The following is a 55,255-nucleotide window of genomic DNA, read 5'->3' on the forward strand; positions in this document are numbered from 1 at the left end:
GGCGATGGTACTGCACCCGACAGGGCGTGGGAGAGTAGCACGTCGCCGCTATTAACATACTGGACCCCCGGTCGAGCACAGCTCCCGGGGGTCCTTCGCATACCCACACAACCAACAAACACGAAAAGACAAACACGAAACCCCGGACGGATGGCATCCACCCGGGGGTTTCGCATACTAAACGAACATCCTTATCGGTTCATGGATCATCGGCCCGTGAACCACGACTCCAGCGCTTCCGCGTCGTCACGGTGCAGGAACCGGAACCGGATGTCGGAGATGCCGTTCATCACGAACAACGACATTTGCAATCCCTCGACGCCCCGGGATTCGCGCCACAATGCGGTGGTGCGCGTCACCGACTGCACACGGGCCCGCCGCGTCAGCATGGCGAACAGCCCCCATCCCCGCGCGCCCGTCACGATGATGCGATGCCGCAACGGTCGTTCATCCGGTCCGTCGCACGACCGACCGGGCGACGAAACAACCGAATCGGGAATGTCCGGCACGATCAGATACCCCTCGTTGCGTGATTTCAGCCAGCGCGCCGATATCCAGCATACCCCGGCCGCCAACGGCACGAACAACAGCCACCACGGCCAGATATGCGTCACGGCTCCGCCGATTCCCGTCAGCGACGTCGTCGTGATGGTCGCGAAACATGGGACCGTCAGATAATAACGCAGCAGATCCCGCCCGGTGCACCGCAATCGCGGTCGGCTCGTGGCGCCGCCCGCCCACGAGCCGATATCATGCCTCGGTTCCTTCGGCACTCGTGTCGCACGCGCCATGCCCAGTTCGTCGGGCGCATCCCATTCCGGCAGCATCAGACGCAACACCGGCACGACACGGCGGGTTCCGATGACTGGCAATACGATCGTGGCCGACGCGACGTCATGGTCCTGCGACGTCGCGCTCAATCCCAGACGCACCGAACACAGGCGGAACGGACGGCGCAACACCGATTGTTGGACGACGATCGTCTGGATGCGGCCCACCGGAATCGCCGTCGTGCGACGGGTGAACAGCCCGCGTACCACCACCAGGTCGTCGCCGCGCCGCCACACCTCGAAACCATGGAACCGCAACAGCGACGTCACGACGCTGACGGCGACGATCGCCAGCAGACACGCCGACGCCAACAGCACCACGGCGAGGACGCCGCGCGACGCGTAATCGCCGATCGAACGTTCCGCGCCGTGCACCATGTCGCGCGGCAGCATGTCCTGCAGGTTCTGCACGAACCCGAACGCGACGAACGCCGCCGCGACGAAACCGAGATCGGTGACGGCGAACAGCAGGATGTCGTGCGTCGACGCGCGGAACACCGGCGCATGCCCGTCACGTGCGGCGTCGATACGCGGCATCGCCGTTTCCGGCGTCGCCGTCGCGGTGGGCGCCGCAACGGGTGAATCGGACAATGCCGGCGGTCCGGGGCAGACGCCCGGGCCGGAATCCGGACCATCACACGATTCCCCGTCCTCACGCGCGCCGGCGCGCAGACGCTCCAATTCCAGCTGCAGCGCCGCCGGCACCGCATCCAACGTGATGTCCGCATCGGCGCCCACCGATGAGACGGTCAGGCGGACGATGCCGAACGGCCGCAGATACACCGGCTGCGCGCTGTTGACCGCGTGGATCGCGCCATAGGAGATGGTCCGTCGTTGATGAAGGAACAGACCCGAACGGTATTCCAACGCGTCGGCGGTCAGCCGGTAGCGTGTGGTCAGCCATGCGCACAGCGGCCGGACGACCACGACCATCACGATCGCGGCCGCACACGCCCACAGCCACCAGTCGCCGCGTCGCAACGACGCGCGCACGATCACGATGAACGACAGCAGCAGGGAGACCGTGCCCTTCACGTTCGACACGATTCGGACGATCAGGGCCGCCGGATGCAACCGACGCCAGCGGGAGGCGCCCGACCCGTCGGGACCATCGGGAGCGGACGATTCGCGGGCGTCGGATTCCGGCCGGACCCGTGCCGCCGATACCCCGTCCATCACAGGTCGTCCTTCGCCGCGGCAACGCGTCCGGTGATCAACGCCACCATGCGTTCCGCCTCGGCCGTGTCCAACGCGGCGATCTCATGCTCGTCGGCGGCGGTATGCACGACCACCGTGGTCAGCCCGAACCGGCGCTGCACAGGATTCTGCTTCGTGTCCACATGCTGCACGCGGTTGTACGGCGTGGTGGTGGTCCTGCGGAACAGCCAGCCCTTGCGCGTCGCCAGCTCGCGTTCGCCGATGCGGAAGCGGGTGAACGCGTACAGGTATTTCGTCTGCAACGGCTGGGTCGCAAGATCGCCGACCGCATAGACCGTGACCAGCAGCGCGACGAGTTTCGTCCAGAACCCCCACCATCCATTGGTCATGCAGATCGCGACGAACACGCCGCAGGCCGCCAGCCAGATCGCGCAGCCGATCGCCTCGTTGATGAGCCACACCGTGCGCACGCGTCGCGGCAGCGGGCGCCACACCGTTTCGTCGGAACCATCGTCGTTCATACGTCCACTGTAACCGTTCATCGATCGTGCCCGTGGAACCGGTGGACATACGTCGACCGGCTCCGGGGAAAACTGGACGGGACCCGTCCCGTGCGGTTGAGTGGAAGGCAACAGGATGAAGGAAAGGTGATGGGCGATGGGCAATGCGAACATGAATCCGTATCCGCAGACGCCGTATCCATACAGGACCGCGAATGGTGACCGTGATGGTCGTGACGGCATCCCGGCGCAACCGCCTGCAGGCGTGCACGCCTCTGGACCGTATGTCGCCGTGGCCGGCGAGCCGCCGCTGTGGGCACCGTGGTATGGCATCGGTTTCGGCCGGGCGATTACTCGGCTCCTGCGTAAGACGTTCATCTTCCACGGTCGCGCCTCGCGCGGCGAATACTGGTGGGCGTGGCTGTTCTGCCTGCTTGTGCAAACAGGAGTGTATTTGGTCGTCACAGTCATCTCGTGGCTGACCGGACACCCATCCGATTTGATGTCAGGTACATTGTCCGAGGGGAATACGTGGCCGGACATGGCCCTGCTCATCACACAGCTCGTGCTGTGGCTGCCGAACCTGTCGTTGTCGGTGCGCCGTCTGCACGACGAGAATCTGCGTGGCTGGTGGATGCTGTTGCCCGTGGGGTTGCAGATTGTCGCGGTCGGGGCGGTCTTCGTCGCCATATTCATCGGAGGTGCGGCGAGCGGTTTCGACTCCGACGGGCCCGGTCTGGCGGTGACCGTCATCGTGGCGATGCTGCTGCTCATCGGGTTCTGGCTGCTGGCGGCTCTTGCGTCCGTCGTGCTGATGGTGATGCCGGGCAATCCGAAAGGCATGCGGTTCGACAGACCTCCCACGGGCGGTCCCGTGGGTGAGCGGAACGACATGGGTAACGGGGATATTCACGATATGGGCATGAAGGAGCATCGCGCATGAGCACGGTCGGGAAGAACGATGACGTCGACGCCACGGCGACGACAGGGTTGATCGGGGCGATGCGGCGTGTGAGGGCATGGTGGCGCGAGCCGCATTTCGTCGAGAAGGACGCGATCATCGGCATCGTGTTCCTGATCGCGCAACTCGTCATGACGCCGCCCGCCTCGCCCGCGCAGATGACGCTCGCGATCTGCTGGATCGCGCTGTCCGCCCTCCTGCCGCTTCGGCCCCGCACGGTGTGCGTGATCGGGCCGGCGCTGATCCTCGCCGCCGGAATCCTGCGCGGCGACTGGTGGTGGGCCGACGGCAGCACCGCATTGCTGACCATCTTCCTCGCGGTCGGCTGTGTCATGACCGGGCGTGAGGCGGCCGTCATCCTCGGCGTGTACACGGTCATCGACGCCGCCGGTTTCGCCTGGTCGGACATGCCATCGGTCGGCGGCAGCGTCGTCGAAGGGTTCGTCGACGCGATCAACGACGTGAACGCGCAGGACGCCGCGTCCTCGGGGATCGTCCCCGCAACCGGCCTGCCGCACTACCGGCTCATCGTGTTCGCCGCGACGCTGGTGCTCGATCTGATGATCCTCGGGTTCCTCGTCGCGATCGGCGCGGCGTTCCGGCGCTCCGCCGAAGCGGACGCGCGGGCGACGCGTGCCGAACGCATGCTCGGCCGCGTCACGCGCGAACAGGAGCTTGCGCACATGATCCACGATTCCGTGGCCAACGACATGTCCACCATCGCGATGCTCGCCTGGCGCGCGAAGGCCGACGACGACGACACGGCCATGCTCGACGCGATCTACGAACGTTCTCACCATGCGCTCGACCGGGTGCATCAGGTCATCGACGTGCTCAACGGCAAACGCGGACTGGATTCGCTGGATTCGAAGGAAACGACGGAGACCGCGGGGAACGCGGGGAACGCCGCCGGGGACGGAGCGGACTCGCCGGCCGCGGCGGCGTTCGACACGCAGCTGGAGAAATACCTCGAGGACCAGGACCGGACGATGGCGATGCTGGGATTGCGTGGCGTCAGCAGGTTCAACGGCGTGCCGGACGTGCGCGTGCCGAAACCCGTGCAGCGGACGGCGATGGAACTCGTCGAGGAGATCTACGCCAACATCGTGCGCCATTGCGCGATGCCGGACGACGCGACGGGAACGGCGGCCGCGGACGCCCCGCGTCACGACGCCACGGAGGAACCCGCGTACAGCCTGTTCGTCGACATCGCGCCGGAGCGCATCCGAATCAGCGAGGTCAACGCGCTCGCCGACGAATCCGAAACGCTGATGCATGGCCGACGCCATGGCGGCGGACTCGCCATGCACCGCGCCGCCGTCGAGCGTCTCGGCGGCACGATGCGGTTCAGCCGTCAGGACGGTACGTGGATGATCGGCGCCGAACTGCCGCTCGACGCGTGACGTCCGGGCCGTCACGCACTCAGATACAGGGCGATCGCATGCGCGAGGGAGTTGGCGTGCAGCTTCTCCACGGCGCGGTGGGCGTGCGTGCGCACGGTGGACGCGGCCACGCCCCACTGCGCGGCGATCTGGTCGTAGGTGAGTCCGCGCGACAGCAGACGCAGCGTCTCCGCCTCCTTCATGCCCAGACGGTCGACCGGCCGGACGGCGTCCATGGCATCGGCGTCGGTTCCGGAACGGTCGCCCGCCTCGGCGTGCGGAACGTTCCCGGTTTCCGTCATCCGACGATGGGCCGCGGCCGCGGTGAGGAACCTCGTCCCCGACTCCCCGGCCGGGACCACGCCTCCGGCGGCCACCGTGCGCAGCGCCCGTGCCAGGCGTGGGATATCCGCCTTCGACACGATGCCCTGCGCGCCGGCCTCGGCGAGACGCGCGGCATAGGTGCCCGTGGAGAACGCGGTGACGCCGAGCAGCGCGACGCGGTCCGTGCGCATGCGGATCTTGCGGCATACGCCCACGCCTGTCGCCTCGTCCAGCGACATGTCCACCAGCAGCACGCGCGGCCGGGTCTCCGGGTCGAGCGTGCGACGCACCGCCTCGTCGGCGGTGCCGACGCCCCACAGCCAACGTGATTCGGGCATCAGTTGCGGCAGGATACCCTGCAACGCAAGCAGCGCCATACGGTCGTTGTCCACCGCGGCGACCAGCACGGGCGTCGCGGCCGTTTCCCGTTCGTCTCTCATGGGTCTCACTGTAACGCCGCCATGTCGTGAACGGACGGCGCCCCGCCTGTATCGGGCCCCATGGTGGACATCTGTGGACATGGTCACGAATCATTCAGGAACGGCGGATAGGTTGGGCGTCATGAGCATGAACGAAGAACATCCGCAAGGGGACGCCGTGCGGCCCACGCCGGCCGGTCAGCCCACGTCGGCCGGCTATCCCACGCAGGTCGGCCAGTCCACGCCGGCCGGCCGGCCTGCGCCGTCGCCTGTGAACCCTGTGCCGCCGGCCACGCAGGGCGTCGTCCCGGAAACCCGGTATGTTCAGCCGCAATATCCCCAGCCGCAATACCCACAACCGCCGTATCCGCAGCAGCGGCCGTTCGCGCCGGCGCAGCAGCCGGTCCAGGCGCAACCGTACCCCGCACAGCCGCAACCGTACCCCGCGCAGCCGCAACCCCAGTCGCAGCCATACATTCAAGGGCGGCAGTACCCCTATTCCGTGCCGTCGGCGAGCCCCGCTCCGCAAGCCATGCCGGCGGCTCCGGCCCCGCGGCCCATGCCTGCGCCGTACGCATACCACCCCCAGCCGATGTGGCCCGCCTACTATGCGCAGCCGATGCCGGTGTACGCGCCCGTCGACCCCCGTGTGTGGTGGCGGTCGTGGCGGCGCAAGGTCGTCAACCGCGCCATGGGACTGACGCTCGCCTACCAGGCCGTGATGGTCGGCGTGAGCCTCGTCGCCGGCGTCCTCCTCGGCATCGTGCTCGTCGCCACGCACGCCGGCGGCTCGATGGGGGCCTCCGCCGACGACATCTCCAACCGCTGGGCCGGCGTGCTGAGCCTCGTCTCCGTCATCTCGGCGTTCGGATTCATGCTGCTCATGCGGCACCGCGACATCCTCACCCGCGAGTTCTGGCTGGGCGGACGGCACGTGAACACCTACGGCGAGCCGAACCAGCTGGGCACGGTAAGCCAATACGGCGGCAGACGCATGACCCCGTTGTGGTGTCTGGTGTTCATCGTGCTCGCCATGGGCGTGCAGGGTGTGATCATCCTCGTGCAGATGGCGTTCTCCATGGCCGGGGTATCGCTCGTGTCGCCGTCCTCGGACAGCATCAACGAATCGGCGATCACGGTGAGCATGTGGCTGTACATCGGCCTGGTGGGGCCGATCTGCGAGGAGGTCGTGTTCCGCGGCGTCCTGATGAAGGAGCTCAAGCCGCTGGGACGCAACTTTGCGATCTTCACGTCGGCGCTCGCCTTCGGGCTGTTCCACGACGACGTGGTGCAGGGTGTGTTCGCGTTCCTGCTCGGCCTGGTCCTCGGGTTCATCGCGATGGAGTATTCGCTGTTCTGGTCGATAGCGTTGCACATCTTCAACAACGCGATCCTGTCCGGCGTGGTCGACGGGCTCGCCGGCCGTTTCCTCGGGGATACCGGGTACATGGTGTACACGGTCGCCCTGTCCCTGATCGGCGTGGTCGGCTCGATCATCGTGTTCGCGTGCTACGGGCGGGGCCTGTCCCAATACCGGCGCGTCAACCGCAGCGGCCCGGACACGTACTTCGGCTGGACGTCATGGGCGTTCATCGTGTTCGTCGTCGTCAACGCGCTGTTCGCCATCATCTCGTTCGTGGGCGCGATGCTGGTCTGACGCCCCCGGTCCGATTGCCGGGAACGTGGCCGCGCCCTCCCGGCGCCGCGGTCGCGGAACGGTTTATGCTGGTGGTATCCGTGCGGCCGTACGGCCGGGCCGGCACCGTTCGCGAACCGAGGAGAATCGAGAAAGCCATGAGCCAGGGCAGCCAGCAGTCCGAACCGTTCTACGACGTCAACCGCACCTATGAGGACAATTACGAGGAGGGGCCGTTCGGCGCGTTCGCCGAGGCGTTGCGACGCGACGCCGACGTCGCCCCCGGCGACGGGGCGGCCGGCGACGCCGCGCGGACCCCGGCCGACTCGTTCCTCGGGGTGCCGGTGAACCTCGCCTTCGGCATCCCCGCCGGCCCGCTGCTCAACAGCCGTTTCACCACGGCCGCGTTCCGCATGGGCTTCGACCTGGCCACCTACAAGACGGTGCGTTCGCGCGCATGGGGCTGCAACCCGTTCCCGAACGTGCTCGCCGTGCATCCGAAGTCGGCGGACGGCTCGCTCACGCCCGGCAGTCCGGAACTCGACGAGGGCGTGCTCGCCGACACGAACTACGAGCGCCCGATCTCCATTTCCAACAGCTTCGGCGTGCCCTCGCAGGACCCGGACCTGTGGCAGCCGGACATGTTCCGCGCCATCGAGGCGGCCGGCCCCGGCCAGCTGCTCGTCCCCGGCTTCCAGGGCTCGCGCGTGGAGGGCATGAGCGAGGAGGAGTACATCGCCGACCACGCGACCACCGCGCGCCTCGTCAAGGAGACCGGCGCGAAAGTCATGGTGATGAACACGAGCTGCCCGAACGAGGGCCACAACGTGCTGCTGTGCCACAACCCGCTGCTCGTCGGCCGCATCGCCGAGGCCGTGAAGAAGGAGATCGGAGACACGCCGCTCATGGTCAAGCTCGCCTACATCCCCGACGACGCGGCGCTCGAGCTCATGGTGAAGTCCACCGTGGGACGCGGCACCGTGCAGGGCTTCAGCACGATCAACACGATCTCCGCGAAACTGGTCGACGCGAACGGCGACCAGGCGCTGCCCGGCAAGGGACGCGAGCGTTCCGGCGTATGCGGCAACGCGATCCGCGGCGCGGGCCTCGACATGGTCTCGCGCCTCGCCGCGATCCGCGACCGCCTCGGCCTCGAGTTCGCGATCAACGGCGTCGGCGGCGTCGTGACGCCGGCCGATTACGCGGCGTACAAGCGCGCCGGCGCGGACAGCGTGATGTCCGCCACCGGCGCGATGTGGGACGCCGAACTCGCCCACAGGATCAAGGCGACGATCGGGGAGTAGATACGAGGAATGGCCGTGCATGATGCACGGCCATTCCGTTATCGCCGGTCCGTCGCCGTTCGCGTCCGCCCCGCGGCGGACCGGGGCGTTGCCCCTCAGGCTTCGGCGGCGGCCTTCATGGCGACGGCGCCGACATAATAGACGGGCTTGTCGAAGTTCGGCTGGAACAGGAAGTCCACGTTCGCGAGCTGGTCGATGGTGAACTTCGCCTGGATCGCCATCGAGATCACGTTCGCGGCGCCGGAGATGTCGGCCTTCGAGCAGAACTGGCCGCCCTTGACCTCGCGCGTCTCGGGATCCCACGTGAGGATCGACGTGACCGGCGTGGTGGTGAGCATGAAGTCGGGGCGGTAGTCCTCGGTCAGCTCGGTCTCGCGCACGGTCAGGCCGCGGCGTTCCGCACCGGCCGCGGTCAGGCCGGACGCGGCGAGCGACAGGTCGTACAGCTGCACGGCGCTCGTCGCCTGCGTGCCGAGGTACTTGACGGTCGGTTCCGCGATGTTGCGGCCGACGAGCAGGCCCTGGCGCACCGCGTTCGTGGCGAGCGGGATGTAGTCGTGCCTGCCGGTCGGGTTGTAGAAGACGGTCGCCGAGTCGCCGCACGCGTACACGTCCGGCGCGGAGGCGCGCATGTAGTCGTCGACGACGATCGCGCCGTTCGGCAGCATGTCGACCTGTCCCTTGAGCAGGTCCGTGTTCGGCAGGAACCCGACCGCGAGGATCGCCATCTCGGCCGTGTACTCGCCCTTCTCGGTGACGACGGTGACGGTGTCGTCGTCGTTGTCGCGGAACGCGGTCACCTTCTGGCCGAGCGCGAGCGTGACGCCGTGCTCCTCGAACGCGGCCGCGACCTGGTCGGTGATCTGCTTGTCGAAGTTGTTGGCGAGCGGGCGGTCGAGGCCGTCGACGAGCGTGGTCTTCACGCCTGTGAGCGAGAACTGCTCGGCGATCTCCGCGCCGATGTAGCCGGAGCCGATCACGACCGCCGACTTCGCCTCCTTCGCCTTCTCCTTGATGGCGATGGCGTGGTCCCAGTTCTTGCACAGCAGCACGTGCGGGCTGTCGATGCCGGGGATCGGCGGCACGACCGGGCGCGAGCCGGTGGTGACGACGAGCTTGTCGAAGGACAGCGTCTCGACCGGGGCTTCGGAGCCGTCCGCCGGGGCGTCGACCGGGCGGTAGGTGAGCGTCTTGGCGGCGACGTCGATGGACGTCACGTCGGTGCGCATGTGCATGGTCGCGCCCGCCTGGGCCAGCGCCTCGGGGGAGGAATAGAACATCTTCTTCGGGTCGGACACGTGGTCGCCGACCCACAGCGCGATGCCGCACGAGAGGAACGACAGCGTGCCGTTGCGTTCGAACACGTGGACGGTCCAGTCGGGGTGCTCGGCGAGGATCGACGTGGCGGCGAAGGTGCCGGCGTGCGTGCAGCCGACGATGGCGACGGTGGTCATGGATATGCTCCTTTGCTTATGGCCTTGGGGCGGCGTTCCGGGGTCTTCCGTTGCCCCCGGCGCGAACGTCCGCCTTCCGGCGTCCACTGTAGCAAAGCGGTTTTCGCCGGCATCGCGTGGCGCGCAAGCGGTCCGTGAAGTGTGACGCGGGTCACATCGCTGCGGGACGGGGTGCCCCCGTCCGCGGCGGCATGACCCCCGTCGTGCGGCCGACGCGTTTCGCCCGGGGCTATTTCACGGTGTTCGCACATGCCTTATGGCACACTGTTTGATAGTGTTTCGCGGTTCCGTTGATTCGAAAGAGGTTGTCGTGGGCGAAAACGAAAACGATGTGCTGCATGTCGAGGGCGGCAAGCCGCTGAACGGCACGATCAAGGTGCGTGGCGCGAAGAACTTCGTGAGCAAGGCGATGGTCGCCGCGTTGCTCGCGCCGGGCAAGAGCGTGTTGAAGAACGTTCCGGAGATCCGCGACGTGCATGTCGTGTCCGACCTGCTGCGTCTGCATGGCGTGGACGTGGACGTGGACGGCGAGCATGGCGTGGTCACGATCGACGCGACGCACGTGCAGCTCGCGGACGTGGCGGACGTGGACACGCTGTCGGGTTCGTCGCGCATCCCGATCCTGTTCTCGGGGCCCTTGGTGCATCGTCTGGGCGAGGCGTTCATCCCGGCGTTGGGCGGGTGCAACATCGGCGGCCGTCCGATCGACTTCCATCTGGAGACCCTCAGGAAGCTGGGCGCGAACGTCGACAAGGAGCATAAGGACGGGATCCACATCACCGCGCCGAACGGACTGCACGGCGCGAAGATCCACCTGCCGTACCCGTCGGTGGGCGCGACCGAGCAGACGCTGCTCGCGGCCGTGCTGGCCGAGGGCAGGACCGAATTGTCGGGCGCGGCGATCGAGCCGGAGATCATGGATCTGGTGGCCGTGCTGCAGAAGATGGGCGCGATCATCAGCGTGGACGTGGACCGCACGTTCCGCATCGAGGGCGTCAAGGAGCTCAAGGGCTACACGCACACGTCGCTCACCGACCGCATCGAGGCGGCGAGCTGGGCGTCGGCGGCGCTGGCCACCCGTGGAGACATCTTCGTCAAGGGGGCGACCCAGCCGGAGATGATGACGTTCCTCAACGTGTTCCGCAAGGTCGGCGGCGAGTTCGACGTGACCGACAAGGGCATCCGCTTCTGGCATCCGGGCGGCGATCTGAAGCCGGTCGCGATCGAGACGGACGTGCACCCCGGCTTCATGACCGACTGGCAGCAGCCGCTGGTCGTGGCCTTGACGCAGGCGAACGGCCTGTCGATCGTGCACGAGACCGTGTACGAGAACCGGTTCGGGTTCACCAAGCCCTTGGTGCAGATGGGCGCGACGATTCAGCTGTACCGCGAGTGCCTGGGTTCCCTGCCGTGCCGTTTCCAGCAGCGCAACTACAAGCATTCCGCGGTGATCTTCGGACCGACCCCGCTCACCGGTCGCGACATCGACGTGCCGGATCTGCGCGGCGGCTTCAGCCACCTGATCGCGGCGCTCGCCGCGAAGGGCCCGTCCAATGTGCAGGGCATCAGCCTGATCGACCGCGGCTACGCCGACTTCCGCGGCAAGCTCCACCAGCTCGGCGCCGACATCGACTGACGGCCGGAGGCGAACAGCGGGTCCAGGCTTATGCCGGGGCCCGCTGTTGCGTCCCCTTTAGGGGGGCTGGCCGGCCATGAGGCCGGACCGAGGGGGCCTGTAGCTGGAGCATCCGCTCAACTCGGCGCACGGGCCGCGGTAGGGGGCGAACGTACAATAAGGCGCATGGCATCCAAAGGAAAACCGTCGCCGCGCTCCGCGGTCAAGCCGCTGAGCGACGCACGCGTCGCCGAACTCGCGAAGAGGCACCATCTCGTCGACCCGATGCGCGACCTGCCCACCGGGCCGGGCCGCCGCATCAACCAGCCGGAAATCGACGCGCAGAATCCGAAGGGCACCCGCCGCCTGCTCAAAGGCGTCGACGTCGTCTTCCACGCGAGCTGCCGGACCTACGCGTGGGGACTCGACAACATCCCCGAAAGCGGCCCGTTCATCACCGCCGCCTCGCACGTGACCATGTTCGACGTGTTCGTGCCGATGGCCAGCCTGTTTCACATGGGCCGCCGCCCGCGCTACATGGCCAAGGCCGAGATGGCGAAATGGCCGCTCATCGGCAAATGGTTCCGGATCGTCGGCATGCAGCCCGTCCAGCGCCACTCCGGCAAGGCCAAGCAGATCGAGGAGACGTCCATCGGCATCCTCACCTCCGGCCGGCCGCTCACCGTCTGGCCCGAAGGCACCGTCACCCGCGACCCGCAGAAATGGGTGATGAGCATCAAGGAGGGCGCCGCCTACATCGCGCTCGAAGCCTCCCGCCGGCTCGGCAGGCAGGTGCCGCTGTTCTGCGCCGCCACCTGGGGCGCCGCCTCCATCAACCACTGGTGGCCATGGCCGAGGAAGAACGTCGTCATGTGCTACGACCACCAGCTCGACTACTCCGACCTGCTCGAAGGCATGGAGCATTGGGGCGACGAGCCGCCGGCCGAGGCCGTGGAGACGCTCAAATGGCGCATGTTCGTCCGTCTCAACGAGCTCCTCGAGGAGATCCGCGGCGAGGAATTCCCCAAGGAAGGCTACTGGGACTACCGCACGATGGGGCGCAAGCCGATCACGGCGACCGAGGACTGACGGCGCATACGCCGCAACGTCCCTTTCCCGACCCGCCCACGCGGCCGTCCCCGTCCCTACGGGCCGGCCGCGTGGGCGAGAGGGCGAGTAGCATGGCGTGAAGGCGAAGAATCGCAGCACAGACAAGACAGTCAGGCAAGACAGTAAGGAACCAAACGCAATGAAGATCACCGTTCTTGGCGCGGGCGCATGGGGCACCGCATTCGGACAGGTGCTGGCCGACGCGGGCAACGACGTGACGATGTGGGCGATGGAGCCCGAAATCGTCGAAGGCATCCGCGACAACCACCGCAACCACGTGAGGCTGCCGTTCATCGAGCACCTGCCGGACAACATGACCGCCACCGGCGACCGCGCCGAATCGGTCAGGGACGCCGAGATCGTCGTCGTCGCCATCGCCGCGCAGTTCGCACGCGTCGCGCTCGCCGAATTCAAGGGCCTCATCCCCGACGACGCCATCGTCGTGAGCCTCATGAAGGGCATCGAACGCAACACCAACAAGCGCATGGACGAGGTCGTGCGCGAATCCCTCGACCTGCCCGCCGAGCGCTTCGCCGCCGTCTCCGGCCCGAACCTGAGCAAGGAGATCGCGCTGCGCCAGCCCGCCGCCACCGTCGTCGGCTGCGAGGACCTCGACAACGCGACCAAGGTCGCCAAGGCCTGCACCACCGACTACTTCAAGGCGTTCGTCACCACCGACGTCATCGGACTGGAGATGTGCGGCTCGCTCAAGAACGTCGTCGCACTCGCCGTCGGCATGGCGCGCGGCGCCGGCTACGGCGAGAACACCGCCGCCATGATCGAGACGCGCGGCCTCGCCGAACTCACCGCGCTCGGCAAGGCCGCCGGCGCCGACCCGAAGACCTTCGCCGGACTCGCCGGCGTGGGCGACCTCATCGCCACGTGCGGCTCCCCGCTGAGCCGCAACTACACGTTCGGCGCGAACCTCGGCAAGGGCCTGAGCAAGGAGGAGGCGACGAAGGTGAGCAACGGCGTCGCCGAAGGCGTGCCCACCACCGACGCCGTCGTCGCGCTCGGCGACGAGCTCGGCGTGCCCACGCCGCTCGCCTACGCGATGAGCCGTGTGCTCGACGAGGGCATCTCCTGCGCCGAGATGCTCTCCCTGCTGTTCGGCCGCGAGATCACCGCCGAGTGACCGGCGCGTTCGAAGACGGCGAGTAGGATACGGTACCCGGAACAATTCGGGCCCGGCGGTGTGCCGGGTCGATTCGCTAAGGAACGGACGAGAACGACTATGACCAAGAAGCGCATCGTGGTGTTGTACGGCGGCAGGGCCGACGAGCATTCGATCTCCTGCATCTCCACCGCCGGCGTGCTCAACGCGCTCGACACGGACCGCTTCGAGGCGGTGCCCGTGGGCATCACCAAGGACGGCAAGTGGATCGTCGACGGCGAGGACCCGCGCGGCTGGAACCTCGACGGCGGCACGCTGCCCACCGTCGAGAAGACGGCGGGCGCCCGCGACGTCGTGCTCGACGTGGCGGAAGGCCGGGACGGCTTCTTCGCGCGCAACGCCGACGGCACGCTCGAGCCGTTCGGCCATGTCGACGCCGTGTTCCCCGTGCTGCATGGCCCGTACGGCGAGGACGGCACCGTGCAGGGCCTGCTCGAGATGATGAACGTGCCGTACGTCGGCTGCGGCGTGTTCGCGTCCGCCGCGTGCATGGACAAGCACTACACGAAGGTCGTGCTCAACGCGGCCGGCATCCCCACCGCCCCCGGCGTGATGGTCGACGCCCGCGCCGTGACCGGCGAGGAGGCGCTCGCGCGCGTCGCCGAGGCCGGGCTCACATACCCGCTGTTCGTCAAGCCCTCGCGTGCCGGCTCCAGCTTCGGCGTGACCAAGGTCGAGGAATCCGACTCGCCCGAGGCGCAGGCCTCCGAGCTCGGCGCCGCCATCGCCGAGGCCGGCAGGCACGACTGGAAGGTGCTCATCGAACAGGGCATCGACGGCCGCGAGATCGAATGCGCGGTGCTCGCCGCCGCCCCCGGCGACGAACCGGAGGCCAGCTGGCCGGGCGAGATCGTGCTCGACCACCAGGACGACGACCAGTTCTACGATTTCGACTCCAAGTACATGGACTCCACCGCCAGCCACGTCGAGGTGCCCGCCGACCTGCCGGTCAGCGTGCTCGAGGACGTGCGCGACGTGGCCCGCCGCGCGTTCGCCGCGGTCGACGGCGCCGGCCTGAGCCGCGTGGACACCTTCGTCCGGCCGGACGGCACCGTGATGGTCAACGAGATCAACACCATGCCCGGTTTCACGCCGATCTCCATGTATCCCAAGGCTTGGGAGGCCACCGGCGTGAGCTACACGGCGCTCATCACCCGCCTCATCGAAGGCGTGCTGCGCTAGTTGCGCGATTTCCCCACCTGCTTTGTGGCGGGTGACCGCAGGGGACGGCGATTCCCCATCATGGACCATAGGACTTGGCCAAGCGGCCCGGAACGTGTCCAGGATGGAGAATCGCCGTCCCCTGTTCCGTAGAGTGACGCAAGTCGCGAAACGTGGCGCGTGGGCGTGGGCGCCGGCGCCGGTGCGCCGTCGACGGAATGTACGTAGGCGTCGCAGTTCATCTGTAGTTTCCCGGAATTCATCGCGGCGTCGCGCAAGGTCGCACGGCGTTCACCGCGGCGCCGGTGTCGCGACAGATAACGCCCCTAACTTACTCAATTGGAATTATGGGCCGCGTGAATGCAGCGCGAATACAGCCCCGACTCCCTAGAGGCAAGTTGAGTAAAGGAAAGAAGCATATGAAGAACCTGCGTAAGTTCGCGGCGGGCGCCATCGCCACCGTGCTCGCGTTCTCGATGGCCGCCTGCGGCTCGTCGAGCGCCTCCTCCAGCAATGGATCCGGCTCCGCCGGCAAGGCCGTCACCGTCGACCAGAAGTCCGCCAAGGCCACCTCCCTCGCCGATTTCGGCACCATGGACGACCTCGTCAAGGCCGCCGAGAAGGAGGGCGCGCTGAACGTCATCGCCCTGCCGCACGACTGGTCCAACTACGGCGAGGTCATCTCCGCCTTCAAGAAGAAGTACCCGAAGATCAAGATCACCGAGCTCAACCCGAACGCCTCCTCCAAGGAGGAGCTCGACGCCGCCAAGACCAACAAGGGCACCGACGCCGCGCCGGACGTCTTCGACGTCGGCCAGCAGATCGCCGCCACCTCCACCGACTCCTTCGCCCCGTACAAGGTGCAGGCGTGGGACAAGATCCCGGACGAGTCCAAGGACGCGAACGGCGCCTACTACGCCGACTACACCGGCATCATGTCCATCGGCTGGAACAAGGACAAGTACGGTGAGATCAAGTCCCTCAACGACCTGCTCGACCCGAAGTTCGCCGGCACCGTCGCCCTCAACGGCAAGCCCGCCGAGGCCGGCGCCGCCTTCAACGGCTACCTGATGGTCAACCAGCTGGCCGGCGGCGACATCAAGAACCTGCAGCCCGGCCTCGACTTCTTCAAGAAGCTCAAGGACGCCGGCAACCTCACCACCGTCGACGTGACCAACGGCACCATCGATTCCGGCCAGACCGGCGTCGTCATGGACTGGACCTACAACCAGGCCTCCTACAAGAAGGAACTCAAGAGCAAGGGCGTCAACTGGGAGTACAAGACCTTCCCGAAGGCGCAGGTCGTCAGCTACTACAACCAGGCCATCAACAAGGACGCGCCGCACCCGGCCGCCGCCCGCCTGTGGGAGGAGTACCTGTACACCGCCGAAGCCCAGAACCTGTGGTTCAAGGGCGGCGCCAACCCGGTGCTGCTCGACTCGATGAAGCAGGACGGTACCGTCGACCAGGCGACCCTCAAGGACGCCATCACCATCGAGGGCAAGCCGGTCAGCTACACCAACGACGACGCCACCCGCATCACCGACTGGCTGCAGAACAACTGGGACAAGACGATCGGCAACTGAGCCGAACGCCGCAGGGAAGACCGTCAACCCCATGACCGCGTCAATCGCACAGCACGGGCCCGTCGCCACCAAGGGCGCGGGCCCGTCCGCTACCTCCGCTTCGTCCGCCATCGCGCGGCATCGCAAGGAACTCGGCACCTTCGCGGTGACCGTCCCGTTCTTCGCGTACACGGCGTGCTTCCTGCTCGCCCCCACCGTGATCGTCGTCGTCGGCGCGTTCCAGACGCGCGACGGCGGGTTCACGCTCGCCAACTTCAGCAAGCTGTTCGAGGCGAACACCGTCTCCGCGTTCGTCACCTCGATCATCGTGTCCATCGCCTCGTCGCTGATCGGCGCCGTGGTCGGCGGCCTCGCCTCCTACGCGCTCGTCATCGGCTCGAAGCCGAACGGCCTGCTGCGCCGCATGGTGTCCGCCATCTCCTCCGTGCTCGCCCAGTTCGGCGGCGTGATGCTCGCATTCGCGTTCATCGCGACCATCGGCATCAACGGCATCGGCACGATGCTCATCAAACAGGTGACCGGACTGACCGTCAACCCGAACTGGCTGAGCTCGCTGCCGGGCCTGGTGACCGTGTACTGCTACTTCCAGATCCCGCTGATGATCATCATCTTCCTGCCCGCGGTCGATTCCATCCGGCCGCAGTGGCGCGAGGCGTGCGAGTCGCTCGGCGGCAACACGTTCCAGTACTGGACGCGCATTGCGTGCCCGATCCTCGCGCCCCGCTTCATCTCCGCGTTCCTGCTGCTGTTCGCCTCCGCGTTCTCCGCGTACGCGACGGCCGCCGCCCTGTTCTCCCAGCGTTCGATCCTCGTGCCGCTGATGATCCAGGGCGCCATGCGCAACGAGATGGACCCCAACCAGCAGGGCTTCGCCCAGGTGCTGGCATTCGCGATGATCGTCGTCGTGGCCATCGTCATGCTGTTGAGCCACGCCGTGGAAAAGAGGGCCGGACGTTGGCAGTGAACACCACCACCGAAACCACCGATACGCAGGCCGCGGCCGCCGCGCCGAACCGCCCGCCGCAGCTGCGCGCCGCCCGCGTGCGCAGGCAGGGCGTCATCAAGTTCGTGATCCTCTTCGTCACGCTCGCGTTCCTGTTCGTCCCGCTCGTCTCCATGCTCGTCTTCACGCTGCGCCACCCGCTGTCCGGGCGCTGGTCGCTCGCCCCGTGGATCGCGATCTTCACCGGCAACGGCGAATCGCTCGGCGCGGACCTGACCGTCCTGTGGCAGGGCCTGGGCGCCTCGCTCGCCCTGTGCGCCGTGACCGTCGTGCTCATGCTGCTGCTCATGGTGCCCACCATGGTCATCGTGCACATCCGCTCCAAGGCGCTCGAACGGGCCATCGAATGGGTCGCCACCCTGCCGCTGACCATCCCCGCCATCGTGCTCGTCGTCGGACTCGGCCCCATCTACCGCTGGCTGAGCTCCGCCGTGTTCGACACCAACCCGATCTGGCTGTGCTTCGCCTACGTCGTGCTCGTCATGCCGTTCGCCTTCCGCGCCATCGCCGTCGGCCTCAACTCCATCGACGTGAAGACCCTCGTCGAGGCGTCCCGATCGCTCGGCGCCTCCTGGCCCAAGGTGTTCTTCCGCGTCATCATCCCGAACCTATGGCAGTCCATCCTGTCCGCCAGCTTCATCTCCATCGCCGTGGTGCTGGGCGAATACACCGTCGCCTCGCTGCTCGGCCGCATGAACCTGCAGGTCGCGCTCTACCAGCTCGGCCAGTCCAACTCCCAGATCTCCACCGCCATGTCGCTGCTCGCATTGCTGTTCGGCGTGGTGCTGCTCGTCGCGCTCGACCTCATCTCCGAACACATCGGCAGGTCGCGCACGGGCGAAACCAAGGAAGGCAAGTAACCGATTATGTCCCTTGCGCAACAGAACAACGTCACGGCCGGAGAGCAGGCCGAGCATGAGTTCAAGAACGATCCGACCGCCACGCTCGAAGGCGTGCGCGGCAAGGACGTGACCAAGGCCGCCAAGGCCCTGCTCAAGGATTCCGCCACCCGCGGCGGCGGCATCCGGATGCAGGACGTCGTCAAGATCTACCCGGGCTCCTCCGTGCGCGCGCTCGACGACTTCAACCTCGACATCAAGCCCGGCGAGATGGTCGTGCTGCTCGGCGGCTCCGGATGCGGCAAGTCCACCGCGCTGCGCTCCCTCGCCGGCCTCGAGGACATCCAGGGCGGCCGCATCCTCGTCGGCGGGCAGGACGTCACCGGCGTGCCCGTCAACAAGCGCGGCATGTCCATGGTGTTCCAGGCCTACTCGCTGTTCCCGCACATGACCGCCGTCGAAAACGTCGAATTCGGCCTCGAGGTGCGCGGCGTCGGACGTGAGGAACGCCGCCGCATCGCCATGGAACAGCTCGAACTCGTCGGACTCGCCGACCAAGCGAACAAGTTCACCCAGCAGATGTCCGGCGGCCAGCAGCAGCGCGTCGCCCTCGCCCGAGCCCTCGCCATCAAGCCGCGCGTGCTGCTGCTCGACGAGCCGCTCTCCGCCCTCGACGCCAAGGTGCGCGTCCAGCTGCGCGACCAGATCCGCCGCATCCAGCTCACCACCGGCACCACCACCGTGTTCGTCACGCACGACCAGGAGGAGGCGCTCGCCGTCGCCGACCGCATCGGCGTCATGAACCACGGCCGCATCGAGCAGATCGCCGCGCCGCAGGACCTCTACCAGCGTCCCGCCACCGAATACGTGGCCACGTTCATCGGCCTGACGAACCGTCTGCCCGGCGCCTCCGACGGCGAGGAGGCGGTCGTGTTCGGCCAGCGCGTGCCGCTGCTGCCCGGCTCGAAGCGGGGCGACCCGGTGGCCGTGCTCGTGCGCCCGGAGAACATCGCGCTCGCCCGTGCCGGCGAGACCGCCAACGCCGCCGGCGAGCACGCGCGCGTCGAGGTGATCCACTTCCTCGGCGCCGTCGCGCGCGTCGACTGCGAGATCTCCAGCGGCGAATACCAGCACTGGAACAAGGGCGAACAGCTCAAGGTCACCGTCCAGCTGCCCGCGGGCGAACTGCCCGCCGGACTCGCCCCCGGCGACGAGGTCGTCGTCACCCCGCGCCCCGTCGCGGCGCTCGCCTGCTGAATTCCCCCGCGCGGTGCCGTAAGCTGGGACCATGAGTGATCAACAGTCCCGGCCGGCACCGCAGCATGCACGCACATCCTTCTTCGAGGCGCATCGCCGCTTCACGTTCGTCGGCATCGGCCTGTGCGTGATGATCGCGTTCTGGGTGGGGCTGAACATCGTGCTCTCCGGCCTGCTCGCCCCCTATTTCCCGGGCGGGGCGCCCTCATGGCTCATGATGCTCATCTCGTCCGGCCCGCTGTATCTGGTCGCGATGCCGATGGGCATGACGGTGCTCTCCCGTGTGCCCGCGTTGAAGACCCGTGAATTCCCGCTCGGCGGGAAGGGCTTCTGGACGCTGCTCATCGCGTGCTTCCCCATCATGATGGCCGGCAACATCATCGGCACCGGCCTGTCGCAGGCCATCTCCGGCGGCGCATCGGTCAACCGCGTCTCCGAGATGGTGCTGCGGTCGGACCCGTGGGTCAACGCCCTGTTCGTGGTGCTGCTCGCGCCCCTCTTCGAGGAATGGCTGTTCCGCAAACAGATCATCGACCGCACGCGCCGCTACGGCGAACGCACCGCCATCGTGCTGTCCGCGTTCGCCTTCGCGCTGTTCCACATGAACCTCTACCAGTTCTTCTACGCGTTCGGCATAGGGCTGGTGCTCGCCTACGCGTACATGCGCACCAGTCGTCTGCGTTATCCGGTGATCATGCACATGGTCGTCAACGCGTCCGGGTCGCTGCTCGCGCCCGGGATCCTCGCGCTCGCCGGCGGCGACAAGGCCGACAGGCTCCTCGACGGCTCGATGGGCGAGGCGGAACTGATGCGCATGGCCGAAACGGATCCGTCCGCCATGGCCGGTCTCGCGCTGCTCGGCGCCTACGGGCTGCTCATGTTCGCCCTGACGATCGCCGGCATCGTGCTCATCTGCCGCAACCTGCGGCGCATCGAGTTCTACGACCCGCCCGAACGGCTGCCGAAGTGGTACGGCGCGCGGCTCGCCTTCCTCAACCCCGGTATGATCGCCTACGTCGCCCTCACCGTCGTGCTCGGACTCTGGCAGATGGGGCTGATCACGTTCGGCTTCTGACCGTCGTCTCCTCTTGGCGGCGCCTCCCCTTGGGAGACGCCGCCGTCCGTTCACTCCGAGGCGCCGCCGTCGCGCACGAGGTAGTCGGCGGTGGCGATGGCGCGCGCCGCCCGGTCCTTCGCGGTGGACAGCAGCACGCCGTCGCGCACGAACAGCAGGACCTCGCCCTCCGCGCCGTACGGCGAGAAGCCGGTGAACTTCACCAGCGGCGGGTTCTCCGGGCGCAGCAGCTCGGAGGCCCCCGCCTCCACACGGCGCAGCATGTCGCGGCCCACCTCGTCCGGCGAGGCCGTGCCCTTCACGGTGAACGGCACGGTGGCCATGCCTTCGGTGACCGGCGTGAGCTTGGTCAGCGAGGCCGTGTTGAGGATCGAGTTGGGGATGACCATGCGGTCGCCGGCGCGGGTCTCGATCATCGAATGGCGCCAGGTGATGTCCACCACCGTGCCGGTCACGCCTTGAATCGACACCAGGTCGCCCGGCTGGATCACGCGGCCGAGCATCAGGCCGAAGCCGCCGATCACGTTCGCGATCGTGTCCTTCAGGCCAAGGGACAGCGCGACGCCGCCGACGCCGAGGGCGGTGACCAGCGTGGTCGGGTTGATGCCGAACACCGGCTGCAGCACCATCGTGGCGGCGGCGCACCAGACCACCACACGCATCAGGTTGATGAAGATGGACGCGCTGGGGATCTGCGAGTTGTCGAGCACCTTGCGCAGCAGCCGGCGCAGGACGCGGTCTGCCACCCATGCGGCGACGAACACCATGGACAGCCACAGCAGTTTGCCCGCGTTCGCGTGGAACCAGGCCATGATCATGTCATCGAGGTTTTCCATGCGCACCACCATAAGCGGGTGTGCTGGAAGCCGGTAGATATCTACCGGAAAACATCCGGGAAACGATGCGGCGGCGTGTCGCGGCCACACGGCCACGCATCGTTTCCCGGACGCGCCGTCACGGACGCGGTTCGGGCAGGTGCTCGCGGCAGGTCTGGCCCAATCCGCGGGCCAGGCGGATCGGATCGAGGATCTCGTCGAGCCGCTCCGCCGGCAGATCGGTCATCTCGCCGGCCACCTCGCGCACCGTACGGCCCGAACGCACCGCTTCGGCGGCGATCGCCGAGCCCCGCTCGTAGCCGATGTAGTGGTTCAGCGCGGCCGCGATCGACGGCGTCGACTCGGCGTGCGCGCGCCCGACCTCCGTATGCACGACGATGCCCTCGATGCAGTTGGCGCGGAACACGTCCATCGCGTTCGTAAGCAGCGACATGCCGGTGAGCAGCTCGTGCACCATCACCGGGTCGAACGCGTTGAGCTGCAGCTGGCCCTCGGCCACCGCCCAGTTCACCGTCACGTCCATGCCGAAGACCATGAAGCAGCACTGGTTCACGCATTCGGGGATCACCGGGTTCACCTTCGCCGGCATGATGCTCGAACCCGCCTGCCTGGCGGGCACGTCCAAGTCGTTGAAACCGGCGCGCGGCCCCGAGTTGAGCAGACGCAGGTCGTCGGCCGCCTTCTTCAGGTGCACGGCGAGGTTCTTCAACGCCGCGGAGGTCGACACGTACGCGCCCATGTCGGTCATCGCCGCCACCGGGTCCGGCGCCGCCGTGATCGGCAGGCCGGTGATGCGCGCCAGATGCTCGGTCGCCGCGCGCCGGAACCGCAGGTCCGCGCAGATGCCGGTGCCGATGGCCGTGGCACCGAGGTTCAGCTGCGCGAGCTGCGGCACGAGCCGTTCGAAGCCCGCAAGATCGGATTTGAGCAGTGTCGCGAACGCGTGGAACTCCTGCCCGTAGGTCATCGGCACGGCGTCCTGCAGCTGCGTGCGCCCGAGCGTCACGTCGTTGATGTGTTTGTCCGCCAGGTCATGGAACGCCTTCGCGAGACGCTTCGTCGACTCGGCGAGCGGGTGGATCGCGTCGATGAGCGCCAGCTTGCACGCCGCCGGGTACGTGTCGTTCGTGGACTGCGACTCGTTCACGTCGTCGTTCGGGTGGATATACGCGTAGTCGCCGCGTTTTCGCCCGGCGAGCTCCAGCGCGCGGTTGGCGATCACCTCGTTCATGTTCATGTTCGACGAGGTGCCGGCGCCGCCCTGCATCACGTCCACCGGGAACTGGTCGGCGAGCTTGCCGCCCTCGATTTCGACGCACGCCTTGCGGATGAACCGCGCCTTGTCCGCGTCGATGAGTCCCAGCTCCTCGTTCGCGCTTGCGCACGCCCGCTTGACCGTCGCATAGGCGCGGACGAGCTCCGGGTGCTGCGAGTCGGTGATGCCGGAGACCGGGAAGTTGCCGATCGCGCGCTGCGTGTGGATGCCCCAGTACACGTCCGCCGGCACCGCCAGCTCGCCGATGCAGTCGTGCTCGACGCGCGTCGCCGCCGTTGTCGTCTTCGTTGCCTCGTCCGTTGCGTTCGTCTCGTTCGTCATGGTTCCATCATGTCGTGTCGGCCGGGGAAACGCCATGCCCGCGCGACGATTCCCCTGTGTGAGAAAACGCACAGGAAGGCGGCCTACTTGTTGTAGATGCGGTTCCAGTAGGCGAGCATGTTCTCCTTGGACATGGACAGGTAGATGCCCATGGCGAGCACGGCGATGTCGTCGTTGAGCAGGTCGTCCATCGAGACGCTCTGGCGCAGCGCCGGCCAGCGTTTGAGGATCGACAGCAGGCCGCCGGCCGTGAAATCGAGCAGCAGATCGGTCTTGAGGTCCAGATGGCCCGCGTCGAGGTCGAGCGTCTGGAGCAGCGACATGCGCGCGAAGTCATGGAGCGATTCGACGAGTTCGGGGGAGCTGTGAGGTCCGGCGAGCAGGGCGAGACGGTCGAGACGCTGCTGCTCGCGCGTCGAGCTCATGAAATGCGCCACCCTCCTGCGCCACTGCTCCTGAGGGTCGGCGTTCGGATCGGGCGCCTCCTGGATGAGCGGCGAGGTCTGCACTTCGGCGAGGATGGCCGCATCGGCGAGCTCGGGCAGTCCCGAGAAGTGGTAGTAGAACGAATTGCGGTTCACCTGCGCACGGTGCACGATGTCGGTGACGGTGATGCGCCGGTATTCGCGTTCGTCGAGCAGGGACCAGAACGCGGTCTCCATGCGTTCCTTGGCCGGTGGGATGTTCGAATCCCTGCGTGGGCGTGGCATGGGTCGTCTCCTTCCCGTGGGGGGCCGGCCGTGCCGAGGGGTCGGCCGGCGAATTATTGGTCAATTCGTCTAGACAATCTGTCTGGACAGTATAACCAATAACGGGACATGGCTCTACGAGGGCCGTTCCGTGGCCTGCTTCGTGGACTGGCGCGCCATCGTCGCGCGCACCAGGATCGCCACCGCCTCCAGCAGATGGCGCCGGTCCTGCGCCGGCAGGCCCAGCATCGAGGCGATCATCGCCGGGATCGACCCCGGGAAACCGGCCATCACCTCGGAGAACGTCGTCGCGCCGTTCGCGTGCAGCACCGCGAACAGGGCGTCCACCGCACGCTCGCGCTGTTCGACCGTCAACCCGGCCATCCACGCGTTCAACGACTGGTTGAACAGCTGCGAACTCGACGCGAGATCCGGCTCCGTTGCGAAATGGTCGCCCTCCACCTGCCAGGAGAACGAGAAATGCTGCATGATCCCGTCCGAATCCGACGTGACCACGCGGCACGGCTCCGGCGTCTCGAAGATCTGCCCCACGATCGACGAGCTCGGCACGATCTTCGTCACCTTCGGCTGGATGTCCAGATACTGCCGCGACGTGACGATGTTCGACGGGAACCCCGGGCCGTCCAGCGAATACACATGACGGATGCGGCGGCGCACGTCCTCGGTGGCGTTCATCGCCGCGTACACGGCCAGATTGCCGCCCTTCGAATGCCCGGTGAGCACGATCGGCCCACGCCACAGCCGCGCCACCATGTCGAGGTACGCGCTCGCCGCCCGCTGCGCCGGCACCGGGTACTGGAAGGCCATGTTGAAGTCCTCCTTCCAGCCGATGAGCGAATCGTCGGTGCCGCGGAAGGCGATGACGAGCGTACCGCCGCGGGTGGGGTCCTTGGCGCGGGGCCTGCCTCCCAGGCCGCGGCCGTCCGGCAGCATGAAGGTCATCGCGGCGAATTGCGTCTGTTCGCCCGGGTTGACATGCTCGACCACCGCGCCCAGCCGCGTCGCGGCGAAGCGCGGCGAGGAGGCCACGGCGGCGAAGAAGTCATGCGTCTCGTTCGGGTCGGTCAGACCCACCATCTGCACGTCCGCCGCCTCGTCGTCGAGCCCCTCGCGCAACGCATGCTCCGCCTCGGCGAGCGTGACCGACTCGAACGGCTCGCGCACCAGCCCCTTGACCCACAGCCAGGGGTGCCGCGGCTCGAAGGAACGCAGCCGCGCCGCGAAGGAGACCTCCTTGTCCTCGTTCAGGGCGAGCGTGGGGGAGAGGCGGGCGACGTCCTCGTAGGACAGGGACGCGAACACCATCGCATCCACCTCGTTGAACGGCGCGTCCGGGTCGGTGAACGGACGGCGCTCGCCGTCGATGTAGTCGAACACGTTGCCCATCGCGACCTCCCTCCGTGACGGATGCGGGGCTGGACCCCAGTCTAATAGGCTTCCCCGGCCCGGTTTTTCGGCGTTCTCCGCGATTTCGCACAGTGCGCGTGCGGCGCGTGGACAGTGCGCGACACGCCGATGGCGCCTCCGATTTGCATCGGGCCCGCGATTCGCGTATCTTATCCACCTGTTGCCTCTCACGGTGACATTGCGGACATAGCTTAGTTGGTAAAGCGCAACCTTGCCAAGGTTGAGACCGCGGGTTCGAGTCCCGTTGTCCGCTCTCGGAAGGCCGAAGCGATTCGGCCGGAAGACAACCCGGGCGGTTGGCGCAGAGGTAGCGCACTTCCCTGACACGGAAGGGGTCACAAGTTCGAATCTTGTATCGCCCACGAACGTGCCTGCTTCGGCGGACGCGTGCATAACAGAACACGGGGCTATGGCGCAGCTGGTAGCGCATCTCCATGGCATGGAGAGGGTCAGGGGTTCGAATCCCCTTAGCTCCACTCGAGGAAAGACCGGCGAGTCCGCCGGTTTTTTCGTCGGAACGCCGTTTCGTTTCGCGAACGGCGCGGACAACGGGCGATTGGCGCAGCGGCTAGCGCACTTCGTTCACACCGAAGGGGTCGTAGGTTCGATTCCTACATCGCCCACCCACCGAGGCCACCGCAATGCGCGGTGGCCTTTTGCGTATCGGGTCGGTTCCCCTCCTCGGGAAGGCGGGACGTTCCCCGCGGCTACGGGGCTACAGCCCGCGTCGTTTCAGGTCGGCGACCAACCCCACATAGAACTCGCGCACGTCGAAGCCGGGGATGTTCTCGCGGTTCAGATCGATCATGTCCGCGTGGGAGATGCCGCGCACGCCGTTCGGCTCCAACCAGGTGAAGCTCTCGCCCCACGGGAACGACGGCCGCGCGACCAGCCCGTCGTTCGGTCCGTCGAACCACTTCACCAGCGGGTACGTGAAGTTCAGCGGGAACTTGCCGGTCGTCGCATGCGCGAGCCGCGAGCCGACGCTGCGGCACAGGATGCCCGCGAACGGCCCGGGATCCGGCACCGCCGTCGCACGCTCCGCCATGCCGCCGGCCGCGTTGCCCGGCATCGTCACCGCGTTGCCCGGCATCGTCACCGCGTTGCCCGGCATCGTCACCGTGCCGGCCACGCCGCCCGACGCCGCGCGTGCTCCCCTCTCCAGCAACGCCGCATCCCCGATCTGTGCGTTCAACCGCGCGCAGCCCGCCTGCGTGAGGTCGTGCACCGCGGCCATGAAGTCGGGTCGTTTGTCGCCCAGATGCGAGGCGGCCGCGTTGTACGCCGCCTCGACGCGCCGCTGCACCGCCATCGGGATGTTCGTCAGCAGATAGTCCGCGAACCCGCAGCCGAGGTGCGGCGTGTTGATCGTCGTGAGCGACGCCACCCAACGGCCCGCCCCGCAGCGCGCGATCGCGTAGCGCATGTCCAATCCGCCCTTCGAATGGGCGATCACGTTCACCTTCCCGCATCCGGTCGTCTCGACGATGGCCCGGATGCGTGCGGTCAGCTCGCGCGCGCTGTCCGCCACGGACGCCGCCGACTGATGCTCGCCGTAATGGACGACCGCGCCGTTGCGCTCCAGCTCCGCCGGCACACGACCCCAGTAGTTGAGCGCCTTCGTGTCGCGGAAGAAGACGCCGTGCACGAGCAGCACCGGATAACGCGTCGCGCACACGCGTGCGGCGGCGCGTGAACGGTCCAGCGTCTCCTTCGCCGATTCGAACCGCACCTCCTCGGTCACGGTGCGGATGATGAGGCGCAACGCGATGAGGTTCGCGATCGGGATCCACCCGCACAGCACGCCGATCACGCGGATCTTCAATCCCAATTGCACCGACGTGAGATACACGGTGATGATGCCGATCCAGAAGACCACCGACTCGATCAGCACGACGACGCCCAGCGCGGCGAGCCACGCCGGCCACCCATCGGCCCAAGGGACCGGCCAGGAGATCGTCGGCATCGTCGCGAGCGACACCGCCAGCGCGACGCCGGCGACCAACGTCGTCCACCAGAAGATGCGCAGCATGGTCACGCCGAAGCGGCATGCCCTGATCCGACCGGTCATATCGGCCTCCTTGCCTCATGGGACGGGGAACCGTCCCTTCGCCAGATGCATATGCCCATATGAATACGATGCATACGCCCCGCCGCCGACGGCGGGATGCGCTCACCCATCCTGCGCCATGCGCAGTTCCATGGCGAGATGGTAGTAGTCGATGAGCCGGTCGACCATCGCCGGCCAAGTGCGGCCCTGGACGGCCTTCAGACCGGCGGCCCCCATGCTTCGCCGCAACGATCCGTCGCCGATGAGGCGGGCCACGCCGTCGCGCAGATCGTCGTCGTCCTCGTCATGCGGGTCGAACAGCAGGCCGGTCACGCCCTCGTCGACCAGGTCGAGCGGTCCGCCGCTCGCCGGGGCGACCACGGGCAGCCCGCTCGCCATGGCCTCCTGGATGGTCTGGCCGAACGTCTCCTCCGCCCCGGTGTGCACGAACACGTCCAACGCCGCGTAGGCGTCGGCGAGCTCGCGCCCATGCAGCATGCCGGTGAACACCGCGTGCGGAAGCCGTTCGCGCAGCTCCGGCTCGCTCACGCCGCCACCCACCACGACCAACCGCATGCGCAGCCCGTCGAGCGCGGCGAGACGCTCCACCTGCTTCTCCGGGGCGAGCCGGCCCACGTAGCCGACGACCGGCAGGCGGCCGTCCCCGCTCCATTCCCGACGCCACGCGCGGGTCCGCGGGTCGGCGGCGCGTGCGGGGGAGAACAGTGCGGTGTCCACGCCGCGTCCCCACAACCGGATGAGGTCCGGATCCACGCCGAACGTCTCGAGACGCCGGCGCGCGTCGTCGGTGGGGGCGAGCGTCATGGTGGCGAGGTTGTGCATGCGCGCGATGCGATCCGCCACGATGCGTTCCGCCTGTTCGCCCGCCGCCTTGCCGATGCGCCGGAGCCATTTCGTGTGCCGGGGCCATGCACCGGCCGAACCGTCCGTCGCGCCCGCGGCCGGCGCCGTGCCCTCCACGCCCTTCTCCCCGGTCACCGCCTCGCGGGCGAATCGGCGTGCATACTGCGCCACGTCGGTCTGGTAGATGGCGACGGTCGGCACATGCATCTCGTCGCCGGCGATCAGCGCAGCATGACCGAGTTTCGAGATCGGCGCGGCGACGTGGATGACGTCCGGCTTCGGGCCGTCGAGGATGTCGCGGATCACCGAGGACTTCGTCGTGACCGCGACGTTGAACCGCTGGATCGGGAACGACGGCACCTCTTCGACGGGGTACCCCGCGACCGTGCCGTCCTGCGGTGCCGGTCCCGGCGCGATGACGCGCGCGTCGAACCCGCGCCCGGCGAAACGGTCGAGGATGTGCCTGATGCTGCCGGACACGCCGTTCGTCTGCTCCAGCGACGATTCGCTGACGACGAGCACGCGCAGGGGACGCCGTCCGGGGGTGTCGTCGGTTCCGGCGCCGCCGGAACCGTGGCCGATTGTCGCCACGGCCGGGGATGGCGCGATGATGTTCACGTTTCCCCAGTGTAGGGAGCACGGGCGGGCCGACGGCCGCACGGGTGGCGGATTTCATCGCGGCGTAGCGGGCTGTTCACCCGCCGCTACGCCGACGCCCGCCGTGTCCGGCCCGGCCGGATTCCCCGGGAGGGCCTGGACGCGGCGGGCGTCACCTATGTCACCTATGTCACCTATGGCCGTTCGGCCTTTTGCGTCACGGCAGCTGCACTTCGGCCGCCGGATGCCGTTCCCGCCACCACTTCTGCACGAAGTACGCGGCGTAGCATACGACGATGAACAGCAGCTCGGCGACGAGCGCGAACCGCTGCTCCTTGTCGAAGAACACGAGCAGGAACGAGGCGGTGCACAGGATGAACGCGCCCCACGAGGTCCACGGATGGCCGGGCGTCGCGTACTTGAGCTCGGCGACCGTATGCCCGGAGGCGATCCAGCGGCGGCGGAACACGATCTGGCAGTACGCGATCGCGATCCACACCACCACGGCGGACAGGCCGGACAGGGCCACGAGCACGAGGTACACGGTGGAGGCCGCCACCACGGAGGAGAGCAGCGCGAGCAGGCCGCCGGCCATCGCCGCGCACAGGGCCAGCATCGGCACGCCGCGGCGGTTCGTCTTCGCGAACCAGCGCGGGATCATGCCCTCGTGGCCCATCGACCAGACCATGCGCGTCGAGGCGTACAGGCCGGAGTTCGAGGCGGAGAGCACGGCCGTGAGCACCACGAAGTTCATGATGTCCGCCGCGTAGGGGATGCCCACCGAGTTGAGCACGAGCACGAACGGGCTTTCGCCCACGCCCGCCCGGCGCCACGGGATGAGGGCGCTCATCACGACGATCGAGCCGATGAAGAACAGGACCAGACGCCACAACGTGGTGTGGATCGCCTTCGGCACCGCCTTCTCCGGGTCGCGCGTCTCGCCGGCGGTCACGCCGATCAGCTCGGTGCCGGAGAACGCGAAGTTCACGGTGAGGATCGTCGCGAACACGGGCATGAAGCCGTTCGGGAAGACGCCGTCCTTGAACAGGTTGTCGAACATCGGCGCATGCGTGTACCCCTTCATCGGGATGATGCCGAAGATCGTGAGCGTGCCGATCAGGATGAACGCGCAGATCGCGAACACCTTGATCGAGGCGAACCAGAACTCCGCCTCGGCGAAGAACCGCACGGACAGGGCGTTCAACGTGAAGATCAGCGCGATGCACGCCGCCGACCACACCCAGGTGGGTGTGTGCGGGAACCATCGTTGCATGAGCAGGCCGGCCGCCGTGAACTCGGAGCCGAGTGCCACCGTCCACGTGAGCCAGTACTGGATGGCGATCACGAAGCCGGTGCCCGGTCCGATGAACTTCTCCGCGTACACGTGGAACGAACCGGTCACCGGCATCGCCACGGACAGCTCGCCGAGCGTGAGCATCACCAGATAGACGATGACCGCGCCGATCGCGTAGGCGAGGATCGTGCCGATCGGGCCCGCCTGCTGGATCGTGTAGCCGGAGCTCAGGAACAGGCCGGTGCCGATCACGCCGCCCAGCGAGATCATCTGCAGGTGCCGTGCCTCCATGCCGCGCTTGAGGTTCGTGTGCAGCGCGTGCTTCGTGTGCTTCTCGGTGCCGGTGGTCGGGTCGTCCGGCGGGGTGGTGGCCGGTGCGTCGGTCGCCGTCGCCGTCATGGCGTCGGCGGGTGCCTCCGCCGTCGTTCCGGCTTCGCTGTCGCTCATCTCTCTCGTCCTCTGTCTCGCGGTTGCGGTCGAATCGCAGACAGTATACGCTAGCCCGCCCACGAGCGGCAGGCCGGTCCCGGCGCAATGCCGCGCCGGCGCGCGTGCCGGGACGCCGCGGGCGCGCACGCGCCGGTAGGCCCGTTTCAGTCCGCCTTCACGTCGCCTTCCGCGTGCGTGATCGCCTCGGCGATGTTGTCCCGGCTGAAGTCGTGGTTGCGGTAGTCGGGGTTGTCGACGGGCAGATGCGTGACCAACGTGTCGAACACCTGGCTGAGGATCTCGCCGCGCTCGAGCACCGCGTCGAGCACGTGGCCGCCGATCGAATGGTCGTCGGCGAGGAAGTGCTCGTGGAATCCGGCGACGGCCGCGCCGTGGAACATGACGGGGGAGAAGTAGCCGAGCATCGTGCCGCGCACGTCGTGGCCGAGGAAGACCGCCTGACGGTCCGCCACCTCCTCGAGCGTGGGGTAGGGCGCCTGCTGTTTGATGACGGCGCGCGTCTTGATGAAGCTGAACGTGCCGCGCACGATGACGGCGAAGAACGTGTTCGCGCGCCCGTTCGCCTCCACGATGCGCCGGTTGAGCTCCTCCAGGCCGATGTCGTGGCGCTCGCACTGGTATTGGAACGCCGCCCGGTGCATGTTCGCGAACGGCAGCGTGAGGTCGTCCGGCACGGGTTCCACCTCGCCGGTGCGCCCGACCTTCCACGCGCGCCCGTCGAGGACGATGATCTCGCCGTCGAGCCCCTCGCCGGTGCCGATGCCCGTGTCGCCGTGGGTGAGCAGCTCGCCCATCGTGGCGGTGCCCTCCAGCAGGCCGGGCACAAGCAGCGCCAGCGTGCCGTGCTGGTAGAGCACGTTGGCGCGGTCTTCGTGGATCGGTTCGATCGATTTGCCCCTCAGTTCGCTCACGGTTCCGTAATATAGGGGTCCGGCCCCGCCGGCGGCAAGACTCCGGTGGCCCCGCCGGACGTGACTTCGCTCACAGCGTCACGCATTGGGCAGGGCTGGGTATAGCGTGTTCGGGTGCTTTTCGGGGTGTCGCCCGCGACGGTTGCGGATGGCGGCGTCCGGTCCCCGGTGCGGCACGGGAAGAAGTATGCGTCATATGGCAGGCAAGCGGAACACCGGCATGGTCCTCACCCGCGGGGAATCGTACGTCGACGGGCATCTCACGCGTACGGCGTTCGTGTCCCTCGCGATCCTCACGTTCATCACGTTCGTCGGCAACTTCACGCAGCTGCAGCTGTCCGCCGCGCTGCCGTCGATCGTCGACGAGTTCCGCATCAACGTGACCACCGGACAGTGGCTCACGTCGGTCTTCCAGCTGGTGATGGGCGTGATGGTGCCGCTCACCGCGTTCCTTACGCGCCGGTTCTCCACGCGCCAGATCGTCATCGTCTCGATGATGGTGTTCACGGCCGGCTCCGTGTGCGCGTGGCTGGCTCCCACGTTCCTCGTCCTGCTCGCCGGCCGCGTCCTGCAGGCCGTCGGCACCGGCGTGATGTGGCCGGTGCTGCAGATCACCGTCTTCTCCATCTACCCGCTGTCGCGCCGTGGCGCCGCGATGGGCACCGTGGGCATCGCGATGAGCGTGGCCCCGGCCATCGGCCCGACGCTCGGCGGCCTGCAGACCGACGCGAACGGCTGGCGTTCGATCTTCCTCACGCTCACGGTGATCGGCGCGCTCTCGCTGGCCGCCGCGTTCCTGTGGCTGCGCGACTTCGGCGAGAACGACGCGACCGCCCGCGCCGACTTTTTCTCCGTGGCGCTGTCCGTGTTCGGATTCGGCGGGTTGATGTTCGGCTTCACGAACATCGAGAACTACCCGTTCTCCAACCCGATGGTGTGGCTGTCGATGCTCGTGGGCGTCCTGGGCATCATCTGGTTCGTCGTGCGACAGGTGCGCCGCGCACGTGTATATAAGGAGGCCGTCGTGCGGCGGGGTGCCGGAGATGCGGATCCGACCTCCGATTCCGGCTCGGGGGCGGTGCCGCCTGCGGCCGGCGCGCCGGAACCGCCGCTGCTCGACCTCGGGGTGCTGCGGAACCGTTCGTTCACCGTGGGCACGCTCACCGCCTCGCTCGCGTTCTTCGCCTTCAGCTCGATCCTGGTCATCATGCCGCTCTACATCCAGAACGACCGCGGCTTCTCCGCCACGATGAGCGGCCTGATCATGTTGCCCGGCGCGATCGGCCAATGCATCTCGCAGCTGTTCGGCGGCAAGGCGCTCGACCGCTTCGGCGCGCGGCCCGTCGCCCTGTTCGGCGCCATCGTGCTCACCGTGGGCACGCTGGGCATGAGCCTCATCGCCGCCGACACGTGGATCTGGTGGGTGTCCATCTGCCAGTTCGTGCGCCAGATCGGCATGGGGTCGCTGCTCATGCCGATCACCACCTGGTCGCTCAACTGCCTCGAACCGGACGAGATCTCCGCCGGCTCCGCCGTGACGAACACGGCGCGCCAGGTGGCCGGCGCGATGGGCGCCCCGATCCTCGTGATCCTCATGGAGACGTTCACCACCGTGTACCATGCGGGCGGCCTGTCGGCCACGCTTGCGAACATCGCCGGCATCCAGTGGGCGCTGCGCATCTCCGCGGCCCTGTGCCTCATCATGGTGTTCCTCGTCGCCTTCGGCGTGCGCGGCAACGGCGCGGGCTCCTCGCACGACGTGGCCCGCCGTGCCCTGAACCGCCTGCACCGTTGAGCGGTTACTCTGGGCGTATGAGTGATGTGCCCAGACCCGTGAATTCCGACTCCGGGAATCCCCATCCGGTGAATTCCGGTTCCGTGCGGCCCCGGGCGGCGAATCCCCGTCCCTCCCGGGTCCGGGACTGGATTCCCGACCAGCCGGGCGCGTGGGTGATGGCGCTCGCGCCCGCCCTGGCCGGATTCGTCGCGGGCGGGCCGACTCCTTATTCCGTATGGCTGGTCGTCCTGTGGGCGCTGTGCTATTGCGTGCAGTTCGCCGCGGCCAGGTGGCTCAAATCCCGGTTCGCACGGCGGTACCGGATGCCGGTGGCCGACTACGGGGCGGCGCTGGCCGTGCTTGGCGTGCCGTTCGTCGTCGTGAATCCGGGCATACTGCGCTGGGCTCCCGTGTATGTCGTGCTTGCCGCGCTCTCGTTCCTCGCCGCATGGCTGCGGAAGGAACGCAGCCTGTGGGGCAACGCGGTGGCCGTGATCGCCTCGTCGCTGATGGCGACGGTCGTCGCCCCGTATGGTGCGCATAATCCGTTGCACGTGATGATGCCGTCCACGGCGGTGATGATCTCGGCCGTGTTCGCGGTGACGCAGTTCGGCTCGGTGCTGTTCGTCAAGACGATGATCCGCGAACGGGGGAGCCGCGCGTACCTCGTCGCGTCGATCGCGTGGCATGCGGCGCTGTTCGCGGGCGTCACGTGGCGGATCGGCTCCTTCCTGCCGGCGGTCGGCATGGACGACGGGTCATGGATTCCGTCGCCGCTCATGTGGGGTGAGCTCGTGTCGGCCTGGCTGCTGGCGCGTGCGATCGCATTGCCGTGGATCGGATCGCGGCGCCGCGTCAGACCGGTCGTCGTCGGCATGGTCGAGATGGTCTCCAGCCTGCTGGTCTTCGTCGCCGTGCCGGCGATGACGGCGGCGTAGTGACTCCGGCTATCCCTCCCTCGGTCGTGCTTCGCACGACAGCTTCCTCGTCAGAGGGAATCCGCCCTATACGGTGACGGCGTGTCGCGGGTGCGTCCTCGTCCAACCCCGGTGATTAGATACTCAAGTTGCCTGATTTGGGCTCGCACATTGGAAATAACAAAGCGAGCACGGGCCGGCGGATCGTCCAAGCGGTCCGAGGTGCCGTGCACTGATGTCGGATGACCGCCAGAGGACGTATGTCCAAGGGAGGCCATGCGCGCCGGTGCCCTTACAAGCAGGCTGGAAACCAGTACACGAATCGCTAGAAAGGGCGGACGGCAATGGCGGGACAGAAAATCCGCATCAGGCTTAAGTCCTATGACCACGAGGTCATCGACCAATCGGCGAAGAAGATCGTCGAAACGGTGACGAACGCGGGCGCAACTGTTGTTGGCCCCGTTCCGCTGCCGACCGAGAAGAACGTTTTTGTTGTTATCCGTTCTCCTCACAAGTACAAGGATTCCCGCGAGCACTTCGAGATGCGCACTCACAAGCGTCTGATCGACATCGTGGACCCGACCCCCAAGGCCGTGGATTCCCTGATGCACATCGATCTGCCTGCGGACGTCAACATCGAGATCAAGCTGTAAGGGAGGAGGGGACCGCTATGTCGCAACATAAGGATCGCAAGGCGCTGCTGGGCAAGAAGCTCGGCATGTCGCAGGTGTGGGACGAGAACGGCTTCTTCGTGCCCGTCACGCTCGTGGATGTGTCCACCAACGTGGTCACCGCCATCAAGACCCCGGAGACCGACGGCTACACCGCCGTCCAGATCGGCTACGGCCAGATCGACCCGACCAAGGTGACCAAGCCGCTCGCCGGCCACTTCGCCAAGGCCGGCGTCACCCCGCGTCGTCACCTCGTCGAGGTGCGCGAGGACAACGCCGTCGAGTACGAGGTCGGCCAGGAGCTGACCGCCGAGGTCTTCGCCGAGGGCGCCGAGGTCGATGTGACCGGCACCACCAAGGGCAAGGGCTTCGCCGGCACCATCAAGCGTTGGGGCTTCAAGTCCTACCGCCGTACCCACGGCTCCCACAAGAACGAGCGTCGCCCCGGCTCCGTCGGCGCGTGCGCCACTCCGAGCCGTATTCTCAAGGGCAAGCGCATGGCTGGCCGCATGGGTCATGTGACCTCCACCGCGCAGAACCTCACCGTCGTCTCCGCGGATGTCGAGAACGGCATCCTCGCCATCAAGGGCGCCATCCCGGGCCCGAAGGGCGGCATCGTTCTCGTCCGTTCTGCAGTGAAGGGAGCCTGATAAACCATGGCAAACGTTACTCTGAACGTCACTGATCCCCAGGGTCAGGCCGCCGGCTCCGTCGAGGCCCCGGCCGAGCTCTTCGGCTTCTCCGCCGAAGAGGTCCAGTCCCGCATCCCGCTGATCCACCAGGTCGTCATCGCGCAGCTGGCCGCCGCCCGTCAGGGCACCCACGCGACCAAGACCCGCGCCAACGTCTCCGGTGGCGGCAAGAAGCCGTGGAAGCAGAAGGGCACCGGCCGCGCTCGTCAGGGCTCGACCCGCGCTCCGCAGTGGTACCACGGTGGCGTCGTGTTCGGCCCGCAGCCGCGCGACTACACCCAGCGCACCCCCAAGAAGATGAAGGCCGCCGCCCTCAAGTACGTGCTGTCCGACCGCGCCAACGCCGGTCGTGTGGCCGTCGTCGACTTCGGCATCGGTGAGACCCCGTCCACCAAGGCCGCCGTCGCCGCGCTCAAGCCGGTCATCGGCGAGAAGTTCGCGACCATCGCGTTCACCCGCGACCAGATCAACGAGTGGCTGTCCGTGCGCAACCTTCCGAACGTTCACCCGATCTTCGTCGATCAGCTCAACACGTACGACGTGGTGACCGCGCAGTACGTCGTCTTCACCAAGGAGGCCTTCGAGGCCTTCGTGGCGGCGAAGACCAAGAAGGAGGCCTGATTTTCATGGTCGCTATTCACAAGCCGGCTCACGACATCATCATCAAGCCCGTCGTGTCCGAGAAGAGCTACGCCGCTTCCGATCGTGGCCAGTACACCTTCGTGGTGGCCCCGAACGCGAACAAGGTGCAGATCAAGCAGGCTATCGAGCAGATCTTCAACGTCAAGGTGACGAAGGTCAACACCCTCAACCGCGAGGGCAAGCGCACCCGCACCCGCACCGGCTTCGGCCGTCGCGTGGCCGAGAAGCGCGCCATCGTGTCCGTGGCCGAGGGCCAGACCATCGACATCTTCGGTAACTGAAGGCTAGCCGAGAAAAGTTAAAGGAAGAACTACATTATGGCTATCCGCGTTTATAAGCCGACGACCGCAGGCCGCCGTAACGCGTCCGTCTCGGACTTCTCCGAACTGACGCGTTCCACGCCTGAGAAGTCGCTGGTTCGCAAGCTGTCCAAGACCGGCGGTCGCAACTCCTACGGCCGTATGACCTCCCGCCACCGCGGCGGCGGCCACAAGCGCCAGTACCGTCTCATCGACTTCCGTCGCTGGGACAAGGACGGCGTGCCGGCCAAGGTCGCCCACATCGAGTATGACCCGAACCGTACCGCCAACATCGCCCTCCTGCACTACGCGGACGGCGAGAAGCGCTACATCATCGCGCCGAAGGGCATCAAGCAGGGCGACGTCATCGAGACCGGCGCCCAGGCCGACATCAAGCCGGGCAACAACCTGCCGCTGCGCAACATCCCGACCGGTACCATCGTGCACGCGATCGAGCTCAAGCCGCTGGGCGGCGCCAAGATCGCCCGCTCCGCCGGTGCCGCCGTGCAGCTCGTCGCGAAGGACGGCGCCTACGCCCAGCTGCGTATGCCGTCCGGCGAGATCCGCAACGTCGACGCGCGCTGCCGCGCGACCGTCGGCGAGGTCGGCAACGAGGACCACGCCAACGTGCAGCTCGGCAAGGCCGGCCGCGCCCGTTGGATGGGCAAGCGCCCGATCACCCGTGGTGAGTCCATGAACCCGGTCGACCACCCGCACGGCGGTCGTACCCGCGGTGGCAAGCCGCCGGTTTCCCCGTGGGGCAAGGGCGAGGTTCGTACCCGTCGTCCGAAGAAGGCTTCGAACAAGATGATCGTTCGTCGTCGTCCGAATGGCAAGAACCGCAAGTAAGGAAGATTCGAAGAGATGACTCGTAGCATCAAGAAGGGCCCCTTCGTCGACGCCCACTTGCAGAAGAAGGTCGACGAGCAGAACGAGAAGGGCACCAAGAACGTCATCAAGACGTGGTCCCGCCGTTCGATGATCACCCCTGACTTCATCGGACACACGTTCGCTGTCCACGATGGTCGCAAGCACGTCCCGGTGTTCGTCACCGAGGCGATGGTCGGCCACAAGCTCGGTGAGTTCGCCCCCACGAAGACCTTCAAGGGTCACGTGAAGGACGACAAGAAGGCCCGCCGCTAAAGGAGAGAATGACTTATGGAAGCTAAAGCAATCGCTCGTCACGTCCGCGTGACGCCGCGCAAGGCTCGCCGCATGGTCGACCTCATCCGAGGCAAGCAGGCGACCGAAGCCATCACCATCCTCAAGTTCGCTCCCCAGGACGCGTCCCTGCCGGTTCGCAAGGTCCTCGAGAGCGCCATCGCCAACGCGCGCGTCAAGGCCGACAAGGCCGGCGAGCCGTTCCGAGAGGATGACCTCGTCATCAAGGAGACCTACGTGGACGAGGGCGTGACGCTGAAGCGTTTCCGCGCTCGTGCCCAGGGCCGTGCCGCTCGTATCAACAAGCGCACCTCCCACATCACGGTCGTCGTCGCCAACAAGGAAGGAAACCGCTAAAGATGGGTCAGAAGATCAATCCCTTTGGCTACCGCCTGGGCGTCACCGAAAACCACCGTTCCAAGTGGTTCTCCGATTCCAACAAGGTCGGCGAGCGTTACAGCGACTTCGTCCTTGAGGATGACAAGATCCGCAAGGAGATGAACAAGGACCTCGAGCGCGCCGGCGTGAGCAAGATCGTCATCGAGCGCACCCGCGACCGCGTCCGCGTCGACATCCACACCGCCCGTCCGGGCATCGTGATCGGCCGCCGCGGCGCCGAGGCCGAGAAGGTCCGCGCCAAGCTCGAGAAGCTGACCGGCAAGCAGGTCCAGCTCAACATCTTCGAGGTCAAGAACGCCGCGCTGGACGCCCAGCTCGTCGCTCAGGGCATCGCGGAGCAGCTGACCAACCGCGTCACCTTCCGCCGTGCGATGCGCAAGGCCCAGCAGGACGCCATGCGCGCCGGCGCCAAGGGCATCCGCATCAAGCTCTCCGGCCGTCTCGGCGGTGCGGAAATGAGCCGTTCCGAGTTCTACCGCGAGGGCCGCGTTCCGCTGCAGACCCTCCGCGCCCTCATCGATTACGGCTTCTTCGAGGCCAAGACGACCTACGGCCGCATCGGCGTCAAGGTCTGGATCTACAAGGGCGACATGACCGAACGTGAGTTCGAAGAGCAGCAGGCCCAGCAGAACAACCGTCCCGGCCGTCGCGGCGATCGCCGTCCGCGCCGTGGCAACCGTAACGCCGGTGCCGCCCGCAACGCCGAGGCCCCCAAGGCCGAGGCCGCCGAGGCTCCCGCTGCCACGGAAACGAAGGAGTGAGCAAGAATGCTTATCCCAAAGAGGACCAAGTACCGCAAGCAGCACCGCCCCGTGCGTTCTGGCATGTCCAAGGGCGGCAACGAGATCAACTTCGGTGATTACGGCATCCAGGCGCTGGCCCCGGCCTACGTGACCAACCGCCAGATCGAGGCCGCGCGTATCGCCATGACCCGCTACATCAAGCGTGGTGGCCGCGTGTGGATCACGATCTTCCCGGATCGCCCCCTGACCAAGCACCCGCTCGGCGCCCGAATGGGTTCCGGTAAGGGTACGCCTGAGTTCTGGATCGCCAACATCCACCCCGGTCGCGTCATGTTCGAGATCGGTGGTGTGTCCGAGGACGTCGCCAAGGAAGCCCTTCGCCGCGCCATCGACAAGCTCCCCATGAAGTGCCGTGTGATTGCTCGTGAAGGCGGTGACATCTGATATGGCAGTCGGAACCGAAGAGTACTCCATCAAGAACCTCAATGAGAAGACCAACGCGGAGATCGAGGACTTCCTGAAGAAGTCCAAGGAAGAGCTGTTCAACCTGCGCTTCCAGTCCGCCACCGGTCAGCTCGAGAACACGGCCCGTCTCAAGGCCGTCAAGCACGACATCGCCCGCATGTACACCGTGCTGCGCGAGCGCGAGCTTGGCATCACCACCGAGCCGGCCGCAGAAGCTAAGGAGCAGTGATCATGGCTGAAGAGCAGCAGGAGCGCAACTTCCGCAAGGTTCGCCGCGGCTATGTCGTGTCCGACAAGATGGACAAGACCATCACCGTGGAGCTCGAGAAGCGTTCGACCCACCCGCTGTACGGCAAGGTCGTCCGCACCACCAAGAAGGTCAAGGCCCATGACGAACACAACGAGGCGCACATTGGCGACCTCGTGAGTATCATGGAGACTCGTCCTCTGAGCAAGACCAAGCGTTGGCGCCTCGAGTCGATCATCGAGCGCGCCAAGTAAAAAAATAAGTTCGGCAAGGCTCGCCGTCCACCGGGCGCGGTTAGATAGATGTTCTGTGCGTCTATCCGCCGCGCCCGGTGTGCGGGGAGAACCAGCTCGGCTAAGGAGAATCAATGATTCAGCAGGAAACGCGGCTTCATGTCGCCGACAACACGGGTGCCAAGGAACTCCTTGCCATCCGCGTGCTCGGTGGTTCGAAGCGACGCTATGCCGGCCTGGGCGACGTCATCGTCGCCTCGGTCAAGGACGCGATCCCTGGCGGATCGGTCAAGAAGGGTGACGTGGTCAAGGCCGTCGTCGTCCGTACCGTCAAGGAGTCCCGTCGTGTCGACGGCTCCTACATCAAGTTCGACGAGAACGCCGCGGTGATTCTCGGCTCCGGCCGTGAACCCAAGGGCACTCGTATCTTCGGACCGATCGCTCGTGAGCTGCGCGACAAGAAGTTCATGCGCATCGTGTCCCTCGCCCCGGAGGTGATCTGACATGGTAGCCAAGATCAAGAGCGGCGACCAGGTGAAGGTCATCCGCGGCAAGGACCGCGGCAAGGAGGGCAAGGTGCTTCGCGTCCTGCCCAACGACCGTCTGATCGTCGAAGGCGTCCAGATCGTCAAGAAGCACGTGCGCGCCACCCAGCAGGGCCAGCAGGCCGGCATCGTCTCCGTCGAGGCGCCGATCCATCGCTCCAACGTGATGGTCATCGACCCGGAGACCGGCAAGCCGACCCGCGTGGGCGTGATCGTGAAGGAAGAGGCGCGTGACGGCAAGGTGAAGACCGTGCGCGTGCGCGTCGCCAAGAAGTCCGGAAAGGAGCTGGCATGACCGACACCACTACCGTCGAAGCGCCGGCCACCCCGCGCTTGAAGGTGCAGTACAACGAGCAGATCATCCCGGAGCTCGAGAAGGAGTTCAAGTACTCCAACCCGATGCAGGTCGCTCGCGTCCAGAAGGTCGTCGTCTCCATGGGTGTCGGTGCCGCCGCTCGCGACTCCAAGCTCATCGAAGGCGCCGTCAAGGACCTCACCCTGATCACCGGCCAGAAGCCGAAGATCACCAAGGCCAAGAAGTCCGTCGCGCAGTTCCACCTGCGTGAGGGCCAGGCCATCGGCGCGTACGTCACCCTGCGTGGCGACCGCATGTGGGAGTTCCTCGATCGTCTGCTGACCATGGCGCTGCCGCGCATCCGCGATTTCCGCGGCATCAACGGCCACCAGTTCGACGGCCAGGGCAACTACAACTTCGGCCTCACCGAGCAGTCCATGTTCCACGAGATCGATCCGGATTCGATCGATCACCAGCGCGGTATGGACATCACCGTGGTGACCAGCACCAAGGACGACAAGGAAGCCTACGCGCTGCTCAAGCACCTCGGCTTCCCCTTCAAGGAGAACTGATATGGCAAAAACCGCTCTTAAGAACAAGGCGGCCGGCAAGCCGAAGTTCAAGGTGCGCGCCTACACGCGTTGCCAGGTCTGCGGTCGTCCCCATTCCGTGTACCGCAAGTTCGGCCTGTGCCGCATCTGCCTTCGCGAGAAGGCCCACCGCGGCGAGCTGCCCGGCGTTACGAAGTCCAGTTGGTAAACATCGACGCTGAAGGTCCGCGGCTGTAGCTCTCCTGGAGCCCCAGGGGAGCCGGCGGCGGAAACCACGGCGAGAAAGGGCATAAGCCCACATGACAATGACAGATCCGATCGCAGACATGCTTACGCGTCTGCGTAACGCGAGCGCGGCGAAGCACGAGACCGTGGACATGCCGTACTCCAAGTTCAAGAAGAACATCGCGGAGATCCTGAAGCGCGAAGGCTTCATCAAGGACTACACCGCCAAGGACGCCAAGGTCGGCCAGACCCTTGAGGTCACCCTCAAGTACGGCCCGAACGGCGAGCGTTCCATCCAGGGCATCAAGCGCATCTCCAAGCCGGGCCTGCGTCGCTACGCGAAGTCCGACTCCCTGCCGATGCCGCTCGGTGGCCTCGGCATCGCGATCATCTCGACCTCGTCGGGACTGCTGACCCAGAAGGAATGCCTCGACCGAGGCATCGGCGGCGAGATCGTCGCCTACGTGTGGTGAGAAAGGAGAGCTGACACATGGCATCGCATATTGGTAAGCTCCCCATCGCCATCCCCGCTGGCGTTGAGGTCAAGATCGACGGTCAGAACTTCGAGGCCAAGGGCGCCAAGGGCTCCGATTCCTACGTCCTGCCGGAGGGCATCACCGCCGCCGTCGAGGGCAACGAGATCATCGTCACCCCGGCCGACGACCTGCGTCCGACCCGTGCCAAGCACGGTCTGGCCCGCTCCATCATGGCCGGCATGGTCAAGGGCGTGCACGACGGCTACTCCAAGACCCTGGAGATCGTCGGCACCGGTTACCGCGCCGTCGCCAAGGGCAAGGGCATCGAGTTCTTCCTCGGCTACTCCCACACCATCACCGTCAACCCGCCGGAAGGCATCACGCTCAAGGTGACCGACCCGACCCACGTGGTCGTCGAGGGCACCGACAAGCAGATGGTCGGTCAGGTTGCCGCCAACATCCGCAAGCTGCGCGCTCCGGAACCCTACAAGGGCAAGGGCGTCAAGTATGCCGGTGAGCATATTCTGCGCAAGGCTGGAAAGGCTGGTAAGTGATATGAGCGTCACTATTTTCGGTAAGGGCAAGAAGGTTGCGCGCCTGCGTCGTCACGCCCGCATCCGCAAGCACATCACCGGTACCGCCGAGCGTCCGCGCCTGGTGGTCACCCGTTCCAACCGCCACATGGTCGCCCAGATCGTCGACGACACCAAGGGCGTGACCCTGGTCTCCGCGTCGACCCTGACCGCCGAGTTCGCCGGTTTCGAGGGCACCAAGGTCGAGGCCGCCAAGAAGGTCGGCGAGCTCGTGGCCGAGAAGGCCAAGGCCGCCGGCATCGAGGCTGTCGTGTTCGACCGTGGTGGCAACAAGTACACCGGCCGTGTCGCCGCTGTCGCCGAAGGCGCCCGTGAGGGAGGTCTGGCACTGTGAGCGAAGAAATGAAGGAAACCCAAGTGGCTGAAGAAACTCAGAACACTCAGGCTGCTCCGGCTGACGAGAACAACGCCAACGCCAACGACGAGCGTCGTGGCGGCCGCCGTGGCGGTCGCCGTGGCGAAGGCCGCCGTGGCGAGCGTCGCAACCGCCGCGAAGAGAACAAGGGCGATGAGCTCCTCGATCGCGTCGTGACGATCAACCGCGTGTCCAAGACCCACAAGGGTGGCCGTACGTTCAGCTTCGCCGCCCTCGTGGTGGTCGGCGACGGCAACGGCACCGTGGGTGTCGGCTACGGCAAGTCCCGTGAGGTCCCGGCCGCCATCGCCAAGGGCCAGCTGGACGCCAAGAAGCACATGTTCAGCGTGCCGCGCGTCCGCGGCACCGTCACCCACCCGGTGATCGGTCACGACGCCGCGGGCACCGTCCTGCTGCGTCCGGCCGCCCCCGGTACCGGCGTTATCGCCGGCGGCCCGGTGCGCGCCGTCATGGAGTGCGCCGGCATCACCGACGTGCTGACCAAGTCCATGGGTTCGCCGACCGCGATCAACATGGTGCGTGCGACCGTCGACGCCCTCAAGCAGCTTGAGGAGCCGGAGGAGATCGCCGCCCGCCGTGGCCTGTCCCTCGAGGAAGTCGCCCCGGACGCGCTGCTGCGCGCCCGCGCCGCCGGCATCGCCGAGGCCCGCAAGGCCCGTGAAGAAGCCCAGGCCGCCAAGGCCGCCGAAGCTAAGGATGGTGAGTGATACATGGCTAACCTGAAGATCACGCTCCACCACGGTCTCGTGAACCGTACGCCCAAGCAGCGTGCCACCGCTCAGACCCTCGGTCTGAACAAGATCGGCAAGACCGTTGTCCGTCCGGACACCCCGGCCAACCGCGGTCTGGTGAACGTCGTTCGCCACCTGGTCACCGTCGAGGAGGTCGACTGATTATGGCAGACAACGAAATCCTGCAGATGCACGACCTGAAGCCCGCCCCGGGCGCCAACAAGGACCGTATCCGCGTTGGCCGTGGTGAGGGCTCCAAGGGCAAGACCGCGGGCCGCGGCGCCAAGGGCCAGACCAAGCGCACCAACGTGCGTCCTGGCTTCGAAGGCGGCCAGCTCCCGCTGTACATGCGCCTGCCGAAGCTCCGTGGCTTCAAGAACCCCTTCAAGGTCGAGTTCCAGGTCGTCAACATCGCGCGACTCGTCGAGCTCTTCCCGGAGGGTGGCGAGGTCTCCGCCGAGGACCTGGTCGCCAAGGGCGCCGTTCGCGGCAACGCCCCGGTGAAGGTCCTGGGCGACGGTGAGCTCACCGTCGCGTTCACGCTCAAGGGCGTGAAGGCCTCCGCTTCCGCCAAGGCCAAGATCGAGGCCGCCGGCGGCAGCGTCTCCGAGGACTGATTCGGTCCCCGTGAGGTGAATCGATGATTGACCCCCTTGCCGGATGCCCGGCGAGGGGGTCAATCGTGTTTTAGCGACGTTTATGAGCCGTGCCATGCCTGAAGTAGGCACGATGGGATATGCTCGTGCGTTAGCGTTCAAAACGAGCATGTGTTGTATCGCGCCGTGGGGCGCGGCATAGGGAGGAATCCAGGTGAGGACGTTAATCCAGGCCCTGAGGACGAAGGAACTGAGGAAGAAGATCCTCTTCGTCCTGTTCATCATCATCATCTATCGCATCGGATCGTTCATCCCCACCCCGGGCGTGGACTACACCGTCGTGCAGAAGTGCGTGGCGCCCCTGCAGGGCAGCCAGGAGAACTTCATCGGACTGGTGAACCTGTTCTCCGGCGGCGCCATGCTGCAACTGTCGATCTTCGCGCTCGGCGTCATGCCGTACATCACCGCGTCCATCGTCGTGCAGCTGCTGCGCGTGGTCATCCCGCGCTTCGAGGCGCTGCACAAGGAGGGCCAGTCCGGTGAGGCCAAGCTGACCCAGTACACCCGTTACCTCACCATCGGCCTGGCGGTGCTGCAGTCCACCACCATCCTCGTCACCGCCCGTTCCGGCGCGCTGTTCAACTACGCCTGCTCCCAGGTCATCCCCGACGGCTCCGTGTGGAACCTCATCGTCATGGTGCTCATCATGACCGGCGGCACCGGCCTGATCATGTGGATGGCCGAGCTCATCACCGACAAGGGCATCGGCCAGGGCATGTCCGTGCTCATCTTCATGTCCATCTGCTCCGGCTTCCTGCCGCAGCTGTGGGAGATCGGCTGGGGCACCAACGGCACCGACGGCGACTGGACCAAGTTCGCCATCGTCGTGTCCGTGCTCGTCGTCATCCTCATCTTCGTCGACTTCGTCGAGCTGTGCCAGCGCCGCATCCCGGTGCAGTACACGCGCCGCATGATCGGCCGCAAGATGTACGGCGGCTCCTCCACCTACCTGCCGCTGAAGATCAACATGTCCGGCGTCATCCCGCCGATCTTCGCCTCCTCGATCCTCGCCATCCCGACCCTCATCGCGCAGTTCGGCAAGACCGACCAGAGCTGGGTCAAGTGGATCAACAGCAACCTGGCCGACACCACCTCCGTGTGGTACATCGCCCTGTACGCGCTGATGATCGTGTTCTTCTGCTTCTTCTACACGTCGATCACGTTCAACCCGGACGAGACCGCCGACAACATGAAGCAGTACGGCGGCTTCATCCCCGGCATCCGCGCCGGCAACGCCACCAGCCGCTACCTGAGCTACGTCATGAACCGACTCAACACCGTCGGCGCCGTCTACCTGCTGTTCGTGGCGCTCATCCCGACCGTCCTGATCATGGCGCTGGGCCTCAACACCAAGCTGCCGTTCGGCGGCACCACCATCCTGATCATCGCGGGCGTCGGCCTCGACACCCTGCGTCAGGCCAAGGCCCAGACCGAGCAGTTCCAGTACACCGGCTTCCTGTTCGAGAACACCGACCACAAGGAAGGCTGACCGACGGCTCCCCGCGACCGACACCGGCCGCGGGGAGCCCCTCGTTTTTCCCAACAAACCAACCACCACACGAAGGACACCATCATGCGTCTTCTCATCATGGGCCCCCAGGGCGTGGGCAAGGGCACCCAGGCCGCGCTGCTCGCCGAGCACTACGGCATCCCCGCCATCTCCACCGGCGACATCTTCCGCGCCAACATCAAGGGCAAGACCGAGCTGGGCCTCAAGGTCATCGCCTACACGGACAAGGGCGAACTCGTGCCGGACGAGCTGACCAACTCCATCGTCAAGGACCGCCTCGCCCAGGAGGACGCCAGGAACGGCTGGATCCTCGACGGCTACCCGCGCAACGCCTCCCAGGTCGAGGCGCTGGACGCCATCCTCGCCGAGCTCGGCACCCCGCTCGACGCGGTCGTCGCGCTCGACGCCGACCGCGACGTGCTGATGCAGCGCATCGCCAAGCGCGCCGAGGAGCAGGGCCGCACCGACGACAACCCGGAGGCCATCGCCAAGCGCCTCGCCACCTACGCCAAGGAGACCGCCCCGCTGCTGGACACCTACAAGTCCCGCGGCCAGCTGGTCGCCATCGACGGCGTCGGCGAGATCGACGAGATCCAGAAGAACATCGTCGCCGCGCTCGACGCCCGCTGAGCATAGCGGACGGCGGCGCTCCCGGGTCCCGGGCACGCGCCGGTCGTCGCGCGCACGCGTATACCACGAAACACGCAAGCCGGACGAAATGACACGCCGAGTGTCTATTTCGTCCGGCTTGCGTGTATTCTTAAAGTTTGGTGTGTCTTCGTATGCACCACATGTAATGCAACCAACGAACGGAAGCCGGGAGCTCATGGCAAAAGACGGTGTGATTGAAGTCGAAGGTCAGGTGGTGGAAGCACTGCCCAACGCGATGTTCCGCGTCGAACTCGAGAACAAGCACATCGTGCTGGCCACCATCTCCGGCAAGATGCGGAAGAACTACATCCGCATCCTCCCGCAGGACCGCGTGGTGCTCGAGATGAGCCCGTACGATCTCAACCGCGGACGCATTACGTACCGTTACAAGTAAGGTACAAGCAAAGGATAACCATGAAGGTCAGCCCTAGTGTGAAGAGGATCTGCGAGAACTGCCGCGTGATCCGTCGTCACGGCCGCGTCATGGTGATCTGCACCAACCCCCGCCACAAGCAGCGTCAGGGCTGAGAGCAGATTCTCCAGCGGCAATAATCAGGCACTCAATCACAGTGCTTCCCGCAAGGGAACGACACTGAACCACGGGTACGTAGGCCCGTGCCGGACAACCGGACGAGTGGGTGCAAGACCTACGTCAACAAGAAGGAATCGCAATGGCACGTCTTGCCGGAGTCGACATCCCCAATGAGAAGCGCATCGAGATCGCCCTCACCTACATCTTCGGTGTGGGCCGCACTCGCGCCAAGGAAACGCTTGCCGCGACCGGTATCAACCCGGACATTCGCGTCAAGGATCTCACCGACGAGCAGCTGATCACGCTGCGTGACTACCTCGAGGCCAACTACAAGATCGAGGGCGATCTGCGCCGTGAAATCGACGCGGACATCCGTCGCAAGATTCAGATCAACTGCTACCAGGGCCAGCGTCACCGCAAGGGACTTCCCGTGCGCGGCCAGCGCACCAAGACCAACGCCCGCACCCGCAAGGGCCCGAAGCGCACGGTCGCCGGAAAGAAGAAGGCCACCAAGTAGTAGTGGCATCGGTTCGGGCCACGGGGTAACACCCATCGCCCGGGCCACAACCCCAAGCAAACAAATTCGTTACTAGGAAACGAGGGTCAATGGCAGCGCCTAAGCAAGCCGCTCGTAAGCCCGCTCGTCGCCGCGATCGCAAGTCGATCCCGGTCGGTCAGGCTCACATCAAGTCCACTTTCAACAACACGATCATCTCGATCACCGATCCGTCCGGCGCGGTTGTGTCCTGGGCGTCCGGTGGCGACGTCGGCTTCAAGGGCTCCCGCAAGTCCACGCCGTACGCCGCCGGCATGGCCGCCGAGTCCGCCGCCCGCAAGGCGATGGAGCACGGTGTGAAGAAGGTCGACGTGTTCGTCAAGGGCCCGGGTTCCGGCCGTGAGACCGCGATCCGTTCCCTGCAGTCCGCCGGACTCGAGGTCGGTTCCATCACCGACGTCACCCCGCAAGCGCACAACGGCGTTCGTCCCCCGAAGCGTCGTCGCGTCTGAGCACTACTAGACAATATTCATCCAACCCGCTGTTGGCCCGGTGAGTGCACCACCGGTCAAAAGCTGAAAGGATACCACAGTGCTTATTGCACAGCGTCCGACTCTTACCGAGGAATCGCTGAACCCCCAGCGCTCCCGCTTCACCATCGAGCCGCTCGAACCGGGCTTCGGCTACACGCTTGGCAACTCGCTGCGCCGCACCCTGCTGAGCTCGATTCCGGGAGCCGCTGTGACTTCGGTGCGCATCTCCGGTGCCCTGCACGAGTTCACCACCCTGCCGGGCGTCCAGGAGGACGTGACTGAGATCCTGCTCAACGTGAAGGGCATCGTGCTCACCAGCGAGTACGACGAACCCGTCGTGATGTATCTGCGCAAGAGCGGCAAGGGCGAGGTCACCGCCGGTGACATCACCCCGCCGGCCGGCGTGACCATCGCCAACCCGGACATGCACATCGCCACCCTCGCGGAGGACGGCGAGCTCGAGATCGAGTTCACCGTCGAGCGCGGCCGTGGCTACGTCCCGGCGGCGATGAACAAGCAGGACAATGACGAAATCGGCCGCATCCCGGTTGATTCCATCTACTCCCCGGTGCTCAAGGTGAGCTACAAGGTCGAGGCGACCCGTGTGGAACAGCGCACGGACTTCGATAAGCTCATCCTGGACGTGGAGACCAAGCCGGCCATCTCCCCGCGCGATGCGGTGGCGTCCGCCGGTTCCACCCTGGTGGAGCTGTTCGGCCTGTGCCGTGAGCTCAACACCCAGGCCGAAGGCGTCGAGGTCGGCCCCGCCCCGGTGGCGGAGGAGTCCAACCCCGAACTCGCCGTGCCGATCGAGGATCTCAACCTCACGCAGCGCAGCTACAACTGCCTCAAGCGCGAGGGTATCCACACCATCGGCGAGCTGGTCTCCCACACTGAGCAGGATCTGCTCGATATCCGCAATTTCGGTATGAAGTCGATCGACGAGGTCAAGGAGAAGCTCCAGTCCCTGGGCATGTCCCTGAAGGCCTCCCCGCTCGGCGGCTTCGACACCAACAATCTCGAAGGCGGCACCTTCTTCTCGCCGGAAGACGAGTGAGAACCCGCTAGCCGCATTCGACCAACCGTCCGACCGGTTCGGATGTTCGGGCCTCTGCCCACCTGAACCGGCCTGACTTAAGGAGTTACTATGCCCACACCCAAGAAGGGCCCGCGTCTGGCCTCCAGCCCGGCGCACGAGCGCCTGATGCTCGCGAACATGGCCACCAGCCTGTTCCAGAACGGCCGCATCGTCACCACGCTGCCGAAGGCCAAGCGCCTTCGTCCGCTGGCCGAGCGCCTGATCACCTTCGCCAAGCGCGGTGATCTGCACTCCCGCCGTCGCGTGATGCGCGTCATCCGCAACAAGTCCGTCGTGCACGTGCTGTTCACCCAGATCGCCGAGCAGATGGAGCAGCGTGAGGGTGGCTACACCCGCATCGTGAAGATCGCCCCGCGCAAGGGCGACGCCGCTCCGGCCGCGATCATCGAGCTCGTCACCGAGCCGGTGAGCAAGAAGCAGGCCGTCGTGAAGGAAGCCGAAGCCGCCGCCAAGTCCGCCGAGGACGAGGCCCCGGTCGCCGAGGCTCCGGCTGCGGAAGCTCCGGCGGAGGCCACCGAGGCCCCGGCCGAGCAGGCCGAGTGAGCCGTTAGCGTCAGCTGACTCAACACCGACAAGGGGTCGGGAATCCATGCGGGTTCCCGACCCCTTTCGCGTACGCACTCTTTTGTGTCACGGCAACGTGCGCACCGCGCGGATCGCTTCGGCGCGCGAGGCGAGCTCGCTATCCGGTGGGTAGGCGACATGCTCCAGCGTCAGTCCCTGCGGCGCGATCGGCCCGGTGGATCCCTCGCGCTTCGGCACGGCCATCTTGCCGGCGAACCAGTCGAGGTCGCGTTTGCCGATGCCCACCGCCACGCACGCGTTGACGAGCGAGCGCACCATATTGCGCGCGAACGCGTCCGCGACGATCGTGAAGCACACGAGACCGGATTCCAGCGTCGGCGTCACATAGCCGGTCGTCGCGTCATCGCCGTCGTGTGAGTCGGCGGTACCTTGCGCCGTGACGACGCCGTGCACCGGAACCAGCGGGCGCGACGGGACGCGAGCCCAGGAGGCGCGTTTCACCTCGCGGATCGTCGTGCCTCCCGGATTCGGCGTGGCGAACGAGCCGAAATCATGCAGTCCGAGCGTCATCGCCGCCGCCCGGTTCATCGCCTCCAGGTCGAGCGTGTCGTCGATATGCAGCACGCAGCCGCGCAGGCGCGGATCGACCTCGCCCGTACGGTCGGCGATCCGGTACACGTAGGTGCGTTCCAGTGCCGAGAAGCGTGCGTCGAAGCCGTCCGGCGCGACGGATACGCGATGGATCGTGATGTCCGTCGGCAGGAGACGCTGCAGACGATGTTCGAGCGCGGTGACCGCCGGCGCCTTCATGTGCCCGACCGCGCGTTCCAGCGTCGGTTCCGTGATGTCGAGATGGCACACCTGATGGCTGGCGTGGACGCCGGTGTCGGTGCGTCCGGCGACGACGAGCCGCAACGGTTCGTCCGGATCGTGTTCGGGCACGCGCAGCACCTTGTGCAGGGCATCCTCGATGGTGCCCTGCACGGTGCGGATGTCGGGTTGCGTGGCCCACCCGTAGAAGCCGCCGCCGTCGTATGCGAGGTCGATGCGCAGTCGTGTCATAGCCGTCATAGGCACCGAGTATACGGACGCGCGCCGATGCGGCGGATCGACGGGGCGATCGACATGACTGATGATGCCTTGGCGGCGGATTCCACGGAGGATGACCGCGATCTCCGTGGAATCCGCCGCTGAGACGATGTAAGCGGCGGAACTTACGGAGCAATGGGCCGATCTCCGTACTATCCGCCGATGCGGTGACGTGTTCGTAACATTGGCGCGCGTTTGCCGAAACCGGTCCTTCCTACGGTGAATCGGGTACGAAACAGGAACACTCACAAGGAAAGTGGCACGATGATCGAATCGGCGGCGAGCAGGCTTGCGGCGGAACTGGTGGCGCGACGCGAAGGAATCAACCGCGAACTGAGCCGCAACGGCGTACGGTTCGGCGTGTACAAGGACGGCGTGTACAAGGACCGCCTGTTCCCCTACGATCCGATCCCGCGCATCATCGAATCCGACGAGTTCGACGAACTGGAGGCGGGCCTCAAGCAACGCGTCAACGCGCTGAACGCCTACCTCAAGGACATCTACTCCGACAAGCGCATCATCCATGACGGCGTCGTGCCCGAGGAGTTCGTGTACACGTCGGCCGGCTACTACCCGCAGGTCAACGGCGTGACGCCTCCCGGCGGCGTGTTCGCGCACATCGCCGGCGAGGATCTCGTGCAGGGCGAGGACGGACGCTGGTGGGTGCTCGAGGACAACCTGCGCATCCCGTCGGGCGCCAGCTACCCGCTGTTCGCGCGCGACATCGAACGCCGCACCAACCCGCGCCTGTTCCGTGAGATCCACGTGCGCGACAACCGCGACTACCCGCGTCTGCTGCGCAAGTCGATGGACTTCGTCTCCACCGAAGGCATCGCCGTGGTGCTCACGCCGGGACGCTACAACTCCGCGTTCTTCGAGCACGCGTACCTGGCGGAGAAGACCGGGGCGACGCTCGCCTTCCCCGAGGACCTCGAAGTCGTCGAGAACAAGCTGTTCTTCCTTGACTACGCGGGCAACCGCCATCGCGTCGGCGTCGTCTACCGCCGACTCGCCGACGACTTCCTCGACCCGTTCGCGTTCAACCCCGATTCGGTGATCGGCGTGCCGGGCCTCCTGTCCGCCTACCGAGCCGGCAACGTGGCGATCGTCAACGCGCCCGGCAACGGCGCCGCCGACGACAAGGCCATCTACTACTTCGTGCCGCGCATGATCAGGTACTACCTCAACGAGGAACCGATCCTGCACAATGCGCCCACCTACATGCCGATGTTCGAGAAGGACCGCAGGGAGGTCCTCGACCGCATGGGCGAGCTCGTCATCAAGGACGTGGCGGAGGCCGGCGGCTACGGCGTGGTCTTCGGACGCGACCTCGACAAGGCGAAGCGCGAGGAGCTCGCCGACAGGATCAAGACCGATCCGCGCCGGTTCATCGCGCAGGAGATCATCCAGTTCCGCGACATCGACGTGGTCGACCCGGCCACGGGGGAGAGGAGCCCCCGCAAGTGCGACCTGCGCGCGTTCGTCGTGACCGGGCAGAACACGCATGTGTGGTATTCGGGCCTGACCCGCTACTCGTCGGTGCCCGGCCAGATGATCGTCAATTCCTCGCAGGGCGGCGGCTTCAAGGACACGTGGGTGCTCGCCCCGTCCGACGGCAGCAAGGGCTTCGCGCGTGGTTCGGAGATCGAATCGGTGAGCCTCATGCCGCACGCGCGCAAGCACGCATTGCAGCTCGTCACCGCCTCCAAGGCGGACAACCTGTACTGGCTGGGCCGTTACACCGAACGCGCGTTCACCACGCTCGTCCAGTTCTTCCCGTTCTACGACCGCGTGATGGACGAGAACCCGGACGCGTTCCGTCCGTTCGCCCGGGCGCTCGACCTTCCGGAGGACTTCGAGGACTTCGACACGTTCATCCACTCGTTCCTGTACGACGGCACGAACCCGGATTCGGTGCGTTCCGCCATCGTCTCCGCGTTCAACAACGCGGTGATCCTGCGCCCGGAACTGAGCTCGCGTCTGCTGCAGTACGTGGAGCTCGCGATGACGAACATCACCGACGCGGCCGAACGCTCCGCCAGCTCGGAGGACATCTACACGCAGCGCGACGTGGCCGACGACATGCTCGCCTTCTGGGGCGGCATCGAGAATTCCGCCGCCGACATGACGCTCAAGGCGTTCATCTTCATCGGCAAGTACATCGAGCGCATCGACCTGTACACGCGCTTCGGCATGCCGATGACGGAGATGGAGGCCCCCCTGCGCAAGCTCGAGACCTATGCGCACGCGCTGGACGGCATGCCTCTGCCGCAGTGCTTCGCCGAGGGCGTGAGCTGGCTGCTCGGCCAGCTGCCGCAGCGAGGATACCCGGAGCTCAACGGGCGTCTGCAGGAGTTCCTGAGCGATTTCGGCCGTCGGTCCATCCAGGGCGACCACAAGGACGGCGGCTCACTGAACTCGATGAACATGGACGCGCGCCGACCGTGACGGGGCTCACACTGGTAAGGTGGGAAGGAAGTATGTGTCCACTTTCCCGGAGCCCGAAGCATGAAGAAACTGGTGTTTGATTATGAGATGAAGCTCAGCTTCAGCTCGCCGGTCACGGACCATCGCTTCCAGCTGCGGTGCATCCCCGCCACCGGCCCGCGCCAGCAGGTCGTGGACGTGGAGATCGACATCGAGCCGGATGTGGATCTGGAGACCACCATCGATTCGTTCGATTCGGTGGTGAAGACCGGCTACATCCCCGAACCGCACGACGTGTTCAACTACAAGGTGACGGGCATCGCGTTCGTGGACAACGCGCACATCAAGCCGGAGATCTACAAGCCGCTGTACCGTTTCGACTCCGCGCTGACCATCCCGGGGCCCGCGGTCGAGGCGCTGACGGCCGTGTGCCGCGGCCGTCTCGCCGCGCTGCCGGACAGCGCCTCGCCGATCGACAAGGCGCGCGAGATCATGGACGAGGTGTTCCGCGCGTTCGTGTACACGCCCGGTTCCACGACGATCCGCACCACCGCCGAGCAGGCGTTGGAGCAGCGCAAGGGCGTGTGCCAGGACTACGCGCACGTGATGCTGTCCGTGGCGCGCCACTGCGGTCTCATCGCGCGCTACATCGCGGGGCTCCTGGGCGGCGAGGGCGCCACGCACGCGTGGGTGGAGATCTACCACAACGGCCGGTGGATCGGCCTCGACCCGACCCACAACCGCATGGTCGACGACAACTACATCACCATCGCGCACGGGCGCGACTACCGCGACTGCATGCTCGACATCGGCATCTTCTCCGGATACAACGTCCAGCAGAGCCAGTGGGTCAACGCCTCGGTGCACGAGCAGGCGTTGTAGCGGGCCGCGCGCTACGCCCGTCGCCCCATGGCCGCCCGCCGCCCCGTGCGACGCGCCCGGTTGCGTATTCCGCGATCAGGGTTATAATGAACAGGTTGCGTTTTCACGCGACGAATGGATGAATGTCCGAGCGGTCTAAGGAGCACGCCTCGAAAGCGTGTGAGGGCGAACCCCTCCGCGAGTTCGAATCTCGCTTCATCCGCGATGCAAGGGCTTCGGGTGATCCCGGAGCCCTTTTCGTATATTCCGCATGTCACGTATGCCGGGCCCGTGATGCATCGATGCCGTTCCGGCACCCGATACGGCCCGGCCCGTCAGTCGAACAGGAGCGCGTCGGCGGTGGGGTAGCCGAGCTCCATGGCGTGCCATGCCCGGGCGGAGGCCATGCGGGCCAGCCAGTCGAGGGATTTCGTCGAGGCGGCGACGGCCTTGGTGGGGGAGGAGCCGGTGACGGCGTCGTCCGATGCCGCGGAACCGCCTGCCGCATCCGCGTCGGCGTCCTCGTCGCCGCCCAACGCGTCGAGATAGGCGCGGGCGCAGTTCATCTCGATGACGGCCACCGTGTTCGCCGTCACGCCGGTCGCCGGGTCGGCGATCACGTCGGGGTGGGCGATGAGCCGGTCGACCGCATACACCTTCCTGCGCGGGTCCTTGTCCGATCCGGACAGCGAGAACAGCCGCTGGGCCGCGGTCTTGTGGTTGTCGGAGGCGGACAGCGTGGCGTTCGCGACTCCGCGCGCGGCGAGCACCTCGAGACCGAACCCGGCCCGGTCCTCCGCCAGCGACATCGCGTCGAGCGCGTCCCGGTCGACGTCGAGGTGCACGACCTCGCCGTAGTCGACGGACGACGGCGTCGGCGTATCGGGCGCGCCGAGCCGGGTGCCGAGCGTCTGCGCCCGGTACGACGCCTGCGCCGAGCGCATCGCGCCCTCGGCGAAGCGCGAAGTGCAGGAGGAGGCGACGGTGATCCACGCGTCGGCCGCCGTGCGCGCGGCCAGATAACGCATCATCAGCGGGCTCGACGCGGCCGCGGCGCCGCTGCCGGCCGAAGCGGACAGGTAGGCGCTCTCGCAGGTGCCGGGTTTCGAGGCGTCCGCGTTGAGCGATTCGAGATGCGGCGCCGTGCATCCCGCGAGCGACAGGGCCATCGCGACGGCCGCGGCCGACGCGACGAGGCGGGGCGCGAGGCGAGACGGCGCGGCTGCGCCCACGGCTGAATCCCGAAGTGTCTGCATAAAACAGTAGAGTAGACACCGACTATGACCATATGGGCCCTAGCGCCGTATAACTGAACCCAAGGGAGGTCTTGCGAC

At 66.5% G+C, this 55,255-nt stretch carries 60 protein-coding genes and 5 tRNA genes; 51 read left to right on the top strand and 14 right to left on the bottom strand.

Features of this window, described 5'->3' with window-relative positions; translation table 11 throughout:
• Positions 1–206 precede the first annotated feature (206 nt).
• Positions 207–2,006 (bottom strand): PH domain-containing protein, encoded by a 1,800-nt coding sequence (locus GFD21_RS09095; RefSeq protein WP_318643756.1) that lies wholly within the window; start codon positions 2,004–2,006, stop codon positions 207–209.
• Positions 2,006–2,509, bottom strand: a complete 504-nt coding sequence (locus tag GFD21_RS09100; protein WP_163197669.1) for a PH domain-containing protein — start codon at positions 2,507–2,509, stop codon at positions 2,006–2,008. Before GFD21_RS09100 ends, GFD21_RS09095 begins: the two co-directional genes overlap by 1 nt.
• Positions 2,510–2,645: 136 nt before the next feature.
• Between GFD21_RS09100 and GFD21_RS09105 the strand changes: the two genes are divergently transcribed.
• On the top strand, positions 2,646–3,431 hold the full coding sequence (locus GFD21_RS09105; RefSeq protein ID WP_163197670.1) for a DUF805 domain-containing protein: 786 nt from the start codon (positions 2,646–2,648) through the stop codon (positions 3,429–3,431).
• The gene (locus GFD21_RS09110) at positions 3,428–4,852 is read left to right on the top strand and encodes a sensor histidine kinase (protein ID WP_163197671.1); all 1,425 of its coding nucleotides are present in this window, start codon (positions 3,428–3,430) and stop codon (positions 4,850–4,852) included. The genes GFD21_RS09105 and GFD21_RS09110 overlap by 4 nt, the downstream gene beginning before the upstream one ends.
• 11 nt (positions 4,853–4,863) lie before the next feature.
• On the opposite strand, the gene GFD21_RS09115 is transcribed toward GFD21_RS09110, so the two are convergent.
• Positions 4,864–5,595, bottom strand: coding sequence for a response regulator transcription factor (locus tag GFD21_RS09115; RefSeq protein WP_163197672.1), 732 nt, complete (start codon positions 5,593–5,595; stop codon positions 4,864–4,866).
• Between the two features lie 538 nt (positions 5,596–6,133).
• On the opposite strand from GFD21_RS09115, the gene GFD21_RS09120 reads away from it, so the two are divergent.
• Positions 6,134–7,231, top strand: a complete 1,098-nt coding sequence (locus GFD21_RS09120) for a CPBP family intramembrane glutamic endopeptidase (RefSeq protein ID WP_225431769.1) — start codon at positions 6,134–6,136, stop codon at positions 7,229–7,231.
• 137 nt (positions 7,232–7,368) lie between these two features.
• Positions 7,369–8,514: a beta/alpha barrel domain-containing protein gene (locus tag GFD21_RS09125; protein WP_163197673.1), complete on the top strand. Its 1,146-nt coding sequence runs from the start codon at positions 7,369–7,371 to the stop codon at positions 8,512–8,514.
• A 95-nt stretch (positions 8,515–8,609) separates the two neighbouring features.
• Here the strand turns inward: GFD21_RS09125 and GFD21_RS09130 are convergent, their stop codons facing one another.
• Entirely contained in the window at positions 8,610–9,968 is a 1,359-nt protein-coding gene (locus tag GFD21_RS09130; protein ID WP_163197674.1) for an NAD(P)/FAD-dependent oxidoreductase, read from the bottom strand.
• A 310-nt stretch (positions 9,969–10,278) separates the two neighbouring features.
• Here GFD21_RS09130 and murA point away from each other — a divergent pair, with 310 nt between their 5' ends.
• From murA to GFD21_RS09175, 9 genes are all read left to right on the top strand, one after another.
• A complete protein-coding gene (gene murA / locus GFD21_RS09135; RefSeq protein ID WP_163197675.1) occupies positions 10,279–11,604 on the top strand; it encodes a UDP-N-acetylglucosamine 1-carboxyvinyltransferase in 1,326 nt (441 codons plus the stop codon).
• 165 nt (positions 11,605–11,769) lie between these two features.
• Entirely contained in the window at positions 11,770–12,672 is a 903-nt protein-coding gene (locus GFD21_RS09140) for a lysophospholipid acyltransferase family protein (protein WP_163197676.1), read from the top strand.
• A 160-nt stretch (positions 12,673–12,832) separates the two neighbouring features.
• Positions 12,833–13,828, top strand: coding sequence for an NAD(P)H-dependent glycerol-3-phosphate dehydrogenase (locus tag GFD21_RS09145; RefSeq protein ID WP_163197677.1), 996 nt, complete (start codon positions 12,833–12,835; stop codon positions 13,826–13,828).
• 99 nt (positions 13,829–13,927) lie between these two features.
• Entirely contained in the window at positions 13,928–15,049 is a 1,122-nt protein-coding gene (locus GFD21_RS09150; protein WP_163197678.1) for a D-alanine--D-alanine ligase family protein, read from the top strand.
• Positions 15,050–15,447: 398 nt separating this feature from the next.
• Complete coding sequence (locus GFD21_RS09155) at positions 15,448–16,614, top strand: ABC transporter substrate-binding protein (RefSeq protein ID WP_163197679.1); 1,167 nt, start codon at positions 15,448–15,450, stop codon at positions 16,612–16,614.
• Positions 16,615–16,645: 31 nt separating this feature from the next.
• Entirely contained in the window at positions 16,646–17,578 is a 933-nt protein-coding gene (locus tag GFD21_RS09160; RefSeq protein ID WP_163197680.1) for an ABC transporter permease, read from the top strand.
• The gene (locus tag GFD21_RS09165; protein ID WP_163197681.1) at positions 17,569–18,477 is read left to right on the top strand and encodes an ABC transporter permease; all 909 of its coding nucleotides are present in this window, start codon (positions 17,569–17,571) and stop codon (positions 18,475–18,477) included. The genes GFD21_RS09160 and GFD21_RS09165 overlap by 10 nt, the downstream gene beginning before the upstream one ends.
• Positions 18,478–18,483: 6 nt before the next feature.
• On the top strand, positions 18,484–19,713 hold the full coding sequence (locus tag GFD21_RS09170) for an ABC transporter ATP-binding protein (protein ID WP_163197682.1): 1,230 nt from the start codon (positions 18,484–18,486) through the stop codon (positions 19,711–19,713).
• A 31-nt stretch (positions 19,714–19,744) separates the two neighbouring features.
• On the top strand, positions 19,745–20,788 hold the full coding sequence (locus tag GFD21_RS09175; protein ID WP_163197683.1) for a CPBP family intramembrane glutamic endopeptidase: 1,044 nt from the start codon (positions 19,745–19,747) through the stop codon (positions 20,786–20,788).
• Positions 20,789–20,838: 50 nt separating this feature from the next.
• Here the strand turns inward: GFD21_RS09175 and GFD21_RS09180 are convergent, their stop codons facing one another.
• The 4 genes from GFD21_RS09180 to GFD21_RS09195 all read right to left on the bottom strand — a co-directional run bounded on the left by GFD21_RS09180 (position 20,839) and on the right by GFD21_RS09195 (position 25,317).
• A complete protein-coding gene (locus GFD21_RS09180) occupies positions 20,839–21,624 on the bottom strand; it encodes a mechanosensitive ion channel family protein (RefSeq protein WP_163197684.1) in 786 nt (261 codons plus the stop codon).
• Positions 21,625–21,742: 118 nt separating this feature from the next.
• Entirely contained in the window at positions 21,743–23,221 is a 1,479-nt protein-coding gene (locus tag GFD21_RS09185; RefSeq protein WP_163197685.1) for an aspartate ammonia-lyase, read from the bottom strand.
• 83 nt (positions 23,222–23,304) lie between these two features.
• On the bottom strand, positions 23,305–23,931 hold the full coding sequence (locus tag GFD21_RS09190) for a TetR/AcrR family transcriptional regulator (protein ID WP_163197686.1): 627 nt from the start codon (positions 23,929–23,931) through the stop codon (positions 23,305–23,307).
• Positions 23,932–24,045: 114 nt separating this feature from the next.
• Entirely contained in the window at positions 24,046–25,317 is a 1,272-nt protein-coding gene (locus tag GFD21_RS09195) for a DUF2974 domain-containing protein (protein ID WP_163197687.1), read from the bottom strand.
• Between the two features lie 201 nt (positions 25,318–25,518).
• Here GFD21_RS09195 and GFD21_RS09200 point away from each other — a divergent pair.
• From GFD21_RS09200 to GFD21_RS09215, 4 genes are all read left to right on the top strand, one after another.
• Positions 25,519–25,591 (top strand) — tRNA-Gly (locus tag GFD21_RS09200).
• A 37-nt stretch (positions 25,592–25,628) separates the two neighbouring features.
• Positions 25,629–25,700: transfer RNA gene (locus GFD21_RS09205), tRNA-Val, on the top strand.
• A gap of 41 nt (positions 25,701–25,741) precedes the next feature.
• Positions 25,742–25,814, top strand: a tRNA-Ala gene (locus tag GFD21_RS09210).
• A gap of 74 nt (positions 25,815–25,888) precedes the next feature.
• Positions 25,889–25,961: transfer RNA gene (locus GFD21_RS09215), tRNA-Val, on the top strand.
• A 92-nt stretch (positions 25,962–26,053) separates the two neighbouring features.
• On the opposite strand, the gene GFD21_RS09220 is transcribed toward GFD21_RS09215, so the two are convergent.
• The 4 genes from GFD21_RS09220 to budA form a co-directional block, all read right to left on the bottom strand.
• Entirely contained in the window at positions 26,054–27,409 is a 1,356-nt protein-coding gene (locus GFD21_RS09220) for an esterase/lipase family protein (protein ID WP_225431770.1), read from the bottom strand.
• 102 nt (positions 27,410–27,511) lie between these two features.
• On the bottom strand, positions 27,512–28,870 hold the full coding sequence (locus GFD21_RS09225; RefSeq protein WP_318643757.1) for a glycosyltransferase: 1,359 nt from the start codon (positions 28,868–28,870) through the stop codon (positions 27,512–27,514).
• A 196-nt stretch (positions 28,871–29,066) separates the two neighbouring features.
• Positions 29,067–30,590, bottom strand: a complete 1,524-nt coding sequence (locus tag GFD21_RS09230; RefSeq protein WP_163197688.1) for an amino acid permease — start codon at positions 30,588–30,590, stop codon at positions 29,067–29,069.
• Between the two features lie 146 nt (positions 30,591–30,736).
• Complete coding sequence (gene budA, locus GFD21_RS09235; protein WP_163197689.1) at positions 30,737–31,504, bottom strand: acetolactate decarboxylase; 768 nt, start codon at positions 31,502–31,504, stop codon at positions 30,737–30,739.
• Between the two features lie 196 nt (positions 31,505–31,700).
• Here budA and GFD21_RS09240 point away from each other — a divergent pair, with 196 nt between their 5' ends.
• From GFD21_RS09240 to rplQ, 31 genes are all read left to right on the top strand, one after another.
• On the top strand, positions 31,701–33,299 hold the full coding sequence (locus tag GFD21_RS09240; protein ID WP_163197690.1) for an MDR family MFS transporter: 1,599 nt from the start codon (positions 31,701–31,703) through the stop codon (positions 33,297–33,299).
• 83 nt (positions 33,300–33,382) lie between these two features.
• The gene (locus tag GFD21_RS09245; RefSeq protein ID WP_318643759.1) at positions 33,383–34,219 is read left to right on the top strand and encodes a YwiC-like family protein; all 837 of its coding nucleotides are present in this window, start codon (positions 33,383–33,385) and stop codon (positions 34,217–34,219) included.
• A gap of 323 nt (positions 34,220–34,542) precedes the next feature.
• Entirely contained in the window at positions 34,543–34,851 is a 309-nt protein-coding gene (gene rpsJ, locus GFD21_RS09250) for a 30S ribosomal protein S10 (RefSeq protein WP_003808013.1), read from the top strand.
• A gap of 17 nt (positions 34,852–34,868) precedes the next feature.
• On the top strand, positions 34,869–35,519 hold the full coding sequence (gene rplC / locus GFD21_RS09255; RefSeq protein ID WP_163197692.1) for a 50S ribosomal protein L3: 651 nt from the start codon (positions 34,869–34,871) through the stop codon (positions 35,517–35,519).
• Between the two features lie 6 nt (positions 35,520–35,525).
• Entirely contained in the window at positions 35,526–36,182 is a 657-nt protein-coding gene (rplD, locus tag GFD21_RS09260; RefSeq protein ID WP_163197693.1) for a 50S ribosomal protein L4, read from the top strand.
• A gap of 5 nt (positions 36,183–36,187) precedes the next feature.
• Positions 36,188–36,484: a 50S ribosomal protein L23 gene (gene rplW, locus GFD21_RS09265; protein WP_163197694.1), complete on the top strand. Its 297-nt coding sequence runs from the start codon at positions 36,188–36,190 to the stop codon at positions 36,482–36,484.
• Between the two features lie 36 nt (positions 36,485–36,520).
• Entirely contained in the window at positions 36,521–37,351 is an 831-nt protein-coding gene (rplB, locus tag GFD21_RS09270) for a 50S ribosomal protein L2 (RefSeq protein ID WP_163197695.1), read from the top strand.
• A 15-nt stretch (positions 37,352–37,366) separates the two neighbouring features.
• Positions 37,367–37,645, top strand: coding sequence for a 30S ribosomal protein S19 (gene rpsS, locus GFD21_RS09275; protein ID WP_003814508.1), 279 nt, complete (start codon positions 37,367–37,369; stop codon positions 37,643–37,645).
• Between the two features lie 15 nt (positions 37,646–37,660).
• Positions 37,661–38,020, top strand: coding sequence for a 50S ribosomal protein L22 (gene rplV, locus GFD21_RS09280; RefSeq protein WP_163197696.1), 360 nt, complete (start codon positions 37,661–37,663; stop codon positions 38,018–38,020).
• 2 nt (positions 38,021–38,022) lie between these two features.
• Positions 38,023–38,823 (top strand): 30S ribosomal protein S3, encoded by an 801-nt coding sequence (rpsC, locus tag GFD21_RS09285; protein ID WP_163197697.1) that lies wholly within the window; start codon positions 38,023–38,025, stop codon positions 38,821–38,823.
• A 6-nt stretch (positions 38,824–38,829) separates the two neighbouring features.
• Positions 38,830–39,249 (top strand): 50S ribosomal protein L16, encoded by a 420-nt coding sequence (gene rplP, locus GFD21_RS09290; RefSeq protein ID WP_055428030.1) that lies wholly within the window; start codon positions 38,830–38,832, stop codon positions 39,247–39,249.
• 1 nt (position 39,250) lies between these two features.
• Positions 39,251–39,499 (top strand): 50S ribosomal protein L29, encoded by a 249-nt coding sequence (gene rpmC, locus GFD21_RS09295; protein ID WP_163197698.1) that lies wholly within the window; start codon positions 39,251–39,253, stop codon positions 39,497–39,499.
• Between the two features lie 2 nt (positions 39,500–39,501).
• Positions 39,502–39,771: a 30S ribosomal protein S17 gene (gene rpsQ, locus GFD21_RS09300; protein ID WP_163197699.1), complete on the top strand. Its 270-nt coding sequence runs from the start codon at positions 39,502–39,504 to the stop codon at positions 39,769–39,771.
• Between the two features lie 113 nt (positions 39,772–39,884).
• The gene (rplN, locus tag GFD21_RS09305; RefSeq protein WP_163197700.1) at positions 39,885–40,253 is read left to right on the top strand and encodes a 50S ribosomal protein L14; all 369 of its coding nucleotides are present in this window, start codon (positions 39,885–39,887) and stop codon (positions 40,251–40,253) included.
• A gap of 1 nt (position 40,254) precedes the next feature.
• Positions 40,255–40,590 (top strand): 50S ribosomal protein L24, encoded by a 336-nt coding sequence (gene rplX, locus GFD21_RS09310; protein ID WP_034527286.1) that lies wholly within the window; start codon positions 40,255–40,257, stop codon positions 40,588–40,590.
• The gene (gene rplE / locus GFD21_RS09315) at positions 40,587–41,162 is read left to right on the top strand and encodes a 50S ribosomal protein L5 (protein WP_163197701.1); all 576 of its coding nucleotides are present in this window, start codon (positions 40,587–40,589) and stop codon (positions 41,160–41,162) included. Before rplX ends, rplE begins: the two co-directional genes overlap by 4 nt.
• Before the next feature lies 1 nt (position 41,163).
• Positions 41,164–41,349 (top strand): type Z 30S ribosomal protein S14, encoded by a 186-nt coding sequence (locus tag GFD21_RS09320; RefSeq protein ID WP_003814530.1) that lies wholly within the window; start codon positions 41,164–41,166, stop codon positions 41,347–41,349.
• Between the two features lie 91 nt (positions 41,350–41,440).
• Complete coding sequence (gene rpsH, locus GFD21_RS09325) at positions 41,441–41,839, top strand: 30S ribosomal protein S8 (protein WP_163197702.1); 399 nt, start codon at positions 41,441–41,443, stop codon at positions 41,837–41,839.
• 17 nt (positions 41,840–41,856) lie between these two features.
• Positions 41,857–42,396: a 50S ribosomal protein L6 gene (rplF, locus tag GFD21_RS09330; protein ID WP_163197703.1), complete on the top strand. Its 540-nt coding sequence runs from the start codon at positions 41,857–41,859 to the stop codon at positions 42,394–42,396.
• Between the two features lies 1 nt (position 42,397).
• Positions 42,398–42,769 carry a 50S ribosomal protein L18 gene (gene rplR / locus GFD21_RS09335; RefSeq protein WP_163197704.1) on the top strand — a complete coding sequence of 124 codons (372 nt, stop codon included), beginning with the start codon at positions 42,398–42,400 and terminating at the stop codon, positions 42,767–42,769.
• A complete protein-coding gene (gene rpsE / locus GFD21_RS09340) occupies positions 42,766–43,518 on the top strand; it encodes a 30S ribosomal protein S5 (RefSeq protein ID WP_163197705.1) in 753 nt (250 codons plus the stop codon). The genes rplR and rpsE overlap by 4 nt, the downstream gene beginning before the upstream one ends.
• A 3-nt stretch (positions 43,519–43,521) precedes the next feature.
• Entirely contained in the window at positions 43,522–43,704 is a 183-nt protein-coding gene (gene rpmD / locus GFD21_RS09345; RefSeq protein ID WP_055428020.1) for a 50S ribosomal protein L30, read from the top strand.
• A gap of 2 nt (positions 43,705–43,706) precedes the next feature.
• Positions 43,707–44,159 carry a 50S ribosomal protein L15 gene (gene rplO / locus GFD21_RS09350; protein WP_163197706.1) on the top strand — a complete coding sequence of 151 codons (453 nt, stop codon included), beginning with the start codon at positions 43,707–43,709 and terminating at the stop codon, positions 44,157–44,159.
• A 193-nt stretch (positions 44,160–44,352) separates the two neighbouring features.
• A complete protein-coding gene (gene secY, locus GFD21_RS09355) occupies positions 44,353–45,687 on the top strand; it encodes a preprotein translocase subunit SecY (RefSeq protein WP_163197707.1) in 1,335 nt (444 codons plus the stop codon).
• Positions 45,688–45,771: 84 nt separating this feature from the next.
• Positions 45,772–46,338 carry an adenylate kinase gene (locus GFD21_RS09360; protein WP_163197708.1) on the top strand — a complete coding sequence of 189 codons (567 nt, stop codon included), beginning with the start codon at positions 45,772–45,774 and terminating at the stop codon, positions 46,336–46,338.
• 196 nt (positions 46,339–46,534) lie between these two features.
• On the top strand, positions 46,535–46,753 hold the full coding sequence (gene infA, locus GFD21_RS09365; protein ID WP_003808114.1) for a translation initiation factor IF-1: 219 nt from the start codon (positions 46,535–46,537) through the stop codon (positions 46,751–46,753).
• A 20-nt stretch (positions 46,754–46,773) separates the two neighbouring features.
• Positions 46,774–46,887, top strand: coding sequence for a 50S ribosomal protein L36 (gene rpmJ, locus GFD21_RS09370; protein ID WP_003814578.1), 114 nt, complete (start codon positions 46,774–46,776; stop codon positions 46,885–46,887).
• 143 nt (positions 46,888–47,030) lie between these two features.
• Entirely contained in the window at positions 47,031–47,408 is a 378-nt protein-coding gene (rpsM, locus tag GFD21_RS09375; protein ID WP_014484255.1) for a 30S ribosomal protein S13, read from the top strand.
• An 89-nt stretch (positions 47,409–47,497) separates the two neighbouring features.
• Positions 47,498–47,899, top strand: coding sequence for a 30S ribosomal protein S11 (gene rpsK, locus GFD21_RS09380; RefSeq protein WP_034527262.1), 402 nt, complete (start codon positions 47,498–47,500; stop codon positions 47,897–47,899).
• A 79-nt stretch (positions 47,900–47,978) separates the two neighbouring features.
• Entirely contained in the window at positions 47,979–48,977 is a 999-nt protein-coding gene (locus GFD21_RS09385; RefSeq protein WP_163197709.1) for a DNA-directed RNA polymerase subunit alpha, read from the top strand.
• Positions 48,978–49,067: 90 nt separating this feature from the next.
• The gene (gene rplQ / locus GFD21_RS09390) at positions 49,068–49,562 is read left to right on the top strand and encodes a 50S ribosomal protein L17 (protein WP_163197710.1); all 495 of its coding nucleotides are present in this window, start codon (positions 49,068–49,070) and stop codon (positions 49,560–49,562) included.
• Positions 49,563–49,649: 87 nt separating this feature from the next.
• Here the strand turns inward: rplQ and GFD21_RS09395 are convergent, their stop codons facing one another.
• Entirely contained in the window at positions 49,650–50,615 is a 966-nt protein-coding gene (locus GFD21_RS09395) for a tRNA pseudouridine synthase A (protein WP_163197711.1), read from the bottom strand.
• A 282-nt stretch (positions 50,616–50,897) separates the two neighbouring features.
• On the opposite strand from GFD21_RS09395, the gene GFD21_RS09400 reads away from it, so the two are divergent.
• From GFD21_RS09400 to GFD21_RS09410, 3 genes are all read left to right on the top strand, one after another.
• Positions 50,898–53,081 (top strand): circularly permuted type 2 ATP-grasp protein, encoded by a 2,184-nt coding sequence (locus GFD21_RS09400; RefSeq protein WP_163197712.1) that lies wholly within the window; start codon positions 50,898–50,900, stop codon positions 53,079–53,081.
• A 60-nt stretch (positions 53,082–53,141) separates the two neighbouring features.
• Complete coding sequence (locus GFD21_RS09405; protein WP_163197713.1) at positions 53,142–53,942, top strand: transglutaminase family protein; 801 nt, start codon at positions 53,142–53,144, stop codon at positions 53,940–53,942.
• A gap of 116 nt (positions 53,943–54,058) precedes the next feature.
• Positions 54,059–54,144: transfer RNA gene (locus tag GFD21_RS09410), tRNA-Ser, on the top strand.
• A 112-nt stretch (positions 54,145–54,256) separates the two neighbouring features.
• On the opposite strand, the gene GFD21_RS09415 is transcribed toward GFD21_RS09410, so the two are convergent.
• Complete coding sequence (locus GFD21_RS09415) at positions 54,257–55,153, bottom strand: hypothetical protein (protein WP_163197714.1); 897 nt, start codon at positions 55,151–55,153, stop codon at positions 54,257–54,259.
• Between the last annotated feature and the right edge of the window lie 102 nt (positions 55,154–55,255).

It is taken from the genome of Bifidobacterium platyrrhinorum (assembly GCF_010667645.1).
Classification (GTDB): Bacteria; Actinomycetota; Actinomycetes; order Actinomycetales; family Bifidobacteriaceae; genus Bifidobacterium; species Bifidobacterium platyrrhinorum.

Excerpts from the sequence above, each read along its gene's own strand:
- rpsS (WP_003814508.1), top strand. The coding sequence starts at position 37,367 with ATGACTCGTAGCATCAAGAAGGGCCCCTTCGTCGACGCCCACTTGCAG.
- GFD21_RS09320 (WP_003814530.1), top strand. The coding sequence starts at position 41,164 with ATGGCAAAAACCGCTCTTAAGAACAAGGCGGCCGGCAAGCCGAAGTTC.
- GFD21_RS09125 (WP_163197673.1), top strand. The coding sequence starts at position 7,369 with ATGAGCCAGGGCAGCCAGCAGTCCGAACCGTTCTACGACGTCAACCGC.
- rplO (WP_163197706.1), top strand. The coding sequence starts at position 43,707 with ATGGCAGACAACGAAATCCTGCAGATGCACGACCTGAAGCCCGCCCCG.
- GFD21_RS09230 (WP_163197688.1), bottom strand. The coding sequence starts at position 30,590 with ATGAGCGACAGCGAAGCCGGAACGACGGCGGAGGCACCCGCCGACGCC.
- GFD21_RS09110 (WP_163197671.1), top strand. The coding sequence starts at position 3,428 with ATGAGCACGGTCGGGAAGAACGATGACGTCGACGCCACGGCGACGACA.
- rpmJ (WP_003814578.1), top strand. The coding sequence starts at position 46,774 with ATGAAGGTCAGCCCTAGTGTGAAGAGGATCTGCGAGAACTGCCGCGTG.
- rpsC (WP_163197697.1), top strand. The coding sequence starts at position 38,023 with ATGGGTCAGAAGATCAATCCCTTTGGCTACCGCCTGGGCGTCACCGAA.
- rplE (WP_163197701.1), top strand. The coding sequence starts at position 40,587 with ATGACCGACACCACTACCGTCGAAGCGCCGGCCACCCCGCGCTTGAAG.
- rplP (WP_055428030.1), top strand. The coding sequence starts at position 38,830 with ATGCTTATCCCAAAGAGGACCAAGTACCGCAAGCAGCACCGCCCCGTG.
- rplR (WP_163197704.1), top strand. The coding sequence starts at position 42,398 with ATGAGCGTCACTATTTTCGGTAAGGGCAAGAAGGTTGCGCGCCTGCGT.
- GFD21_RS09145 (WP_163197677.1), top strand. The coding sequence starts at position 12,833 with ATGAAGATCACCGTTCTTGGCGCGGGCGCATGGGGCACCGCATTCGGA.
- GFD21_RS09105 (WP_163197670.1), top strand. The coding sequence starts at position 2,646 with ATGGGCAATGCGAACATGAATCCGTATCCGCAGACGCCGTATCCATAC.
- GFD21_RS09155 (WP_163197679.1), top strand. The coding sequence starts at position 15,448 with ATGAAGAACCTGCGTAAGTTCGCGGCGGGCGCCATCGCCACCGTGCTC.
- GFD21_RS09120 (WP_225431769.1), top strand. The coding sequence starts at position 6,134 with ATGCCTGCGCCGTACGCATACCACCCCCAGCCGATGTGGCCCGCCTAC.
- infA (WP_003808114.1), top strand. The coding sequence starts at position 46,535 with ATGGCAAAAGACGGTGTGATTGAAGTCGAAGGTCAGGTGGTGGAAGCA.
- GFD21_RS09395 (WP_163197711.1), bottom strand. The coding sequence starts at position 50,615 with ATGACGGCTATGACACGACTGCGCATCGACCTCGCATACGACGGCGGC.
- GFD21_RS09360 (WP_163197708.1), top strand. The coding sequence starts at position 45,772 with ATGCGTCTTCTCATCATGGGCCCCCAGGGCGTGGGCAAGGGCACCCAG.
- rpsK (WP_034527262.1), top strand. The coding sequence starts at position 47,498 with ATGGCAGCGCCTAAGCAAGCCGCTCGTAAGCCCGCTCGTCGCCGCGAT.
- GFD21_RS09170 (WP_163197682.1), top strand. The coding sequence starts at position 18,484 with ATGTCCCTTGCGCAACAGAACAACGTCACGGCCGGAGAGCAGGCCGAG.
- rpsM (WP_014484255.1), top strand. The coding sequence starts at position 47,031 with ATGGCACGTCTTGCCGGAGTCGACATCCCCAATGAGAAGCGCATCGAG.
- rplN (WP_163197700.1), top strand. The coding sequence starts at position 39,885 with ATGATTCAGCAGGAAACGCGGCTTCATGTCGCCGACAACACGGGTGCC.
- GFD21_RS09150 (WP_163197678.1), top strand. The coding sequence starts at position 13,928 with ATGACCAAGAAGCGCATCGTGGTGTTGTACGGCGGCAGGGCCGACGAG.
- GFD21_RS09185 (WP_163197685.1), bottom strand. The coding sequence starts at position 23,221 with ATGACGAACGAGACGAACGCAACGGACGAGGCAACGAAGACGACAACG.
- GFD21_RS09130 (WP_163197674.1), bottom strand. The coding sequence starts at position 9,968 with ATGACCACCGTCGCCATCGTCGGCTGCACGCACGCCGGCACCTTCGCC.
- rplX (WP_034527286.1), top strand. The coding sequence starts at position 40,255 with ATGGTAGCCAAGATCAAGAGCGGCGACCAGGTGAAGGTCATCCGCGGC.
- rplB (WP_163197695.1), top strand. The coding sequence starts at position 36,521 with ATGGCTATCCGCGTTTATAAGCCGACGACCGCAGGCCGCCGTAACGCG.
- GFD21_RS09405 (WP_163197713.1), top strand. The coding sequence starts at position 53,142 with ATGAAGAAACTGGTGTTTGATTATGAGATGAAGCTCAGCTTCAGCTCG.
- rpsJ (WP_003808013.1), top strand. The coding sequence starts at position 34,543 with ATGGCGGGACAGAAAATCCGCATCAGGCTTAAGTCCTATGACCACGAG.
- GFD21_RS09115 (WP_163197672.1), bottom strand. The coding sequence starts at position 5,595 with ATGAGAGACGAACGGGAAACGGCCGCGACGCCCGTGCTGGTCGCCGCG.
- GFD21_RS09240 (WP_163197690.1), top strand. The coding sequence starts at position 31,701 with ATGGCAGGCAAGCGGAACACCGGCATGGTCCTCACCCGCGGGGAATCG.
- GFD21_RS09160 (WP_163197680.1), top strand. The coding sequence starts at position 16,646 with ATGACCGCGTCAATCGCACAGCACGGGCCCGTCGCCACCAAGGGCGCG.
- GFD21_RS09175 (WP_163197683.1), top strand. The coding sequence starts at position 19,745 with ATGAGTGATCAACAGTCCCGGCCGGCACCGCAGCATGCACGCACATCC.
- GFD21_RS09140 (WP_163197676.1), top strand. The coding sequence starts at position 11,770 with ATGGCATCCAAAGGAAAACCGTCGCCGCGCTCCGCGGTCAAGCCGCTG.
- GFD21_RS09195 (WP_163197687.1), bottom strand. The coding sequence starts at position 25,317 with ATGGGCAACGTGTTCGACTACATCGACGGCGAGCGCCGTCCGTTCACC.
- rpsH (WP_163197702.1), top strand. The coding sequence starts at position 41,441 with ATGACAATGACAGATCCGATCGCAGACATGCTTACGCGTCTGCGTAAC.
- rplD (WP_163197693.1), top strand. The coding sequence starts at position 35,526 with ATGGCAAACGTTACTCTGAACGTCACTGATCCCCAGGGTCAGGCCGCC.
- rpmC (WP_163197698.1), top strand. The coding sequence starts at position 39,251 with ATGGCAGTCGGAACCGAAGAGTACTCCATCAAGAACCTCAATGAGAAG.
- GFD21_RS09180 (WP_163197684.1), bottom strand. The coding sequence starts at position 21,624 with ATGGAAAACCTCGATGACATGATCATGGCCTGGTTCCACGCGAACGCG.
- rplF (WP_163197703.1), top strand. The coding sequence starts at position 41,857 with ATGGCATCGCATATTGGTAAGCTCCCCATCGCCATCCCCGCTGGCGTT.
- rplC (WP_163197692.1), top strand. The coding sequence starts at position 34,869 with ATGTCGCAACATAAGGATCGCAAGGCGCTGCTGGGCAAGAAGCTCGGC.
- rplQ (WP_163197710.1), top strand. The coding sequence starts at position 49,068 with ATGCCCACACCCAAGAAGGGCCCGCGTCTGGCCTCCAGCCCGGCGCAC.
- rplW (WP_163197694.1), top strand. The coding sequence starts at position 36,188 with ATGGTCGCTATTCACAAGCCGGCTCACGACATCATCATCAAGCCCGTC.
- GFD21_RS09220 (WP_225431770.1), bottom strand. The coding sequence starts at position 27,409 with ATGACCGGTCGGATCAGGGCATGCCGCTTCGGCGTGACCATGCTGCGC.
- GFD21_RS09100 (WP_163197669.1), bottom strand. The coding sequence starts at position 2,509 with ATGAACGACGATGGTTCCGACGAAACGGTGTGGCGCCCGCTGCCGCGA.
- rpmD (WP_055428020.1), top strand. The coding sequence starts at position 43,522 with ATGGCTAACCTGAAGATCACGCTCCACCACGGTCTCGTGAACCGTACG.
- GFD21_RS09400 (WP_163197712.1), top strand. The coding sequence starts at position 50,898 with ATGATCGAATCGGCGGCGAGCAGGCTTGCGGCGGAACTGGTGGCGCGA.
- GFD21_RS09095 (WP_318643756.1), bottom strand. The coding sequence starts at position 2,006 with ATGGACGGGGTATCGGCGGCACGGGTCCGGCCGGAATCCGACGCCCGC.
- rplV (WP_163197696.1), top strand. The coding sequence starts at position 37,661 with ATGGAAGCTAAAGCAATCGCTCGTCACGTCCGCGTGACGCCGCGCAAG.
- rpsQ (WP_163197699.1), top strand. The coding sequence starts at position 39,502 with ATGGCTGAAGAGCAGCAGGAGCGCAACTTCCGCAAGGTTCGCCGCGGC.
- GFD21_RS09190 (WP_163197686.1), bottom strand. The coding sequence starts at position 23,931 with ATGCCACGCCCACGCAGGGATTCGAACATCCCACCGGCCAAGGAACGC.